Annotated in this window: 38 protein-coding genes; 26 read left to right on the forward strand and 12 right to left on the reverse strand. The window is 52.9% G+C overall.

Annotated features, from left to right (window positions below):
• Nucleotides 1–244: 244 nt before the first annotated feature.
• Nucleotides 245–1,543, forward strand: a complete 1,299-nt coding sequence (locus tag FDX19_RS15815) for an MFS transporter (RefSeq protein WP_137383458.1) — start codon at nt 245–247, stop codon at nt 1,541–1,543.
• On the opposite strand, the gene FDX19_RS15820 is transcribed toward FDX19_RS15815, so the two are convergent.
• The 5 genes from FDX19_RS15820 to trxC all read right to left on the reverse strand — a co-directional run bounded on the left by FDX19_RS15820 (nt 1,540) and on the right by trxC (nt 7,262).
• Nucleotides 1,540–1,863: a YfiM family lipoprotein gene (locus FDX19_RS15820; RefSeq protein ID WP_137383478.1), complete on the reverse strand. Its 324-nt coding sequence runs from the start codon at nt 1,861–1,863 to the stop codon at nt 1,540–1,542. The genes FDX19_RS15815 and FDX19_RS15820 overlap by 4 nt on opposite strands.
• 44 nt (nt 1,864–1,907) lie before the next feature.
• The gene (gene pssA, locus FDX19_RS15825; protein WP_137383479.1) at nt 1,908–3,263 is read right to left on the reverse strand and encodes a CDP-diacylglycerol--serine O-phosphatidyltransferase; all 1,356 of its coding nucleotides are present in this window, start codon (nt 3,261–3,263) and stop codon (nt 1,908–1,910) included.
• 114 nt (nt 3,264–3,377) lie between these two features.
• The gene (gene pat, locus FDX19_RS15830) at nt 3,378–6,038 is read right to left on the reverse strand and encodes a protein lysine acetyltransferase (RefSeq protein ID WP_137383459.1); all 2,661 of its coding nucleotides are present in this window, start codon (nt 6,036–6,038) and stop codon (nt 3,378–3,380) included.
• 36 nt (nt 6,039–6,074) lie between these two features.
• Nucleotides 6,075–6,773: a tRNA-uridine aminocarboxypropyltransferase gene (gene tapT, locus FDX19_RS15835; protein ID WP_137383460.1), complete on the reverse strand. Its 699-nt coding sequence runs from the start codon at nt 6,771–6,773 to the stop codon at nt 6,075–6,077.
• Nucleotides 6,774–6,842: 69 nt separating this feature from the next.
• A complete protein-coding gene (trxC, locus tag FDX19_RS15840; protein WP_137383461.1) occupies nt 6,843–7,262 on the reverse strand; it encodes a thioredoxin TrxC in 420 nt (139 codons plus the stop codon).
• 207 nt (nt 7,263–7,469) lie between these two features.
• Here trxC and FDX19_RS15845 point away from each other — a divergent pair, with 207 nt between their 5' ends.
• Complete coding sequence (locus tag FDX19_RS15845) at nt 7,470–8,549, forward strand: tRNA/rRNA methyltransferase (RefSeq protein WP_137383462.1); 1,080 nt, start codon at nt 7,470–7,472, stop codon at nt 8,547–8,549.
• A gap of 33 nt (nt 8,550–8,582) precedes the next feature.
• Here the strand turns inward: FDX19_RS15845 and ung are convergent, their stop codons facing one another.
• Nucleotides 8,583–9,272, reverse strand: coding sequence for a uracil-DNA glycosylase (gene ung, locus FDX19_RS15850; protein ID WP_137383463.1), 690 nt, complete (start codon nt 9,270–9,272; stop codon nt 8,583–8,585).
• A 318-nt stretch (nt 9,273–9,590) separates the two neighbouring features.
• On the opposite strand from ung, the gene grcA reads away from it, so the two are divergent.
• Nucleotides 9,591–9,974: an autonomous glycyl radical cofactor GrcA gene (grcA, locus tag FDX19_RS15855; protein ID WP_003037563.1), complete on the forward strand. Its 384-nt coding sequence runs from the start codon at nt 9,591–9,593 to the stop codon at nt 9,972–9,974.
• Between the two features lie 79 nt (nt 9,975–10,053).
• Here grcA and eamB read toward each other — a convergent pair whose 3' ends face one another.
• Nucleotides 10,054–10,641, reverse strand: a complete 588-nt coding sequence (gene eamB, locus FDX19_RS15860) for a cysteine/O-acetylserine transporter (protein ID WP_137383464.1) — start codon at nt 10,639–10,641, stop codon at nt 10,054–10,056.
• 102 nt (nt 10,642–10,743) lie between these two features.
• On the opposite strand from eamB, the gene FDX19_RS15865 reads away from it, so the two are divergent.
• Nucleotides 10,744–11,640 carry a LysR family transcriptional regulator gene (locus FDX19_RS15865; RefSeq protein WP_137383465.1) on the forward strand — a complete coding sequence of 299 codons (897 nt, stop codon included), beginning with the start codon at nt 10,744–10,746 and terminating at the stop codon, nt 11,638–11,640.
• Nucleotides 11,641–11,657: 17 nt separating this feature from the next.
• Here the strand turns inward: FDX19_RS15865 and srmB are convergent, their stop codons facing one another.
• Entirely contained in the window at nt 11,658–12,986 is a 1,329-nt protein-coding gene (srmB, locus tag FDX19_RS15870) for an ATP-dependent RNA helicase SrmB (protein WP_003835340.1), read from the reverse strand.
• A gap of 130 nt (nt 12,987–13,116) precedes the next feature.
• On the opposite strand from srmB, the gene trmN reads away from it, so the two are divergent.
• The gene (trmN, locus tag FDX19_RS15875) at nt 13,117–13,854 is read left to right on the forward strand and encodes a tRNA(1)(Val) (adenine(37)-N(6))-methyltransferase TrmN (protein ID WP_061068366.1); all 738 of its coding nucleotides are present in this window, start codon (nt 13,117–13,119) and stop codon (nt 13,852–13,854) included.
• Here trmN and nadB read toward each other — a convergent pair.
• Nucleotides 13,839–15,461 carry an L-aspartate oxidase gene (nadB, locus tag FDX19_RS15880; RefSeq protein ID WP_137383466.1) on the reverse strand — a complete coding sequence of 541 codons (1,623 nt, stop codon included), beginning with the start codon at nt 15,459–15,461 and terminating at the stop codon, nt 13,839–13,841. The two genes, trmN and nadB, sit on opposite strands and share 16 nt — an antisense overlap.
• 263 nt (nt 15,462–15,724) lie before the next feature.
• Here nadB and rseD point away from each other — a divergent pair, with 263 nt between their 5' ends.
• The 12 genes from rseD (at nt 15,725) to acpS (ending at nt 25,341) form a co-directional block, all read left to right on the forward strand.
• The gene (rseD, locus tag FDX19_RS15885) at nt 15,725–15,889 is read left to right on the forward strand and encodes a rpoE leader peptide RseD (RefSeq protein ID WP_124022090.1); all 165 of its coding nucleotides are present in this window, start codon (nt 15,725–15,727) and stop codon (nt 15,887–15,889) included.
• Entirely contained in the window at nt 15,886–16,461 is a 576-nt protein-coding gene (rpoE, locus tag FDX19_RS15890) for an RNA polymerase sigma factor RpoE (protein ID WP_003037573.1), read from the forward strand. Before rseD ends, rpoE begins: the two co-directional genes overlap by 4 nt.
• A 31-nt stretch (nt 16,462–16,492) precedes the next feature.
• Complete coding sequence (rseA, locus tag FDX19_RS15895) at nt 16,493–17,143, forward strand: anti-sigma-E factor RseA (RefSeq protein WP_137383467.1); 651 nt, start codon at nt 16,493–16,495, stop codon at nt 17,141–17,143.
• On the forward strand, nt 17,143–18,099 hold the full coding sequence (gene rseB, locus FDX19_RS15900; protein WP_048210886.1) for a sigma-E factor regulatory protein RseB: 957 nt from the start codon (nt 17,143–17,145) through the stop codon (nt 18,097–18,099). Before rseA ends, rseB begins: the two co-directional genes overlap by 1 nt.
• Nucleotides 18,096–18,560: a SoxR-reducing system protein RseC gene (rseC, locus tag FDX19_RS15905; RefSeq protein ID WP_137383468.1), complete on the forward strand. Its 465-nt coding sequence runs from the start codon at nt 18,096–18,098 to the stop codon at nt 18,558–18,560. The genes rseB and rseC overlap by 4 nt, the downstream gene beginning before the upstream one ends.
• Before the next feature lie 270 nt (nt 18,561–18,830).
• Nucleotides 18,831–20,630 carry a translation elongation factor 4 gene (gene lepA / locus FDX19_RS15910; RefSeq protein ID WP_003037577.1) on the forward strand — a complete coding sequence of 600 codons (1,800 nt, stop codon included), beginning with the start codon at nt 18,831–18,833 and terminating at the stop codon, nt 20,628–20,630.
• Nucleotides 20,631–20,645: 15 nt separating this feature from the next.
• Nucleotides 20,646–21,620 carry a signal peptidase I gene (lepB, locus tag FDX19_RS15915; protein WP_048210888.1) on the forward strand — a complete coding sequence of 325 codons (975 nt, stop codon included), beginning with the start codon at nt 20,646–20,648 and terminating at the stop codon, nt 21,618–21,620.
• Nucleotides 21,621–21,889: 269 nt separating this feature from the next.
• On the forward strand, nt 21,890–22,570 hold the full coding sequence (rnc, locus tag FDX19_RS15920) for a ribonuclease III (protein ID WP_003037579.1): 681 nt from the start codon (nt 21,890–21,892) through the stop codon (nt 22,568–22,570).
• On the forward strand, nt 22,567–23,472 hold the full coding sequence (gene era, locus FDX19_RS15925) for a GTPase Era (RefSeq protein WP_137383469.1): 906 nt from the start codon (nt 22,567–22,569) through the stop codon (nt 23,470–23,472). The genes rnc and era overlap by 4 nt, the downstream gene beginning before the upstream one ends.
• Nucleotides 23,473–23,502: 30 nt before the next feature.
• The gene (gene recO / locus FDX19_RS15930) at nt 23,503–24,213 is read left to right on the forward strand and encodes a DNA repair protein RecO (RefSeq protein WP_137383480.1); all 711 of its coding nucleotides are present in this window, start codon (nt 23,503–23,505) and stop codon (nt 24,211–24,213) included.
• Between the two features lie 16 nt (nt 24,214–24,229).
• Entirely contained in the window at nt 24,230–24,961 is a 732-nt protein-coding gene (gene pdxJ, locus FDX19_RS15935; RefSeq protein ID WP_137383470.1) for a pyridoxine 5'-phosphate synthase, read from the forward strand.
• Nucleotides 24,961–25,341, forward strand: a complete 381-nt coding sequence (acpS, locus tag FDX19_RS15940; RefSeq protein WP_005130319.1) for a holo-ACP synthase — start codon at nt 24,961–24,963, stop codon at nt 25,339–25,341. The genes pdxJ and acpS overlap by 1 nt, the downstream gene beginning before the upstream one ends.
• A gap of 63 nt (nt 25,342–25,404) precedes the next feature.
• On the opposite strand, the gene FDX19_RS15945 is transcribed toward acpS, so the two are convergent.
• Together FDX19_RS15945 and FDX19_RS15950 are read right to left on the reverse strand one after the other, a co-directional pair.
• Nucleotides 25,405–25,665 (reverse strand): YfhL family 4Fe-4S dicluster ferredoxin, encoded by a 261-nt coding sequence (locus tag FDX19_RS15945; protein ID WP_137383471.1) that lies wholly within the window; start codon nt 25,663–25,665, stop codon nt 25,405–25,407.
• Between the two features lie 55 nt (nt 25,666–25,720).
• Nucleotides 25,721–26,569, reverse strand: coding sequence for a MurR/RpiR family transcriptional regulator (locus FDX19_RS15950; RefSeq protein WP_048210891.1), 849 nt, complete (start codon nt 26,567–26,569; stop codon nt 25,721–25,723).
• A gap of 117 nt (nt 26,570–26,686) precedes the next feature.
• Here FDX19_RS15950 and murQ point away from each other — a divergent pair, with 117 nt between their 5' ends.
• From murQ to tadA, 4 genes are read left to right on the forward strand one after another with little or no spacing between them, the layout of a single operon-like run.
• Complete coding sequence (gene murQ, locus FDX19_RS15955) at nt 26,687–27,580, forward strand: N-acetylmuramic acid 6-phosphate etherase (protein ID WP_137383472.1); 894 nt, start codon at nt 26,687–26,689, stop codon at nt 27,578–27,580.
• A gap of 9 nt (nt 27,581–27,589) precedes the next feature.
• Nucleotides 27,590–28,954, forward strand: a complete 1,365-nt coding sequence (locus FDX19_RS15960) for a PTS transporter subunit EIIC (protein ID WP_137383473.1) — start codon at nt 27,590–27,592, stop codon at nt 28,952–28,954.
• Nucleotides 28,955–28,957: 3 nt separating this feature from the next.
• Nucleotides 28,958–29,593, forward strand: coding sequence for a phosphatidylglycerophosphatase C (gene yfhb, locus FDX19_RS15965; RefSeq protein ID WP_137383474.1), 636 nt, complete (start codon nt 28,958–28,960; stop codon nt 29,591–29,593).
• A 17-nt stretch (nt 29,594–29,610) separates the two neighbouring features.
• Complete coding sequence (tadA, locus tag FDX19_RS15970; RefSeq protein ID WP_137383475.1) at nt 29,611–30,147, forward strand: tRNA adenosine(34) deaminase TadA; 537 nt, start codon at nt 29,611–29,613, stop codon at nt 30,145–30,147.
• Nucleotides 30,148–30,177: 30 nt separating this feature from the next.
• Here the strand turns inward: tadA and mltF are convergent, their stop codons facing one another.
• Complete coding sequence (gene mltF / locus FDX19_RS15975; protein ID WP_137383476.1) at nt 30,178–31,755, reverse strand: membrane-bound lytic murein transglycosylase MltF; 1,578 nt, start codon at nt 31,753–31,755, stop codon at nt 30,178–30,180.
• Nucleotides 31,756–32,012: 257 nt separating this feature from the next.
• Between mltF and purL the strand changes: the two genes are divergently transcribed.
• From purL to glnB, 5 genes are all read left to right on the forward strand, one after another.
• Nucleotides 32,013–35,900 carry a phosphoribosylformylglycinamidine synthase gene (gene purL / locus FDX19_RS15980; protein WP_137383477.1) on the forward strand — a complete coding sequence of 1,296 codons (3,888 nt, stop codon included), beginning with the start codon at nt 32,013–32,015 and terminating at the stop codon, nt 35,898–35,900.
• Nucleotides 35,901–36,544: 644 nt separating this feature from the next.
• Nucleotides 36,545–37,975: a two component system sensor histidine kinase QseE/GlrK gene (qseE, locus tag FDX19_RS15985; RefSeq protein ID WP_137383481.1), complete on the forward strand. Its 1,431-nt coding sequence runs from the start codon at nt 36,545–36,547 to the stop codon at nt 37,973–37,975.
• Between the two features lie 22 nt (nt 37,976–37,997).
• Nucleotides 37,998–38,717: a two-component system QseEF-associated lipoprotein QseG gene (qseG, locus tag FDX19_RS15990; RefSeq protein WP_137383482.1), complete on the forward strand. Its 720-nt coding sequence runs from the start codon at nt 37,998–38,000 to the stop codon at nt 38,715–38,717.
• On the forward strand, nt 38,717–40,051 hold the full coding sequence (glrR, locus tag FDX19_RS15995; RefSeq protein ID WP_305764056.1) for a two-component system response regulator GlrR: 1,335 nt from the start codon (nt 38,717–38,719) through the stop codon (nt 40,049–40,051). The genes qseG and glrR overlap by 1 nt, the downstream gene beginning before the upstream one ends.
• Nucleotides 40,052–40,111: 60 nt before the next feature.
• Nucleotides 40,112–40,450, forward strand: a complete 339-nt coding sequence (glnB, locus tag FDX19_RS16000) for a nitrogen regulatory protein P-II (RefSeq protein ID WP_002914032.1) — start codon at nt 40,112–40,114, stop codon at nt 40,448–40,450.
• Nucleotides 40,451–40,529: the final 79 nt, after the last annotated feature.

Below are 40,529 nucleotides of genomic sequence, written 5' to 3' on the forward strand. Positions count from 1 at the left end.
TGTTTGTACGGAGTGAAAACCGCCGGATGCAGCATCCCGCCTTATCCGTCCTACAAAAATCACACTATTTCTGGCTGATAACTCGGCTCTCTCCCTCGAACATTTCTTAATCCTTTTCCTGCTAATTAAAATCGTGATCTATCTCTCATAATAAATTATAACAATTATATAACATTTGGTTTACTAAAACAGACACGAAACATCATTGATAGATTCATAAGATCCTGGCAGGGGTACAATTCTAATGGCTGATAGCAGTGTAACTGAGAACGGGGCGCTGGCAGATGGCGACACCCGCCGTCGTATTTGGGCAATTGTGGGTGCATCGTCAGGGAATCTGGTTGAATGGTTTGATTTCTATATCTACTCTTTCTGTTCCCTTTATTTTGCCCACATTTTTTTTCCTTCCGGAAATACCACCACTCAATTGTTACAAACCGCTGGAGTTTTCGCGGCAGGCTTTCTGATGCGGCCAATCGGGGGATGGCTTTTTGGTCGTATTGCAGATAAACACGGACGTAAAAAATCCATGCTGTTATCTGTTTGCATGATGTGCATGGGATCGCTGGTGATCGCCTGTCTGCCTGGATATGAGACGATCGGCACCTGGGCTCCCGCACTATTACTGCTGGCCAGATTATTCCAGGGGCTGTCCGTTGGTGGGGAATACGGTACTAGCGCGACTTACATGAGTGAAGTAGCCGTTGAAGGTAAGAAAGGTTTTTATGCTTCATTCCAGTACGTGACATTAATCGGCGGGCAGTTACTGGCATTGCTGGTTGTGGTCATATTACAGCAAACGTTAGAAGGCTCAGCGCTGAGAGCATGGGGTTGGCGTATTCCATTCGCACTGGGAGCTGTATTGGCTATTGTTGCGCTATGGCTGCGTCGTCAGCTGGATGAAACATCAAAACAGGATGTCCGTGCGTTGAAAGAAGCGGGTTCGCTGAAAGGGTTGTGGCGTAACCGCAAAGCCTTTGTCATGGTGCTTGGCTTTACCGCCGCGGGTTCTCTGTGTTTTTATACGTTTACGACCTACATGCAGAAATATCTGGTTAATACGGCGGGTATGCATGCCAACGTAGCCAGCGGCATTATGACGGCTGCATTGTGCGTGTTTATGTTGGTACAACCGCTGTTCGGTGCGTTGTCAGATAAAATAGGCCGACGGACTTCAATGCTATGCTTTGGTGCGCTGGCGACGATTTTCACTGTGCCTATTCTGTCCGCACTGCAGAATGTGAGTTCTCCATTTGTGGCATTTGCCCTTGTGATGTGCGCCTTGCTGATCGTCAGTTTCTATACCTCTATCAGCGGGATACTGAAGGCAGAGATGTTTCCGGCGCAGGTCCGTGCGTTGGGGGTTGGATTATCGTATGCGGTAGCCAATGCCTTGTTTGGGGGATCGGCTGAATATGTCGCGTTATCCCTAAAATCTGTCGGTATGGAAACGTCATTCTTCTGGTATGTCACCGTGATGGCGGTGGTCGCATTCCTGGTTTCGCTGATGTTACATAGTAAGGGAAAAGGTTTACGACTCTAATGATGTGCCAGTTGCCAAACGGCATAGCCGGTTGATGCGCCCGCCACATCCCAGGCAAAGTCTTTCCAGCTCCAGCCGCTCCCAGCGGGGCGGCTGTCCCACAGCTCTTTTGACGCGCCCAGGCTGACTGAGAACATCAAACCGATAGCTGCGCTACGATCGCGACTGTTTCCCTGATGCTGTGCATACTCGTTCCCCGCTGCGGCAAGCATGGCCGAGGCGATAAAGTGTTGAGCTTTGTCTTGCCCACTCCAGCTGTCGTTAGCCATGTGGCTACAGCCGGAAAGAAGCAAAACACTGGCAAGAATACACAGGCGCACCGTTACCTCCATAGGAAAAACCCCGTCACTGGACGGGGTTTTGATTACAGAATCCGGCTGATTAATCTGTCGATTCGAATACGGCGTAATCGACGGATAAGCTTACGCACTTTCACCGGATAGTCAGCAATACTTTGCAAGTCGCGATAGTGTTTCACGACGGTGGTGTGCGTGCGGATAAGCTCCAGCTCTTTATCACGCTGGGGAGTCAGTTCCTGCTGGGGATCATGGATAAGAATGGCGTTTTCCAAATCCAGCCGCCAGGCGCGGGGGTTAAGATTATTGCCGGTAAGCAGCATCCATTTATCATCAACCCACATGCCTTTCAGATGATAGGTGTTGTCATCATCTTTCCATAAGCGCACGACCAGCTGGTCGGTATTCACGTAATACTGCAGTCTGCTCAGGAAACGGCGCAGATTTATTTCATACAGATAAGGCAGCGCACCGATGATCTTGAATGGCTCATCTTCCGGAATAAAAAAGTCGTTGGCGGTTTTATCACCGACAATGATTTCGACCTTTTTCCCTTCACGCAGCAGTTGAATGATATTACGCACCAGGATGGCTGGCAGGTTGAAATAAGGCGTACAAATGGTGAGTTTGTGCTCCGCACAGGGCATAAGGTGGAAAATGGTCTTATTTAACAGACTGGATTTTCCGAGTCCAACCAGCGGCGTGACCGAAAGTTGTTCATTATCCGCATCTCCCTGGAAATGAAAGGAGGCATCGCGCAGTTCCTGACGGTACAGGCGGATATCGTTTTTAATTTCCGGACTTTTAGGCCGATGGATATCATCGAGACGATTAACGCCGCGCCCATTCATCAGGTTCTGCGCAACCCAATCGTACATGATATCGGCCATCTTCGCGTTGCGAATCAGCTGATAGCGGTCATAGCGGTATTTATCATGTTGGTGTAAGTAAACATCGTTCAGACTGGCCCCGCTATACAGGACGCTATCATCAATGATAAAGCCTTTAAAATGCAGAACACCAAGCGCTTCGCGGGTGTTAATTGGCACGCCGTAGACAGGGATATCGATACCAGGGTTTTCTTGCGCCATGCGGCAATACCAGTCCGCGTTGGTATTGGATGCCGCAACACCAATGCGTCCGCGCTGGGCTCGATGCCAGTCGACAAGCACCCGGATATCCAGTTCAGGACGCTGCCGCTTTGCCGCATAGAGCGCGTCGAGTATGCCTTTACCGCCGTCATCCTGTTCCAGGTACAGCGCAATAATGCAGATCCGTCGCGTCGCGCTGGCTATTTTCTCCAGCAGAGTCTCCCTGAAATTTGCGGGAGCATAAAAGAAATCTACATCATCAACTGACTGAGAAATCTTAGGTAGTTGGGCAAGGTGTTGTTGATGTTTATTACGCTTAAATTTTGACAACATCACAGTGCATTTCTTCTCTGTTCATTGAAGGGTCCTCTGTGCTTTGCAGACGACATAAGCGGGCAATGATACCACCAGTACCCATGAATGTGGTCAACATTTCCAGTACCTTACTCACGATTCCTCATATTGGGCCAGATTCAGCGTTAGCCCAACAATTCCCTCTTCGAGCTGGACATCGACATTAAACCCGAGTTTTCGGGCCAGGGCGACCATCCCACGATTGTTTGGCATCGTAATACCATTTAAACGTCTAAGTCCGTGATCTCGGGTGTATGCAATCAACTTTTCCATCAACCGACGACCTAAACCCAGCCCTTTGAGGTCTGAACGAACCAGTACGGCAAATTCCGCATCGATGTTATCCGGATCGGAGATAGCCCGCGTCACGCCGAGGATCTCTTCGTGGTTATCACGACAACGCACGGCCACAAAGGCCATTTCCCGATCGTAGTCGATCTGCGTCATGTTGGCTAAATCTTCATGGGTGAATTCGTTGATCTCACTGAAGTAGCGATAATAAAGATCTTCTTTGGTTACCTGAGAAATGAACTGCTGCAGATAGGGTTCATCTTCCGGCAGAATAGGGCGGAACAGACAGCGCTCGCCGTTCTTCATCTCGACCCACTCTTCAAGCTGATGGGGATAAGGGCGTACCGCCAGCCTGCTTTCGTTATCGCCCGTGAAAGGGGCAATATCCAGTGTGACGTCCAGTGCAGTAAATTCCCCAGCAGAGGCCAGCAGAGGATGGATATCCAGGCGCTGAATTTCCGGACAATCGACGATCAGGTTGGAGACCTGCACCAGAAGCTGGCTTAACCCGGCGATATCCAGTGGACGTAGTGCGCTGCGGGCGCGGATCTTTTTGTTTTTGATCCCCTGGATCACCAGATAACGCGCCAGGTTCATGTTGAGTGGCGGCAATGCGACAACAGCTTGCTCTTCAGGACGCCACTCAACTCCGCCTTCACCCAACATAATCAGTGGGCCAAACACAGGGTCATGTTCGACGACGACGCGCAGCTCCTGAGCACCGGCGCGATTCGCCATACTTTGTACTAACAAACCGTGGATACGTGCCTGTGGCCAGGCCATTTTTACCCGATCAAAAATCGCATTCGCGGCCTGCTGCACTTCTGTTGCCGTACGCAGGTACAACATAACCCCCTGAACTTCCGACTTATGTGGGATATCAGGAGAGCGAAGCTTCAGTGCTACCGGGTAACCGATTTGTTCTGCGATGTGTACGGCTTCCGCACTGTCGCTGGCGATCCAGGTTGGTAGAGTGTGTAAACCATAGGCTTGCAAAATCGGCTGCACTTCATGGGTATCCAGCGATGTCGCGCCCTCAGCAATCGCCTGCTGTAACAGATTATGCGCCTCGGCTGTGTTGGCGGTCAGGCTATCGGGTAGGGCTGGTGTTTCTCGCAGTTGCTTCTGGTTACGCCGATATTCAACCATATGCATGAAGGCCGTAATGGTACCTTCCGGCGTACGATAGGTGGGTAATCCGGCTTCACTAAACAGCCTGCGGGCTTCCTGGGATGAAAACTCGCCGCACCAGTTGGTCAGCAAGGAGACGAACTTACCTCGCGGATGGTGTTTGACGGCTTCAATTAGCGCCTGTGCGCTCTCGGTTCCGGGGGCTGCCGCGCTGGGGGAGTGAATGACCATCAGTGCGTCAAAATCCTGACTGGCGAGTAAAATATCCAGTGTCTTAACGTAGTGTTCGCTGCTGGCATCGTCACGCAGATCCAGTGGGTTGGCGATATCCACGTGAGCAGGTAAGGCATCGCGTAATTTCTGGCAGGTTTCCTCACTCAGCGCGGCCAGCTTACCGTTTCGCGACCACAGTTCATCTAATGCCAGCGCCGCGGGAGCGGCCCCATTGCTGATGATCATCAGTCTGTCGCCACGTAGTGGGCGCATGTGGCTCAGGGTTTCGACCGCCGAGAAAAGCTCATGAGTGTCCTGTACGCGCAATAAACCAGCACGTTGAATCGCCGCATCCCAGGCTGGGTCCATTCCGGAACTGGTATGCAGTAAACGCTGTGCTGCGGGGCTACGGCCGCTTTTAATCACCAGAATAGGTTTGTTACGCGAGGCGCTACGCGCAGCGGAGACAAAGCGCCGGGCATCGCTTAAATGTTCGAGGTAGAGCAATATCGCGCTGGTTTTGCTGTCGCGCGCCAGGTAGTCGAGTAGTTCATCAACATCAATATCCAGGCTGTCGCCCAGTGCGATAAAGTAAGAAAAGCCCATTTCTCTCTGCTGTGCCCAGTCGAGTATGGTATTGGATACGGCGGCGGATTGAGAGATAAAAGCCAGCTTACCGCGCTTAATCGGAACGGGGGAGAAGCTGGCGTTAAGTCCCTGCCAGGGGGCCAGAAGCCCGAGACTGTTAGGGCCCAGTAGACGAATTTTATAACGTGATGCGCAGGCCAGCAGCTCAGCATGCTGCGCCGCGGGAGCCGAGAGAATAATGCAGGTTTTGCAGCCTTTTTCGCCCAGTGCTTCCAGTAACGCCAGATTACGGCTGGCATTGGTACACAAAATGGCCAGGTCGGGAGAAAAAGGCAGGCTGCCAATATTGGGCCAGGCCAGTACGCCCAACACGGCTTTCCAGGCGGGGGTCACTGGTAAAACGGGGCCGTTGAACCCGCCTGCCAGCAGGTTACGCATCATCAGGTATCCTGCTCGATTGGGCTTCATTGACGCCCCAATCACGGCAATGGATTTCGGTCGCAGTAGCGCTTCCAGACCACGTTGACTCATATCGGTTTCCTTAATGACTCCAGTGACCGAATGATTTTAAACGCTTTCTGTTGAGTCTGCTGTGATGCTTCCCTGATGTTGAGTTTTTCCTGCCAGGTAGCGTGTTTTAAAGCGCGTGAAGTGAGCGCTTAAGCCTTCAGCCGCTTGCGTATCTCCTGCCAAATCCAGTAAGGCAATGGCGACTTCGGCAGTGCAGTACTGTCCCTCGGCGTGCACCCCGCGCAGGTGGTAAGCGGAAAGGCGCGATAGATCGACGGAGATCACCGGCAGGTTGTCGAGGTAGGGACTTTTACGGAACATTTTACGTGCTTCCGGCCAGGTGCCATCAAGCATGATAAACAACGGTGGTTTACCGGCTGGCGGTGTGAAAATGACTTCACGTTCTTCACCGGCATAAGACGCGGGGAAAACGACCATTGGCTGATAATCAGGATGTTGCACCAGATCAAGCAGTTCCTGCGGTGGTTCGGTACGAGACCACTGAAAAGCTGCAGTATTGGGCAAAATATCAGCAATCAAACGTCCCGTGTTGCTGGGCTTCATTGGTTCGGTATCGAACATCATCAGACAAAAACGGCTTTTGGCCTGAGAAGGCACCCATGTTGCGCACAGGCAGAGTTTCAGCGGCAGCAGACAACGCTGACAGCGACGAATGCGGTTACCTCGGGCAAGAAAAGGACGTGTGGCGCGCGCGAGGCGCTCAGCGCGTAACTGAAGAACAGCGTTATCGGTCATGGGGAAACACGTTGAAAAACGCTATTGTCGCAGAGGTGAAAACGGGGCACAAGATGCGCCCCGCAGAGATTACAACGATTCGTTAAGCCAGCTATCAAACGGGGCTTTGGGCACTGCGCCATTCAGCATATCGACGACTTCACCTTTTCTGAAGATCATGATGGTCGGAATGCTGCGGATACCGAAACGTGCGCTGAGTTCGCGTTCGGCTTCCGTATTCACTTTAACAAAGCGCACTTTACCGCTACGCTCTTCCGCGACATCTTCAAAAATAGGTGCGAAGTTACGGCACGGGCCACACCATGGCGCCCAAAAATCAACTACCACCGGAAGATCGTCTTTTAGCAGCTTATCCAGCGTTTCACCGGTCGCATTGATCACCTCCCCGTCAAACAGGTCGTGACCACAGCGTCCGCATTTGGCCGCTTCCTGAACACGATCGTCGGGAATGCGGTTGATAGCCTGGCAGCTGGTACAAACGGTATTCATAACTAACCTCTGGATGAGTAGGGTGGACTTCGCGGCAATGACGCCAGTATGTTTCTATTATGTTACATATTATCGGAGAGACTGTTTTAAACAACAATGCGTTTTATTCAATGAGTACAATAGTCATTAGCTTTTAAATGAAATAATGGCTAACGACGTGCACATCGGGTAATCTGCGCGCTTCGCGCAGAGCAGGTGGAGAAAAACATGAGCGACGAACTGAAGAACAAAAACGGCAAGGTCAAAGTGATGTACGTCCGCAGTGACGATGACTCGGATAAACGCACCCAAAATCCACGTACTGGCAAAGGCGGCGGTCGCCCCGGTACTTCCCGAGCCGAAGGCGGTCGTCGCCCTGCCCGTGATGACAGAAAGGGGCCGAACAGCGAACGCGGTCGTGAGCGTGGTCGTGACCGCGATGTAGAACGCGACCGCAGACGTGAAGATTCACCGTGGCGTACCGTGTCCCGCGCACCGAATGATGATACTGCGGATAAAGCCGATCATGGTGGCATCAGCGGTAAGAGCTTTATCGATCCTGAAGTACTGCGTCGTCAGCGCGCGGAAGAAACCCGCGTTTATGGCGAAAATGCGTGTCAGGCGTTGTTCCAGAGCCGTCCGGACGCCATTGTCCGCGCCTGGTTTGTTCAGAGCGTCACCCCGCGATTCAAAGAAGCATTGCGCTGGATGGCGGCAAACCGCAAAGCCTATCACGTGGTTGATGAGGCCGAACTGGCGAAAGCGTCTGGTACTGAGCACCATGGTGGTGTTTGCTTCCTGATCAAAAAACGCAACGGTACTACCGTTAAGCAGTGGGTTGGTCAGGCCGGAGCGCAGGATTGTGTGCTGGCGCTGGAAGATATCGCAAACCCGCATAACCTGGGCGGTATGATGCGTAGCTGCGCACACTTTGGCGTGAAAGGCGTAGTAGTACAGGACGCAGCATTACTGGAATCAGGTGCGGCTATCCGTACCGCTGAAGGTGGCGCTGAGCACGTACAACCCATTACTGGCGACAGTATTGTGGATGTACTGGATGATTTCCGCCAGGCGGGTTACACCGTCGTCATGACCTCAAGCGACAAAGGTAAGCCGCTATTTAACACCACGCTGCCAGAAAAAATGGTGCTGGTGTTAGGCCGCGAACGTGAAGCTCTGCCAGAAGCAGCTTGCTCAGCAGACGATCTGTGCGTGGCGATTGATGGTACTGGTAAGGTAGAAACGCTCAACGTCTCCGTTGCGACAGGTGTACTGCTCGCGGAGTGGTGGCGTCAGAACAAAGCCTGATAATAAAAATGCCAGCGAATCGCTGGCATTTTTTTACTCGCTTTCTGCGGGTAATACTGGCATCCAGTCGATCGGCTTTTCACCTCGTTGTTCCAGCCACTCATTAGCCAGCACAAAGTGATTGCAGCCAAAGAAACCGCGATGGGCAGAAAGGGGGGACGGGTGCGGCGCTTTCAGCACATGGTGGCGCTGTGCATCAATAATGGCCCCTTTCTTCTGCGCGTGAGAGCCCCAAAGCAGGAAAACAACGCCTTCACGATGTTCGTTAATCAGGCTAATGACTTTATCGGTAAAGGTTTCCCAACCCAGGCTGGCATGCGAATGTGCCTGACCCGCCCGAACGGTGAGAACGGTGTTCAGTAGCAGCACCCCCTGACGAGCCCAACTTTCCAGGTATCCATGTGTCGGACGGGTAAATCCCGGGATGGTGGCTTCCAGCTCTTTATACATGTTCAGTAATGACGGCGGAGTGGCGATGCCTGGACGCACAGAGAAAGCCAGACCATGGGCCTGCCCTGGACCGTGGTAAGGATCTTGTCCCAGAATGACAACTTTAACGTCGCCAAGCTCAGTAAAGCGAAAAGCGTTAAACACATCTTTTTGTGGCGGATAAATTGTCATACCTGACTGGCGTTCGCCGGCAACGGTATGCAGCGTGTTCACAAAATAGGGCTGCTGTTTCTCTTCAGCCAGCACATCGTGCCAGGTTAATTCGGTGGCCATCTCGCTCTCCTGCGATTTTTTCAATCCCCATAGCTTAACTGCTTCTTTCAACGGCGCAAAATTCTGCACGCTTCTCAACGTGCTACCCCTTAAAGATAGTTGAAAATTTATGTAAAAAGTTTACCTGCGCATATAGCGTAAGTTGATGTAAAACAATAAAATCCGCCTATCACCACTTTTCATGTGTGGTTTTTGTTGATTTAAATCAAAGATTCAAGGGTGTGTGAGGGGTATATATACACTCAAGCAACAATGGTTTTACCAATTGGCCGGATGAGGCCAACCGAAATCAAATAATTTTGCCGGGGAGGCATCAACATGATTACAGGTATCCAGATTACTAAAGCTGCAAACGACGACCTGCTGAACTCTTTCTGGCTGCTGGACAGCGAAAAAGGCGAAGCACGCTGCATCGTTGCGAAAGCAGGTTTCAATGCTGATGAAGTCGTTGCCGTCAGCAAACTGGGCGAAATCGAATACCGTGAAGTACCGGTTGACGTACAGCCGGAAGTCCGCGTGGAAGGTGGTCAGCACCTGAACGTGAACGTTCTGCGTCGCGAAACGCTGGAAGATGCGGTTAAGCATCCAGAAAAATATCCGCAGCTGACCATCCGTGTTTCTGGTTATGCAGTGCGTTTCAACTCTCTGACCCCAGAACAGCAGCGCGACGTTATTGCTCGTACCTTTACTGAGAGCCTGTAAGGCTCGCGGGGAATAACCCCGATTAGCAGAAAATCAAAAGGCGGAAGATGTTAGTGCATCTTCCGCCTTTTCACATCCGTTAGTAAAAAATCCTCACCGCACAGTAAACCAACAGTAATGCCAGAACGATATTCAGCTGCCGTCCATAGTGGCGAAAGATACGCTGGAAAAGATGACCCGCCAGCGCCCAGCAGGCATTGCCAAATGTTCCAATCAGCGCCAGCAGAATACTGACACCAATCAACCAGTAAGCATCCTGGGTATATGGCAACACAAACGTGGATAACGCGGTAATGCCATACAAAATGATTTTGACGTTCACAAACTGCAAACCAAAACTCGCCCAAAAGCTAATCGGTTCCGCCTGTAGACTATCGTTTGAGGCTGGGCTGGTGGCGATTTTCATGGCCAGCCATAAAATGTAGGCTGCCCCTGCCCAACTCAGCCAATGAATGATAGCCGGATCCAGGACGGCCAGCGAAAACGAGATCCCGGCGCACAGCAGCATGACGATTAAAAAGCCCAGACTCATTCCGGCCAGAACATGTGTGCTCTGACGAAAGCCATGTGATGTCGCCGCACTCAGCGCGAGAATATTATTTGGGCCGGGCGTTAGCGCAGTAATCAATGTATAGGTCCAGAATGCACTTAAAAGCATGGGGGTCACTTGTTATCTCCTCTGTTTTAGCAGACAGTACCCGAGACACAACATTTAAAAAAATGAATGTTTTTGCATTTTGGATTCGATAATTTCGATAGGTTGGTGAGGATGGATTTACGTCGGTTTATTACGTTAAAAACGGTAGTGGAAGAGGGCTCATTCCTGCGGGCTTCACAAAAGCTTTGCTGTACGCAATCAACCGTAACGTTTCATATTCAACAGCTTGAACAAGAACTCTCCGTACAGTTATTCGAAAAAATTGGCCGGCGGATGTGTCTCACCAGTGAGGGCAAACGGCTGATGCCGCATATACATGACCTGACTCGTGTGCTGGCATCGATCCGCCAGACGGCGCAACAAGATGCACAGCCGAGCGGCGATCTCCGCGTCGCAACCGGAGAAACGTTGCTGGCCTATAAAATGCCGCAGGTTTTACAGCGCTTTAAACAACGCGCTCCCAATGTTCGGTTGTCCCTACAGTCACTCAATTGTTATGTCATTCGTGATGCTCTGCTGGGCGATGAAGTTGATCTGGGGGTGTTTTATCGGGTGGGAAATGATGAGGCGCTAGAGATGCTGTCACTGGGTGAACAGTCACTGGCGCTGGTGGCCTCTCCGGTTCTTCAGGATGTTGATTTCACTCAGCATAATCAGCATATTCCCTGCAGTTTTATCATTAATGAACCGCAATGTATTTTTAGACAGCGTTTTGAAAGTCTGCTGCGTAAGCGACAGATAACGCTGGAAAATACTATTGAGCTATGGAGTATCGAAAGCATCAAGCAGTGTGTCTCTGCGAATCTTGGTGTCAGTTTTTTACCGCGGTTTACCGTTGAGAAGGAATTACACTCAGGAGAATTAATCGAGTTGCCGTTCAGTGAAAAGCCTGAACTGATTACCGCATTGTGCGCACATCATGCCGGAAAAGTCGTTAGCCCGGCGATGCGGATTTTTATGGAATGTATTACAGAGAGTTTTGCTGCGCATGAAAAAATGCCGGGCTAAACGGCCCGGCATTCGGTTTACTCTTTGTCGGACTGCTGGGTAGCAGCTCCGCTCGGCTTACGACGTTTGCCGATATTTTTGGCGTCGCGGTGACGTTTTTTCACCCGCGGCTTCTCTTTCTCTTTCGCCTTTTTCTCAGCGCGCTTTGCCAGCACTTTCTTGGATGGCTTACCGTTAGATTTCTCACTTGGCGCGCGCGTGGTTGGACGCAGTTCGTCGATGACGCGTGCTTTCAGCGGCTCGTCAATATAGCGGCTCGCTTTGCCGAGTAACAGGTGGTCATGCGCTTCAACCAATGAAATCGCGGTGCCTTTACGCCCGGCACGACCGGTACGACCAATGCGGTGCAGATAGGCATCGCCACTGCGCGGCATATCGAAGTTAAACACGTGGCTGACGTCAGGAATATCGATCCCGCGTGCGGCCACGTCAGTTGCTACCAGCACGTTCACGCGACCATCGGTCAGGCGTTTGATCGCTTCGTTACGTTTGTTCTGCACCATCTCGCCTTCGAGATAGCAGTTATTAATGCCCGCCTGGCGCAGCCAGCCTGCCAGCTCGTGCACACGTTCGCGTTTGCGTACAAAGACAATTGAGCGGGTCGCTTCCGGCTGTTTTAACAGGTGGATTAGCATGGCAGTTTTGTGCTCGATGTCATCGGCACGGTAGTAAAACTGATGGATCTTCTTGCGTTCGCGGGTGGACGGATCCGCAGAGACTTCGACCGGATCTTCCAGCAGACGCTCGGCAAAATCTTTAATCGCATCGCCTTCCAGCGTGGCAGAGAACAGCATGGTTTGCTTACGCCAGCGGGTTTCACCGGCGATATGCTCGATGTCCTGAGCAAAGCCCATGTCCAGCATACGGTCAGCTTCATCGAGGATCAGCGTCTCAACCGCATGGCAGTCGAAGTTTTCTTCTTTAATGTATTGCAGCAGACGACCCGTGGTGGCAACCACGATGTCCTGGTTTTCGCTAAAGACTTCCATGTGGTTCATGTAAGCCACGCCGCCGGTAATCGTAGCGATATCCAGATGTGTATTCTTCGCCAGTTCACGAGCGTGTTCGGCAACCTGCATCGCCAGTTCGCGCGTTGGCGTCAGGATTAAAATGCGCGGCGGACCAGATTTCTTGCGCGGGAAGTCGAGCAGGTGCTGCAACGCTGGCAGCAAATATGCCGCCGTTTTACCGGTGCCTGTCGGCGCAGAACCGAGTACATCACGGCCATCGAGCGCAGGCGGAATGGCGGCAGCCTGAATGGCGGTCGGGCGAGTGAAACCTTTTTCCTGGAGGGCATCCAGAAGGCTTTCATCGAGTTCAAGTTCGGAAAAAGTCGTTACAGTCATGTTCTACCTCTGAGTGGGGCGCTGATTATAGACGTTACGGCTGCAATCTTCATCTGTTTGTATGGATATACCTTCTCAGGTATTGTTTTTATCCTATGTTATCGTTTTTTTTCCAGGAAGGTTGTTCTTCATGCCCCAGTCTACATCCGTACTGAGACGTAATGGATTTACTTTTAAGCAGTTTTTTGTGGCACACGATCGCTGTGCAATGAAAGTCGGAACAGACGGTATTTTATTGGGGGCCTGGGCCCCCGTTGCGGGCGTAAAGCGGATCCTGGATATTGGTACCGGGAGCGGCCTGTTGGCGCTGATGCTGGCCCAGCGCACTGATGAAAACGTCATCATTGACGCCGTGGAGCTTGATGTCGACGCCGCACAGCAGGCGCAGGAGAACATCGCGCAATCACCGTGGATGCATCGCGTAAATGTTCATACAGAAGATGCGCAGCAGTGGATACCGCGTCAGACCGTGCGTTTTGATTTGATAATCAGCAACCCTCCCTATTATGAACAGGGCGTGGAATGTGCTACACCGCAGCGCGAGCAGGCGCGCTATACCACCACGCTCGATCACCAGGCGTTGCTTACGCTGGCGGCGGACAGTATTACGGAAGAAGGTTTTTTTTGTGTCGTGCTGCCGGAACAGATTGGGAACGCGTTTACCCAGCAGGCATTAAGTATGGGCTGGCATCTGCGATTACGTACGGATGTAGCAGAAACGGAAGCCCGACTACCGCATCGGGTATTGCTGGCATTCTCCCCGCAGGCCGGGGAGTGCTTTAGCGACAGGCTGGTGATTCGTGGGCCAGACCAACGTTACTCTGAAGGTTACACGGCGCTGACCCAGGCATTTTACCTATTTATGTGATGACTTAGCGGCGAGAGAATGGACGGGCCGGCTTCTGGAAGCTGCTCTGGGTAATCCAGCGTGTAGTGCAGGCCCCGACTTTCTTTGCGCATCATTGCGCAGCGGACAATCAGCTCGGCAACCTGCACCAGGTTACGCAGTTCCAGCAAATTGTTCGACACGCGAAAATGGGCATAATATTCGTCGATTTCCTGCTGCAACATCGTGATACGTCGCAGGGCGCGCTCCAGACGTTTAGTTGTGCGCACGATGCCGACGTAATCCCACATAAACAGCCGTAGCTCATGCCAGTTATGCTGGATAACAACCAATTCATCCGGATTTTCTACCCGACTTTCATCCCAATTTGGGAGCGAGTTAACGCCGCGGGCATAAGGCATTCTGCGGTCAATATCTTCCGCCGCAGACCAGCCATACACCAGACACTCCAGCAGCGAGTTCGACGCCATGCGATTGGCGCCATGCAGTCCGGTATAGCTCACTTCGCCGATTGCGTATAAACCGTCGACATCTGTGCGGCCAAAGTCATCAACCATCACACCGCCGCAGGTATAGTGCGCAGCGGGAACGATGGGGACTGGCTCTTTGGTCAGATCGATGCCCAGGCCTAACAGTTTTTCATAAATCATCGGGAAATGCTGGCGGACAAATTCTTCGGGTTTATGGCTGATGTCGAGGAACATGCAGTCAGCGCCCAAACGCTTCATCTCATGGTCGATGGCACGGGCGACAATATCACGCGGGGCCAGCTCGCCGCGCTTGTCAAAGTCGGGCATAAAGCGTGAGCCATCCGGGCGTTTCAGGTGCGCGCCTTCGCCGCGCAGCGCTTCGGTCAGCAGAAAATTGCGCGCTTGTGGATGATACAGCGCGGTTGGGTGAAACTGGTTAAATTCGAGATTGGCAACGCGGCAACCCGCACGCCAGGCCATGGCTATCCCATCACCGGAGGAAATATCCGGGTTGGTGGTGTATTGATACACTTTAGAAGCGCCGCCGGTAGCCAGCACGACTGACTTCGCATGGCAGGTTTCGACGGCTTCCTTATTACGATTCCAGATCCAGGCTCCAACAACCCGACGCGTCCCCGGTAGACCAATTTTATCTGAGATGATCAGGTCGACGGCGTTACTGCGCTCCAGTACCCGAATATTCGGATGACTTTGCGCCTGGCTGACCAACGTGGTTTCGACCTCTTTACCGGTGGCATCTGCCGCATGCAGGATACGTCGATGGCTATGGCCGCCTTCTCGGGTCAGGTGATAGCTCTCTTCGCCGTTGGGCTGAACCTGAGTATCAAATAAGACGCCTTGATCAATCAGCCACTGGACACACGAACGGGCATTGCTGGCAACAAACTCAACGGCATGACGATCGCAAAGACCGGCCCCTGCAATCAGCGTATCTTCAACGTGGGAGTCAATGCTGTCGGTTTCATCGAAAACAGCGGCGATGCCACCCTGAGCATAAAATGTCGAGCCTTCGCTAACCGGCCCTTTGCTCAGGACAATGACCTGATGTTTTTCAGCAAGGCGTAGTGCCAGTGAGAGTCCGGCAGCCCCGCTGCCAATGATCAGCACGTCACAGGATAATTCGGGAGTCGTATTCATGATTTTTGTTTAATTTACTAAACAGTGTTTGGTCACCATAGCACCACATTGCGCGATACTGCACGTTTTATTTTTAACTGTGTTGCAATGGCTAAACACAAAGGAAGGGCATGTGGATGAGTGAAAGAGCAAAAATATTTTGTGAAGCAGGCCGTTAGCATCAGATTATGAGGTGAAATAAAGTGGCCGTTGGGTTACTCTGCAAGCGGTGAAATGGGCATTTCTATACAGATAGTGCGTTGATCGGGTTATGTAGACTTATAATGAGAGATAAGACCTGTCTACAACATGACAAACAAAAACAAATGCGTAACGGAACTTTACGAAACTTGAGCACTCTAAGCTTTTGCTTGCTCATAGTGAAGCTTATGGAGTGGCGTTTCGAAAGCGCGTGGAAATTTGGTTTGGGGAGACTTTACCTCGGATGAGCGAGCAGTTAACGGACCAGGTCCTGGTTGAACGGGTCCAGAAGGGAGATCAGAAAGCCTTTAACTTACTGGTGGTTCGCTACCAGCATAAAGTGGCGAGTCTGGTTTCCCGCTATGTACCTTCGGGCGATGTTCCCGATGTTGTACAAGAAGCATTTATCAAGGCCTATCGTGCGCTGGACTCGTTCCGGGGAGATAGTGCTTTTTATACCTGGCTGTATCGTATTGCAGTCAATACAGCGAAGAATTACCTGGTCGCTCAGGGGCGTCGTCCACCTTCCAGTGATATAGATGCGATTGAAGCAGAAAATTACGAAAGTGGCGGAGCACTGAAAGAAATTTCGAACCCTGAGAACTTAATGTTGTCAGAAGAACTGAGACAGATAGTTTTCCGAACTATTGAGTCCCTCCCGGAAGATTTACGCATGGCAATAACCTTGCGGGAGCTGGATGGCCTGAGCTATGAAGAGATAGCCGCTATCATGGATTGTCCGGTGGGTACGGTGCGTTCACGTATCTTCCGAGCGAGGGAAGCTATTGATAATAAAGTTCAACCGCTTATCAGGCGTTGACGATAGCGGGATACTGGAAAAGGTATTAGGCATGCAGAAAGAAAAACTTTCCGCTTTAATGGATGGCGAAACGCTGGACACTGAGTTACTCAAAGAGTTGGCTCATGACCCGGAAATGCAAAAAACCTGGGAGAGTTATCACCTGATCCGCGATTCCATGCGAGGTGATACCGCCGACGTTCTCCATTTCGATATTTCCGACCGCGTAATGGCTGCTATCGCAGATGAGCCAGTACGTCAGGCGGCGCCATTGATCCCTGAGGCCCAGCCAGCACCGCATCAGTGGCAGAAAATGCCATTCTGGAAGAAAATGCGTCCGTGGGCCGCGCAGCTTACCCAAATGGGTGTGGCCGCGTGTGTATCACTTGCAGTTATTGTTGGCGTCCAGCACTATAATGGACAATCTGAAACGTCCCAGCAGCCCGAAACACCGGTATTTAATACATTGCCGATGATGGGTAAAGCCAGTCCGGTGAGCCTGGGTGTACCTTCTGACGCGACTGCCAGCGGCGGTCAGCAACAGCAGGTACAGGAGCAGCGTCGTCGTATTAATGCCATGTTGCAGGATTACGAACTGCAACGTCGACTGCACTCCGAACAGCTTCAGTTTGAGCAGGCGCAAACACAGCAAGCCGCTGTCCAGGTGCCAGGAATTCAAACTTTAGGAACGCAATCGCAGTAATGAAGCAACTTTGGTTTGCCATGTCACTTGTGGCTGGTAGCCTGTTCTTCTCTGTAAACGCCTCGGCCAATCCTGCGTCCGGGGCGTTGTTGCAGCAGATGAATCTGGCCAGCCAGTCGCTCACCTATGAGCTGTCATTTGTCAGCATCAATAAGCAGGGCGTTGAATCCCTACGTTATCGCCATGCCCGCCAGGACAACCGCCCTCTTGCACAGTTGTTGCAAATGGATGGACCGCGCCGGGAAGTGGTGCAGCGTGGCAACGAAATCAGTTACTTTGAGCCAGGACTCGAACCGTTCACGCTGAATGGCGACTATATCGTTGATTCTCTGCCATCCCTGATTTACACCGACTTTAAACGCCTTGCCCCCTACTATGATTTTATCGCGGTAGGCCGCACGCGTATTGCAGACCGACTCTGTGAAGTTATCCGCGTGGTCGCGCGTGACGGTACGCGTTACAGCTACATCGTGTGGATGGACACCGAAACCAAGCTGCCAATGCGTGTCGATCTCCTCGATCGGGATGGCGAAACGCTTGAACAATTCCGCGTTATCGCCTTTACCGTCAATAACGGGGTTAGCGACAGCATGCAGACGCTGGCGAAAGCAAACCTTCCGCCGTTACTGTCAGTTCCTGCCGGGGAGAAAACGAACTTCAACTGGAGTCCATCGTGGCTACCACAAGGATTCAGTGAGGTCTCCAGCAGCCGACGTCCACTGCCGACAATGGATAACATGCCGATTGAATCGCGCCTGTATTCTGATGGTCTGTTCAGTTTTTCTGTGAACGTGAACCGCGCGTCGCAAAACAGCGCCGATCAGCTGCTGCGTACCGGACGTCGAACGGTCAGTACTACCGTGCGGGATAACGCCGAAATCACCATTGTGGGCGAGCTCCCGCCGCAAACGGCAAAGCGTATCGCGGACAATATTAAGTTCAGGGCCGCGCAATGATAAAAGAATGGGCAACGGTTGTTTCCTGGCAAAATGGTCTGGCGACGGTCAGCTGCGATGTTAAAGCATCGTGTAGCAGCTGCGCGTCGCGGGCTGGATGCGGCAGTCGTGTGCTGAACAAACTGGGGCCGCAAACAACGCATACTATTGTGGTACCCAGTGATGAACCGCTGACGCCAGGGCAGAAAGTTGAACTGGGTATTGCCGAAGGGAGCCTGTTAGGCTCGGCGATGCTGGTTTATATGTCTCCGCTGGTGGGACTCTTTATTTTTGCTGCGCTGTTTCAGGTGCTGTTTGGCAGCGATATCGCCGCACTCAGCGGGGCGATACTGGGCGGCGTGGGGGGATTCCTGATTGCGCGAGGATATTCCCGTAAGCTTGCTGAGCGCGAAGCCTGGCAACCGGTTATTCTCAACGTAGCTCTCCCGCCCGATCTTATTCGTGTTGAAACCCAGCAGTGATATCTTTGCCTGATGGCGCTGCGCTTATCAGGCCTACAGCGTCCTCAGATGCAGAAGTAGGCCGGATAAGGCGTTTATGCCGCCATCCGGCAAAAGTTTCACTGACTTTGCAAAGTTGTTTCCAGTTCCCGCTATCCTTGCTCTATGAACATTTCCTCGCCTCAGCGATGTAGTGTAGAATGCGGCGTTTCACTTAAACAGACGTTAAGCTCAGAACAGCGACTTCTCAGAGCCTGCCCAGGCAGGCGTAAGGCACAATAATTACACTATATGAAGAACATACGTAACTTTTCAATCATAGCTCACATCGACCACGGTAAATCGACGCTGTCTGACCGTATTATCCAGATCTGCGGTGGCCTGTCTGACCGTGAAATGGAAGCGCAGGTTCTCGACTCGATGGATCTTGAGCGTGAGCGCGGTATTACTATCAAAGCGCAGAGCGTGACGCTCGATTTCAAAGCATCTGATGGTGAAACCTACCAGCTTAACTTTATCGACACCCCGGGCCACGTTGACTTCTCTTATGAAGTTTCTCGCTCGCTTGCCGCCTGTGAAGGCGCACTGCTGGTGGTTGATGCCGGGCAGGGTGTTGAAGCGCAAACACTGGCTAACTGCTATACCGCCATGGAAATGGATCTGGAAGTGGTGCCGGTACTGAACAAAATTGACCTGCCAGCCGCCGATCCTGAACGCGTAGCGGAAGAGATCGAAGATATCGTCGGTATTGATGCAACTGACGCAGTCCGTTGCTCGGCGAAAACCGGCGTTGGCGTCACTGACGTTCTTGAACGTCTGGTACGCGACATTCCGCCGCCGGAAGGCGACCCTGAAGGCCCATTGCAGGCGCTGATCATCGACTCCTGGTTCGACAACTACCTTGGAGTGGTGTCGCTGGTGCGTATTAAAAACGGCACCATGCGTAAAGGCGACAAAATTAAAGTGATGAGCACCGGTCAGGTCTATAACGCCGACCGTCTGGGTATCTTCACGCCAAAACAGGTTGACCGTACCGAGCTGAAATGCGGCGAGGTAGGTTGGTTAGTTTGCGCCATTAAAGACATTCTCGGCGCACCGGTTGGCGATACCCTGACGCAGGCGCGCAACCCGGCAGATAAACCCCTGCCTGGCTTTAAAAAAGTGAAGCCGCAGGTATACGCGGGTCTGTTCCCGGTCAGTTCCGACGACTACGAAAACTTCCGTGATGCGCTTGGTAAGCTGAGCCTGAACGATGCTTCCCTGTTCTACGAACCGGAAAGTTCTACCGCGCTGGGCTTCGGCTTCCGCTGTGGCTTCCTGGGTCTGCTGCACATGGAGATCATTCAGGAGCGTCTGGAACGTGAATACGATCTTGATCTGATCACCACTGCGCCGACCGTAGTTTACGAAGTGGAAACCACCGCGAAAGAGACTATCTACGTCGATAGCCCGTCCAAGCTGCCGCCGCTGAATAACATTTACGAACTGCGCGAGCCGATTGCTGAATGTCATATGCTGCTGCCGCAGGCATACCTCGGCAACGTTATTACGCTGTGTATCGAGAAGCGTGGTGTACAGACCAACATGGTTTACCACGGTAACCAGGTTGCGCTGACCTATGAAATTCCAATGGCGGAAGTGGTCCTCGACTTCTTCGATCGTCTGAAGTCGACCTCTCGTGGCTATGCGTCGCTGGATTATAACTTCAAACGTTTCCAGGCCTCCGACATGGTACGTGTTGATGTTCTCATCAACAACGAACGCGTCGATGCGCTGGCGCTGATTACCCACCGCGATAACTCCCAGAGCCGTGGCCGTGAACTGGTCGAGAAGATGAAAGATCTGATCCCTCGCCAGCAGTTTGATATCGCAATTCAGGCGGCCATTGGCACGCACATCATTGCGCGTTCAACGGTTAAGCAGCTGCGTAAAAACGTTCTGGCTAAGTGCTACGGTGGCGATATCAGCCGTAAGAAAAAGCTGCTGCAAAAACAGAAAGAGGGTAAAAAGCGAATGAAGCAGATCGGTAACGTCGAACTGCCGCAGGAAGCCTTCCTCGCTATTCTGCATGTCGGTAAAGACAGCAAATAATCTTAAGGAGTTGGCATGGCGAACATGTTTGCCCTGATTCTGGTGATTGCCACACTGGTGACGGGCATTTTATGGTGCGTAGATAAGTTTGTCTTCGCGCCAAAACGCCGGGAGCGCCAGGCTGCGGCACAGGCCGCTGCAGGCGATTCACTGGATAAAGCAACGCTGAAAAAAGTTGCCCCTAAGCCGGGCTGGCTGGAAACCGGTGCATCCGTTTTCCCGGTACTGGCTATTGTGCTGGTGGTGCGTTCATTTATTTATGAACCGTTCCAGATCCCGTCGGGTTCGATGATGCCAACACTGTTGATTGGTGATTTTATTCTGGTAGAGAAATTTGCCTACGGAATTAAAGATCCTATTTATCAGAAAACGCTGATCGAAACGGGTCACCCAAAACGCGGAGACATCGTGGTATTTAAATACCCGGAAGATCCGCGTCTGGACTACATCAAACGCGCTGTCGGTTTACCGGGAGACAAAGTGACGTACGATCCGGTGGCGAAAGAGGTTACTATTCAGCCAGGATGCAGTTCTGGTCAGGCGTGTGAAAACGCGCTGCCGGTAACGTACTCTGATGTTCAGCCAAGTGATTTTGTGCAGACGTTTGCTCGCCGTAACGGCGGGGAAGCGACCAGCGGTTTCTTTGAGGTTCCGCTGAACGAAACGAAAGACAACGGCATTCGCCTGACCGAGCGTAAAGAAACGCTGGGTGAGGTAACACACCGCATTCTGATGGTGCCAATCGCGCAGGATCAGGTGGGGATGTACTACCGTCAGCCGGGTCAGCAGTTAGCCACCTGGATCGTTCCACCGGGGCATTACTTCATGATGGGTGATAACCGTGACAACAGCGCGGACAGCCGTTATTGGGGATTTGTACCGGAAGCGAATCTGGTAGGAAAAGCGACCGCAATCTGGATGAGTTTCGACAAACAAGAAGGTGAGTGGCCAACCGGCGTTCGTTTAAGCCGCATTGGTGGCATTCACTAATTGCTGATAATGGTTCACGCTGTTGTCTTAATAACGACAGCGTGAATTATTTCTCGGATTAATTCCCTCAGACTAACGACATCCCTTGTCGTTGTGTATAGAATATTCCCCCGAAGTTTTAGGTTGGCGCCGTCAGGTTGCCACGGCACACGAAACAGCGTTGGTTTGTATACAAATGCATATAGCCGAAGCCAGATGGCTTAGCGAAGTGCGTATATCAGGTCTGTTTCGTGTGCTGAATTGTGGACGCATTCATTTATTGGTATCGCATGAACCCCATCGTAATTAATCGGCTTCAACGGAAGCTGGGCTACACTTTTAATCATCAGGAGCTGTTGCAGCAGGCATTAACTCACCGTAGTGCCAGCAGCAAACATAACGAGCGTTTAGAATTTTTAGGCGACTCTATTTTGAGCTTTGTTATTGCGAATGCGCTGTATCACCGTTTCCCGCGTGTGGATGAAGGTGACATGAGCCGCATGCGCGCCACGCTGGTGCGTGGAAATACGCTGGCTGAATTAGCCCGTGAATTTGACCTCGGAGAATGTTTACGCCTGGGGCCGGGTGAGTTGAAAAGCGGCGGTTTCCGTCGCGAATCAATTCTGGCGGATACCGTCGAAGCGTTGATCGGTGGCGTCTTCCTCGACAGCGATATTCAGACGGTTGAACAGTTGATCCTGAACTGGTATCAAACGCGTCTGGACGAAATTAGTCCGGGCGACAAACAAAAAGATCCGAAAACGCGCCTGCAGGAGTATTTGCAGGGTCGCCACCTGCCGCTGCCGTCTTATCTGGTGGTGCAGGTCCGTGGCGAAGCGCACGATCAAGAATTTACTATCCACTGCCAGGTCAGCGGCCTGAGTGAACCGGTGGTTGGCACAGGTTCGAGCCGTCGTAAGGCTGAGCAGGCTGCCGCCGAACAGGCGTTGAAAAAACTGGAGCTGGAATGAGCGTCGATAAAACTTACTGCGGATTTATTGCCATCGTCGGTCGCCCGAACGTCGGCAAATCCACCCTGTTGAATAATCTGCTTGGGCAGAAGATTTCCATTACCTCACGTAAGGCACAGACAACTCGTCACCGTATTGTTGGTATCCATACCGAAGGCGCGTATCAGGCGATTTATGTCGATACCCCGGGTCTGCATATGGAAGAGAAACGTGCCATCAACCGTCTGATGAACAAAGCGGCAAGCAGTTCTATCGGTGATGTTGAGCTGGTCATTTTTGTCGTGGAAGGCACGCGTTGGACGCCGGACGACGAGATGGTGCTCAACAAGCTGCGTGACGGTAAGGTCCCGGTTATTCTGGCTGTCAATAAAGTGGATAACGTCCAGGAGAAGGCCGATCTGTTGCCGCACCTGCAGTTCCTGGCAAGCCAGATGAATTTCCTCGATATCGTCCCGATGTCTGCGGAAACTGGACTGAATGTCGATACTATCGCGGGCATCGTGCGTAAACATCTGCCGGAAGCGATTCATCACTTCCCGGAAGATTACATTACCGATCGCTCCCAGCGTTTTATGGCCTCTGAGATCATCCGCGAAAAACTGATGCGTTTCCTGGGGGCTGAGCTGCCTTATTCTGTCACCGTCGAAATTGAACGTTTTATTTCTAACGAGCGTGGCGGCTACGACATCAACGGTTTGATCCTCGTTGAGCGTGAAGGGCAGAAGAAGATGGTGATTGGTAATAAAGGCGCCAAAATCAAAACCATCGGCATTGAAGCGCGTAAAGACATGCAGGAGATGTTCGAAGCGCCTGTACACCTGGAGTTGTGGGTGAAAGTGAAATCCGGCTGGGCCGATGACGAACGCGCGCTGCGCAGTCTCGGTTACGGCGACGACGTCTAAATCCCTGCAACTTGAAAGACGGCGGGTATGATGGAAGGATGGCAACGCGCTTTTGTCCTGCATAGCCGCCCGTGGAGCGAAACCAGCCTCGTGCTGGATGTCTTCACGGAAGAGTCTGGCCGCGTGCGCCTTGTCGCCAAAGGCGCACGTTCTAAACGTTCCAACCTGAAAGGCGCACTCCAGCCTTTTACCCCGTTGTTACTTCGCTTTGGCGGCCGCGGTGAGGTGAAAACCTTGCGCAGCGCGGAAGCCGTATCTCTGGCACTTCCCCTTAGCGGTATCACGTTGTACAGCGGCCTGTACATCAATGAACTCATCTCGCGCGTGCTTGAGTATGAAACTCGTTTTTCTGAACTCTTTTTCGACTACCTGAATTGCATTCAGGCACTGGCTGGCGCGACAGGTTCGCCAGAGCCGGCACTGCGTCGCTTTGAACTGGCCTTACTGGGCCACCTGGGTTACGGCGTGGATTTCACCCACTGTGCGGGCAGCGGCGAGCCGGTAGATGACACCATGACCTACCGCTATCGGGAAGAAAAAGGCTTTATCGCCAGTGTTGTCATCGATAACAGCACCTTTACCGGACGCCATCTGAAAGCGCTAGAATCGCGTGAATTTCCTGATGCTGACACGCTGCGTGCTGCGAAACGCTTTACCCGTATGGCCTTAAAGCCGTATCTTGGTGGTAAGCCCTTAAAGAGCCGCGAATTATTCCGGCAGTTTCTGCCGAAGCGAAAATAAAATAACGAGGATTGTCATGGCTGAATTACTGTTAGGCGTCAACATTGACCACATTGCCACTCTACGTAATGCACGTGGTACCGCATATCCGGACCCGGTTCAGGCAGCGTTTATCGTTGAACAGGCTGGCGCGGATGGCATCACCGTACACCTGCGTGAAGACCGTCGCCATATCACCGACCGCGACGTACGTATTCTGCGCCAGACGCTGGATACGCGAATGAATCTGGAAATGGCGGTAACCGAAGAGATGCTGGCTATCGCCGTAGAGACAAAGCCGCATTTTTGCTGCCTGGTGCCGGAAAAGCGTCAGGAAGTTACTACTGAAGGTGGTCTGGACGTCGCCGGTCAGCGCGACAAGATGCGCGATGCCTGCAAACGCCTGGCGGACGCAGGCATTCTGGTTTCGCTGTTTATCGATGCGGATGAAGAACAAATTAAAGCGGCTGCTGACGTGGGCGCTCCGTTCATTGAAATTCATACCGGCTGTTACGCCGATGCGAAAACCGATGCTGAACAGGCGAGTGAACTGGCGCGTATTGCTAAAGCGGCGACGTTTGCTGCCAGTCTGGGCCTGAAGGTGAATGCCGGTCACGGTTTGACGTACCATAATGTTAAAGCCATTGCGCGGATCCCGGAAATGCACGAGCTAAATATTGGGCATGCGATTATCGGGCGTGCGGTGATGAGCGGGCTGAAAGACGCCGTCGTGGAAATGAAACGTCTGATGCTGGAAGCGCGTGGCTAATGGCGATTCTGGGTTTAGGCACGGATATCGTGGAGATTGCGCGGATCGAGGCGGTGATCTCCCGCTCCGGTGAACGCCTGGCCAGACGGGTCCTGAGTGACAACGAATGGGCCATCTGGGAAACGCATCAGCAACCGGTGCGTTTTCTGGCAAAGCGCTTTGCGGTAAAAGAGGCCGCAGCAAAAGCCTTCGGTACCGGCATTCGCAATGGGCTGGCGTTTAATCAGTTTGAAGTCTTCAACGATGAACTCGGTAAACCGCGTCTGCGGTTATGGGGGGAGGCGTTAAAACTGGCGGAAAAACTGGGTGTCGCGCATATGCATGTGACGCTGGCCGATGAGCGTCACTACGCCTGTGCCACGGTGATTATTGAAAGCTAGTGTCAGGATTTTGTAGGCCGGATAAGGCGCTTACGCCGCCATCCGGCAGGCAATCAGGGTGAGTTATAGCTTATCCGCGTGGTGCATCAACACAAACTTATCCCACAGCTGTTCTTCGGTTTCGCTATGTGCCGGGTCTTTCAAAATTGTGTTGGGGATCGGACACACTTTCTGACAGGTTGGCGTGTCGTAATGGCCTACGCATTCCGTACATTTGTCGCTGTTAATCTCGTAGATGCTTTCACCCATCGAAATCGCCTCATTCGGGCATTCGGGTTCGCACATATCGCAATTGATACACTTTTTAGTGATTAACAGGGCCATCAGGAAACTCTCAAAACATCACAAATCGGGCGGGCATTATACGCGCATTCTTTGCTCAGACCAGTTTTTTTACCAGCGCTTCACTGTGACGAATTCGTTCCGGAGCATGTTCTAAATCTTGCTGAACCAGCGCCATAAACAGTAAATCCGTGAGCATCATCTGTGCGTGCGTCGATGAAATTGCCGCGCTGCGCGTCGCTTGTTCTTCGGCAATTGTATACAGGCAGTGGCTTGCTCGCTGTTGCAGGGCATTGGGTGTAAATCCGGTGATGGCAAGTATTTTGGCACCGGTGCGCAATGTTTCATCCGCAGCCAGGTTGAGTTCACGACGTTCCCCTGTATAGGAAATCGCCAACAGGAGATCGCCCGGCGAAAGCGCCTGTACCGTTGCCAGCAGGGCATGCATATCGCGTTCCACTACTGCGTTAAAACCTATTTTCAACAGTTTCCAGGCAAAATTCTGAGCCACCAGCCCAGAGGCGCCAATTCCGGTCAGGACAATGCGTCGGGCGGAGCGTAACAAGGCGACGCTTTCCATCAGCTTTTCTTCGCTGTTGATATCCAGTGTGGCGTGCATGGCCGCAACGTTCTCCTGAATCAGTTTTTCACCCACCAGACGCATAGGATCGTCGCCGCGGATCTGATTATGCACTGGGATAGAATGGGGATTGGGATTACTGGCCAGTGCTTCGCTGATCGCCAGTTTCAGTGCGGGAAACCCTTTAAACCCCATTTTTTGTGCGAACTTCACGACGCTGGACTGGCTGACACCCGCTTCAAAAGCGAGTTGTTGTGAACTGAGATGACGCGCAGTATCCGGCTGTGCGAGGAGGTAATCCGCAAGCTTTTTATCGCTTTGCGCGAGGTCCGGGTAACGCTGACGAATGCGAATCAAACAGTTCATGCTGTCTCCTGGCGAAAACGTGATGGCGATTACAAAACAAAATTTCACTCGCCTGGGTGAATATTATATTCCATTATAACGTATTACTATGAATTAAAAATTCCTAAGGAACAAAAAATGAATCTCGGTGCGTTAGTGTCAGAAAGCCGCAATCCTCAGACCATGGATCTTGATGCGTTATCCACACTTGAGTTGGTTCATCGTTTTAATCAACAGGATACGCTGGTAGCACAAGCAGTAAAAGCAACTCTGCCTGAAGTTGCGCTTGCGGTCGATGCGGCGGCTGACGCGTTAAAAGCGGGAGGACGGATTATCTACATGGGGGCGGGGACCAGTGGGCGTCTTGGCGTACTGGATGCGTCTGAGTGCCCACCGACCTTTGGCGTCCCGCATGGTCTGGTGGTCGGGCTGATTGCTGGCGGACCGGGTGCGCTGCTGAAGGCGGTAGAAGGCGCAGAAGATAACCCGCAGTTAGGTGAAGACGATCTGCGTGCGCTCAACCTTACGGCACAGGATCTGGTGGTGGGGCTGGCAGCTTCTGGTCGCACGCCGTATGTGATTGGCGGGCTGAAATATGCGCGTTCGGTGGGTTGTGCGACGGCGGCGATTTCCTGCAATCCAGATTCCCCTATCGCGCATGAAGCGGATATTGCCATCTCTCCGGTAGTGGGGCCTGAGGCGTTGACAGGGTCAACGCGACTGAAATCCGGTACCGCGCAAAAGCTGGTGCTCAATATGATTTCTACCGGTGCAATGGTGAAGTTTGGCAAAGTGTATCAGAACCTGATGGTGGATATGAAAGCGACCAACGTTAAGCTGGTAGACCGGGCGTGTCGCATGGTCGTGGAAGCCACCGGTATTGCGTATGACCAGGCGCAAGCTCTGCTGAAACAGACCGATTTTGATGTTAAGCCCGCCATTTTGATGGCTCTCACGGGTCTCGATGCCGCCGCCGCCCGCGAAAAACTTGCCGCTCACCAGGGTTTTTTACGCGCGGCGTTAGAACACTAAGAGGTGTATATGGATAAGACGGCGGTGCTGGCCAGCGACATTCTGCTGGGCGTTGGCGGAGAGAAGAATATTCTGCGCCTGGAAAACTGTATGACCCGCGTCAGAGTGGTAGTTCAGGATGACGGACAGATTGATATCCCTCGCCTCAGGCAACTGCCCGGTGTTAGCGGTTACGTGAAGCAGGGCGCACAGCACCAGATTATCGTCGGTCCCGGTAAAGCCGCCAAAGTGGTGGATGCTATGCGTTCCCTGATTGCCGATGGCGGCGAGCGAGCAGACGCCAATGATATCGAGCGCACGAAGTCAGAGGCCAAAGCGAAGTACAAAGCACCCATGAGCGATGCGCTGCGCAAGCTGGCGAACGTCTTTATCCCTCTTATTCCGGCGTTTATCGCCTCCGGTTTGATTACCGGCATCATTAACATCCTCAAACGTCCGGACATCGTGGGGGACTTTGCGACCCACTATCCGAATATGTTGGGACTGTTAGGCATTTTTGGTAGCGCCGTGTTTGCCATTATGAACATCCTTGTCGGGGTGAATACCGCCAAAGTCTTCGGCGGCTCTCTGGCGATGGGGGGGGTGATGGCGGGGATCCTCTCCAGTCCGCAGCTGGCGCAAATTACCCTGTTTGGCGAGGCCTTGCAGCCGGGACGCGGTGGGGTAATCGCGGTACTGCTGGTGGTGGCGCTAATGTGCTGGATTGAACGCAAATTCCGAGTGCTGTTGCCGGAATCGCTGGAGCTGATCCTCAATCCACTGCTGACCACCCTTATTACCGGGACAATTGCCATTGTGGCGCTGCAACCGCTTGGTGGCTGGATAGCCGAATCCATTGCCCATGGCGCTTCCTGGGCTATCGATCGCGGTGGCTTCCTGGTAGGGGCGGTGCTGGCTGGTACCTTTCTGCCACTGGTTCTCACCGGGCTTCATCAGGGGTTGGTCCCTATCCATGTAGAACTGGTACAGGCGCACGGGTATAACGCACTCTTTCCTATTCTGGCGATGGCCGGAGTGGGGCAAATCGGTGCGGCGATTGCGGTACTGATGAAAACCCGTAACGCACGGCTGAAAAAAGTGATTAAAAGCGCGCTGCCGGTCGGATTGCTGGGTATTGGCGAACCGCTGATTTTTGGGGTGACATTGCCATTAGGTAAGCCGTTTATCGGTGCCTGTCTCGGTGGTGCTGTCGGTGGGGCGCTGATCAGCTACTGGAAGGTGGCGACGGTCATCACCTTTGGCATCTCCGGATTACCGCTGGCACTGACGATTGTTGCCGGAAAAGTGATGTTCTATCTGTTAGGCTATCTGGTAGCAGTTATCGCCGGGTTCCTGTTTACCTGGCTATTGGGGTTCAACGATCCAGAGGAATAAGGTTTGACCAATCACCAGCGCCGCGTTGTTTTTTTTGATTTGGATGGCACGTTACACCAGCAGGATATGTTCGGCAGTTTCTTACGTTTTCTGTTGCGTCGCCAACCGCTAAATGCGTTGCTGGTGCTGCCCCTGTTGCCGATTATTGGGCTGGCAATGTTAATTAAAGGGCGAGCTGCCCGCTGGCCCATGAGCCTGCTGTTGTGGGGCTGTACTTTTGGTCGCAGTGAAACGCGCCTGAAGGCACATCAGGCCGATTTTGTGCGCTGGTTTCGCGGGCATGTGACGGCATTTCCGGTCGTGCAGCAGCGTCTGACGACGTACCTGTTAAGCTCCGATGCTGATATCTGGCTTATCACCGGCTCCCCGCAGTCGCTGGTGGAGCAGGTTTACTTCGATACGCCGTGGCTGCCGCGTGTCAATCTGATCGCCAGTCAAATGGCGCGTGGGTACGGTGGCTGGGTATTGCCGCTGCGCTGTCTGGGGCATGAAAAGGTGGCGCAACTGGAACAGCAGATTGGCGCGCCGTTGCATCTTTACAGCGGTTACAGCGACAGCAAGCAGGACAATCCACTGCTCTCTTTTTGCCAGCATCGTTGGCGCGTCACGCCGCGCGGGGAGCTGCAACAACTCGAATAGAGTAAACGATAGCGTCTGTGTATAATGCGCCCGCTTTGATTACTGGAGTTACCCCTTTGTCTGATGTTGAATTTAGCCACGAATACTGGATGCGCCACGCTTTAACGCTGGCTAAGCGCGCCTGGGATGAGCGTGAAGTCCCGGTGGGTGCAGTATTGGTCCTCAACAACCGCGTGATTGGCGAAGGCTGGAATCGGCCGATTGGCCATCATGATCCTACCGCCCACGCTGAAATCATGGCGTTGCGCCAGGGCGGCCTGGTGCTACAAAACTACCGTCTGTTGGATGCGACGTTGTATGTCACACTGGAACCGTGCGTGATGTGTGCCGGTGCGATGGTGCACAGCCGTATTGGTCGGGTGGTTTTTGGTGCGCGCGATGCGAAAACGGGGGCGGCGGGGTCGTTAATGGACGTACTGCATCATCCTGGCATGAACCATCGGGTTGACGTGACTGAAGGCGTGTTACGCGATGAATGCGCGACGTTGCTCAGCGATTTTTTCCGTATGCGTCGTCAGGAAATTAAAGCCCTGAAAAAATCCTCCAACGTGTAAATACCAATCTGATTGCCTAAGGGCGTTGTGCTAATCAGCCTGGCCTCCCTTCAAAGACGACTTCTGCTCTTTCTTCTGCGTCGAAAATAGCAGAGAAGGGGAGTGTGACAGATAGCTTGATGAGGTCTGAGACAGGAATGCCGCCAGCGGAAACTTCTCTTCGCCTAACAGTTCTGCGGGCGATACCGCCGGGTAATCCTGCGCCAGTTGCTGTGTTTCAATTGCCTGCTTTTCTTTCTCTTGCAGGTATCCCACCAGGCTTATCTGATACTTACGGATATTTTCCACATAGGCGTAGGCTTCGTGACCGCGTGCATAGCCATAGGTCAGCTTGTTGTAATACGGTTTTTGACTGAGCAGCGGCAGACGTTGTTTTACATCGGACCAACTGTTCGGGTTGCCTTTGGTTTTTACCGTCAGCGCCCGCGCATCCAGCATATGTGCGTAGCCCATATTGTAAGCGGCGAGCGCAAACCAGATACGTTCTCCTTCGGGCACGGTATCAGGCACTTTGCGCATCATGTCCTGCAAATATCGCGCGCCGCCGCTGATGCTCTGTTCGGCATCGGTACGATCAGTGAGCCCAAGGCTCTGGGCAGTATTTTTGGTTAGCATCATCAGACCGCGTACGCCGGTCGGGGAGGTGGCCTGCGCGTCCCAGTGTGATTCCTGGTAAGAGATTGCCGCGAGCAGTCTCCAGTCTATTTCCTGCGCATATTTCTCAAAAAGTGGCTTCAGATCCGGTAATACGCTATCAACCGCACGCAGGAAGGTGCGGGTATCAACATAGTCAAAATCATCGCCATGCCCAAGGTACTTTTCTTCCAACCGCGCAAGCGAGCCGTCTTCATTCATGGTATTGAAGAAATCCAGCAGGGCAGCGGACAGCGTATTGTCATCGTCCAGACGGCTGAACCAGGTCACTGGCTGTTCGTCGGAGACATCCAGCGCGACGGCCAGCTCAGGGTGTACACGCTGGTACAGGCTGATGGCGACGGAATCGGCAATGGTGTAATCCAGCTTACCGGCGATGACATCATCAAGCAGTTCAGTGGTGCCCTTTTTCTCATCAACTTTCCAGCTCAGGTCCGGGTATTTTTTTTCTTTTAACTGCTGGAGGTCATTTATCACCACGTGTCCCGGGGCGATGGTCAGCTGATTTTCGTTCACGCTGGCAAGGCTGCGAGGGCGATATTGCCCAACCCGATACACCAGTTGTTGCGATACGGAATAGTAGGTCGGACCCGGCTGATAATTTTTAACGCGCTCGCTGTTATACACCAGACCTGCGGCTAGCAGATCGGCATTCCCGTTATCCAGGTCGTCAAAAAGCTGGCTGATGTTCTGGCGTACGGTGATTTTCAGCTTCACACCCAGGTAGTTGGCGAAGGCTTTGGTCAGTTCGTAATCCAGGCCGAACTTTTTCCCATTAAGCGTGGCGTAAGTGAGCGGGGAGTCGATGGTACTGACGCGCAGCTCTCCCCGCGACTGAATGGCGGCGATACGATTGTCGGCTTTACCGAACCAGGGGATAGATGGCCAGAGGGCCGCTGCCAACAGCAGCGTCAAAATACCGATGAACAGATAATTAATCTTTAATTTTTTCAATTAGTTAATTCTCTGAATCGTACGTTGTCTCTGCGTGCTGTGGTGTTGATTAAGAAGTGAATTAGTCATTAATGAGCGGCATTTTGCTTAAACTTGCGTCAGTTGGCAACTTATTCAGAAACCAGACCGCATTTGATGATAAGACAAGGTCGTGATTTTATTTCGACGCAAACGGTTTCGTCGGCGCGGTAGATTCTTTATAATGACGCCCGTTTCCCCCACTTGGGCACACCGAAAGCTTAGAAGACGAGAGACTTATGATGGAAATTCTGCGTGGTTCACCTGCACTGTCTGCATTCCGTATTAACAAACTGCTGGCACGTTTTCAGGCTGCCAACCTCCAGGTCCACAACATTTACGCCGAGTACGTCCATTTTGCCGATCTGAATGCACCATTGAATGAGGATGAGCGCGCGCAACTTGCTCGTCTGCTGAAATATGGTCCTGCTCTTCACAGTCATGCCCCTGAAGGCAAACTGCTGCTGGTCACGCCTCGCCCGGGTACCATCTCCCCGTGGTCTTCTAAAGCGACTGATATTGCCCATAACTGCGGCCTGCAACAGATTAGCCGCCTGGAACGTGGCATTGCCTGGTATGTTGAGGCTTCCACGCTGACTGCGGAGCAGTGGCTGACGGTTGCCGATATTCTGCATGACCGCATGATGGAAACGGTTTTCTCTGCGCTGAGCGATGCTGAAAAACTGTTTGTTCATCACCAGCCTGCGCCGGTTTCCAGCGTTGACCTGCTGGGTGAAGGACGCCAGGCGTTAATTGACGCTAACCTGCGTCTGGGGCTGGCGCTGGCAGAGGATGAAATCGACTATCTGCAAGATGCGTTCACCAAACTGGGACGCAACCCGAACGATATCGAACTGTACATGTTTGCACAGGCCAACTCCGAGCACTGCCGCCATAAAATTTTTAATGCCGACTGGGTGATCGACGGTAAGCAGCAGCCGAAATCGCTGTTCAAGATGATCAAAAACACCTTCGAAACCACACCAGATCACGTCCTGTCTGCCTATAAAGATAACGCAGCAGTGATGGAAGGCTCTGAAGTGGGTCGCTACTTTGCTGACCACCAGACCGGCCGCTACGATTTCCATCAGGAACCTGCACATATCCTGATGAAGGTTGAAACCCATAACCACCCGACGGCGATCTCGCCGTGGCCGGGCGCTGCAACAGGTTCTGGCGGTGAAATTCGTGATGAAGGCGCAACCGGGCGCGGTGCGAAACCGAAAGCCGGGCTGGTGGGTTTCTCTGTCTCTAACCTGCGTATCCCGGGCTTTGAACAGCCGTGGGAAGAAGATTTTGGCAAGCCGGACCGCATTGTCACCGCACTGGATATCATGACCGAAGGCCCGCTGGGTGGTGCTGCGTTTAACAACGAATTTGGTCGTCCTGCGCTGACGGGCTACTTCCGCACCTATGAAGAGAAAGTGAACAGCCACAACGGTGAAGAGCTGCGCGGTTACCACAAACCGATCATGCTGGCGGGTGGGATCGGCAATATCCGTGAAGATCACGTGCAGAAAGGCGAGATCGTGGTGGGTGCTAAGCTGATCGTCCTCGGTGGTCCGGCGATGAACATCGGCCTGGGCGGTGGTGCGGCATCATCTATGGCTTCCGGCCAGTCTGATGCCGATCTTGATTTCGCTTCCGTACAGCGCGACAACCCGGAAATGGAGCGTCGCTGCCAGGAAGTTATCGACCGTTGCTGGCAGATGGGGGACGCTAACCCGATCCTGTTCATCCACGATGTTGGCGCGGGTGGCCTGTCGAATGCCATGCCAGAGCTGGTCAGTGACGGCGGACGCGGCGGCAAATTCCAGTTGCGCGATATCCTGAGTGATGAACCGGGTATGAGCCCGCTGGAAATCTGGTGTAACGAATCTCAGGAGCGCTATGTGCTGGCGGTGGCCGCCGACCAGCTGCCGCTGTTTGACGAACTGTGTAAGCGCGAGCGCGCACCCTATGCGGTGATTGGTGAAGCCACCGAAGAACAGCACCTGACTCTGAGCGATAGCCACTTCGACAACCAGCCGATTGACATGCCGCTGGACGTTCTGCTGGGTAAAACGCCGAAAATGACCCGCGACGTACAAACGCTGAAAGCCAAAGGCGAGCAGCTTGCACGTGAGCATATTACGATTGCTGACGCGGTAAACCGCGTGCTGCACCTGCCGACTGTGGCAGAGAAAACCTTCCTCGTGACCATCGGCGACCGTACTGTCACCGGGATGGTGGCGCGTGACCAGATGGTGGGTCCGTGGCAGATCCCGGTAGCGAACTGTGCGGTCACTACCGCCAGTCTGGATAGCTACTATGGTGAAGCGATGTCCATCGGTGAACGCGCCCCTGTCGCGCTGCTGGACTTCTCCGCCTCTGCGCGTCTGGCCGTCGGTGAAGCGCTAACCAATATTGCGGCCACGCAGATTGGCGATATCAAACGTATCAAATTGTCAGCAAACTGGATGGCGGCTGCTGGCCATCCCGGTGAAGATGCCGGGCTGTACGAAGCGGTACAAGCCGTCGGGGAAGAGTTATGTCCGGCGCTTGGCCTGACTATCCCGGTGGGTAAAGACTCCATGTCGATGAAAACCCGCTGGCAGGAAGGTAACGAGCAGCGTGAAATGACCTCCCCGCTGTCGCTGGTGATCACCGCCTTTGCTCGCGTTGAAGACGTGCGTCATACAATCACGCCGCAACTGTCTACTGAAGACAATGCGCTGTTGCTGATTGATCTTGGCCTTGGCCACAATGCGCTGGGCGCGACATCGCTGGCACAGGTATACCGTCAACTGGGCGACAAACCTGCCGATGTGCGCGATGTAACGCAGTTGAAAGGCTTCTACGACGCCATTCAGGCGTTGGTCGCACAACGTAAGCTGCTGGCTTACCATGACCGCTCCGACGGCGGTCTGCTGGTTACGCTGGCAGAAATGGCCTTTACCGGTCACTGCGGCGTTGAAGCAGATATCGGTGCTCTGGGCGATGATCATCTGGCGGCGCTGTTTAATGAAGAGCTGGGCGCTGTCATTCAGATTCGCGCTGCTGACCGTGACGCGGTAGAAGCGATTCTGGCGGCGAACGGTCTGGCTGATTGCGTACATTATCTCGGCCAGGCGGTAGCCGGCGATCGTTTCACCCTGACCGCTCAAGGTCAGCCGGTGTTTAGCGAAAGCCGTACTACCCTGCGTATGTGGTGGGCGGAAACAACCTGGCAGATGCAGCGTCTGCGCGACAACCCGGAATGTGCCGATCAGGAACACAACGCTAAAACCAACGATGCCGATCCTGGTCTCAACGTTAAACTGTCGTTTGATATCAACGAAGATATTGCGGCTCCGTATATCGCTACCGGTGCGCGTCCAAAAGTTGCCGTGCTACGCGAACAGGGCGTTAACTCCCACGTAGAAATGGCGGCAGCTTTCCACCGTGCGGGTTTTGACGCTATCGACGTGCATATGAGCGATCTGCTGGGCGGTCGTATTGGTCTGGGTAACTTCCAGGCGCTGGTGGCCTGTGGTGGCTTCTCTTACGGTGATGTGCTTGGGGCAGGGGAAGGTTGGGCGAAGTCGATTCTGTTCAACAATCGGGTACGTGATGAGTTCGAAACCTTCTTCCATCGCCCGCAAACGCTGGCACTCGGCGTGTGTAACGGTTGTCAGATGATGTCTAACCTGCGCGAGCTGATCCCAGGAAGCGACCTGTGGCCACGCTTTGTGCGTAACCACTCCGATCGCTTTGAAGCGCGTTTCAGCCTGGTCGAAGTGACACAAAGCCCGTCTCTGCTGCTGCAGGGTATGGTGGGGTCACAGATGCCAATCGCGGTTTCTCACGGCGAAGGTCGCGTAGAAGTGCGTGACGATGCGCATTTGGCAGGGCTGGAGAGCAAAGGGCTGGTGGCGCTGCGCTACGTTGATAACTTCGGTAAGGTGACCGAAACCTATCCGGCTAACCCGAACGGTTCTCCAAACGGTATCACTGCGGTTACCACCGAAAATGGTCGCGTCACTATTATGATGCCGCACCCGGAGCGCGTGTTCCGTACCGTGAGCAACTCCTGGCACCCGGAAAACTGGGGCGAGGATAGCCCGTGGATGCGCATCTTCCGTAATGCGCGTAAACAGCTAGGTTAATCTGGTCAAACATCATGAAGCCCCTCTTGAGGGGCTTTTTTGTCGCCAGGATACAGAGCGACAGATGGCGCTGCGCTTATCAGACCTACGGGGAAGAGCACTTGTAGGCCGGATAAGGCGTTTACGCCGTCATCCGGCAATAAACCCGGCGCTTATGCCGCAAAATTAAAGTGTCGGGAAATCCCGACATTGGTAGGGTTGACTTGTCGCTAAAAAGAGACACTTAATGTTTTGATTTATAATGATTTTGTTTTTAAGTGCTGCGAGTGTTGCTGATTAGCGACAGAATGAACAAAAAACACCCAACCCTTATTTTTACACAATTATTCATATTTCTTATATTTATCATTGTGTTAATAAAGTGTTTTGAATATTGGCACAGATGCTGCATAATATTAACCAGTGGCTCATTCACCTTCTTATGTCAGCCCCTTCGGGACGTGCTACATAAACTTCGAATGACGCACAACAAGGTGCCTGCCGTCCAACATCTGATATTAGCGAAGCTCATATCAACCTTCGGGCGAAACGTCGAGTTAGGCACCGCCTTATTCCATAACAAAGCCGGGTTAATCCCGGCTTTGTTGTATCTGACGTTCCCCTCAGTTAGCATCGTCTTATTCCCGTCCATTGAGAGTAACGCCTTGAAGCGCTGGTCTGTTTTCCCTCGATCCTTACGTCAGCTGGTGACACTGGCATTTTTGCTGATCTTGCTCCCTTTGCTTGTACTGGCCTGGCAAGCGTGGCAGAGCCTGAACGCCCTGAGCGCGCAGGCGGCGCTGACGAACAGAACCACGCTCATTGATGCCCGACGCAGCGAGGCAATGACCAACGCCGCGCTGGAGATGGAGCGTAGCTACCGACAGTACTGTGTGCTGGATGATCCGACGCTGGCAAAGGTTTACCAGAGCCAGCGTAAACGTTATAGCGACATGCTGGACGCGCATGCAGGCGTGTTACCGGACAACAAGCTCTACCAGGCGTTGCGGCAGGATCTTAACGATCTCGCCCAACTGCAGTGTAATAACAGTGGTCCTGACAGCCAGGCGGCAGCCCGTCTGGAAGCCTTCGCTAATGCGAATACCGACATGGTGCAGGCTACACGTACCGTGGTCTTCTCGCGTGGTCAGCAGTTACAACAAGAAATTGCCGAACGTGGTCAGTTCTTCGGCTGGCAGGCGCTGGTGCTATTTCTCGTGAGTCTGGCGATGGTACTGCTGTTTACCCGTATGATTATCGGCCCGGTGAAGGGGATTGAACGGATGATTAACCGTCTGGGAGAAGGCCGCTCACTGGGCGATAGCGTATTGTTTACAGGCCCCCGGGAACTGCGTTCCGTTGGCCAGCGCATAATCTGGTTGAGCGAGCGCCTTTCCTGGCTTGAGTCACAGCGGCATCAGTTTTTACGCCATCTCTCCCATGAACTGAAAACGCCGCTGGCCAGCATGCGTGAAGGCACAGAGTTGCTGGCCGATGAGGTCGTTGGGCCGCTTACTCCCGAGCAAAAAGAGGTGGTCGGTATTCTGGATGACAGCAGCCGTAATCTGCAAAAGCTGATTGAGCAATTGCTTGATTACAACCGCAAGCTGGCGGATGACGAAGTAGAACTTGAGCGCGTTGAAATCGCGCCGTTGGTGGAAAGTGTTGTTTCAGCACATAGCCTGCCCGCTCGCGCCAAAATGATACATACTGATGTTGCGCTGGCGGCGAACGCTTGTCTGGCCGAACCCATGCTGTTAATGAGCGTGCTGGACAATCTTTATTCCAATGCGGTGCACTATGGCGCTGAATCCGGTAACATTTGGGTCCGCAGCAGTTTGCATGGCTCGACGGTATACATTGATGTCATAAATACCGGCACACCGATTCCAGAAGCAGAACAGGCGATGATCTTCGAACCTTTTTTCCAGGGCAGCCATCAGCGAAAAGGGGCAGTCAAAGGAAGCGGGTTGGGACTGAGTATCGCCAGAGACTGTATCCGCCGTATGCGGGGAAAACTGTATCTGGTTGATGAGCATGCGCAAAGCGTTTGTTTCCGCATAGAACTGCCGCTATCTGCATCGAAAAACCACTAAAATGAACCTAAGTCTGGTGAGTATGCCACACGTTGTTGCCCGAATGCTTAAACGAGATTTTATTCGCCGCGTCTTACTCGCAAGTCTGCCATGCCTGGCGCTGGTCGGCTGCGTTCCCAACGCGGTGAATCACATTATCGGCGATCCTTCGCAGGAGAAAATCCCGCCGCATCAACTCGCTGATTACCTTGCCACCGAATGCACGGATATCTGGTCGCTGTCGGGCCAGTCTACAGATTCCAACCCGCTCTACTGGCTGCGGACCATGGATTGTGCCGAGCGCCTGATGCCTGTTCAGGCACGCAGTGAAGCCAGTAGCCAACTCACGGATACCTGGCAGGGCGCTTTTAAGCGCGGGATACTGCTTGATGGCGCCCACATTACACCGCCTGAAAGGCGTGAAATAATGGCCCGTCTGGATGCGCTAAGCCCGCAAATTCCGGCCCAGGTCCGTCCGCTTTATCAGGTCTGGCGCAGTAGTCAAACGCTGCAGTTACAGCTTGCAGAAGAACGTATGCGCTACAGTAAACTTCAACAGTCATCCGACAGCGATCTTGACGCGCTGCGCCAACAGCAACAGCATTTGCAGAGCCAGCTCGATCTCACCACCCGTAAGCTGGAAAACCTGACCGATATTGAACGACAGCTGTCCACCCGTAAACCTGCCGGCAGCTACAATCCCGATGCGTTGCACGGTACTGATAAACTCACGACGCCTGATGATGGGGAGGTCACGCCATGATAAGCCGCAAGCCCGCGCATCTGCTGCTGGTGGATGACGATCCAGGGCTGTTGAAATTGCTCGGTATGCGACTGACCAGCGAAGGTTACAGCGTCGTAACCGCAGAAAGTGGGCAGGAAGGGTTGCGGGTACTGAATCGTGAAAAAGTGGATCTGGTCATTAGCGACCTGCGCATGGATGAAATGGACGGCATGCAGCTGTTCACTGAAATCCAGAAAGTGCAGCCGGGGATGCCGGTCATTATCCTGACCGCGCACGGCTCCATTCCTGATGCTGTCGCGGCAACGCAGCAAGGGGTTTTCAGCTTTCTCACCAAGCCGGTCGATAAAGACGCGCTCTACAAAGCGATTGACGGTGCGCTGGAACAGTCCGCGCCTGCTACTGATGACAGCTGGCGTGAATCAATTGTTACCCGTAGCCCGTTAATGCTGCGTTTGTTAGAACAGGCGCGGATGGTTGCGCAATCGGATGTCAGCGTGCTGATCAACGGCCAAAGCGGCACCGGGAAAGAGGTGTTTGCCCAGGCGATTCACAACGCCAGCCCGCGCAGCCACAAGCCTTTTATCGCCATAAACTGCGGGGCGTTGCCGGAACAACTGCTGGAATCAGAGCTTTTTGGTCATGCGCGCGGTGCCTTTACCGGAGCGGTGAGTAATCGTGAAGGCTTGTTTCAGGCAGCAGAAGGCGGGACGTTATTTCTCGACGAAATAGGCGACATGCCCGCGCCGCTGCAGGTTAAATTACTGCGCGTATTGCAGGAGCGAAAAGTTCGTCCGCTCGGAAGCAATCGCGATATCGACATTGATGTGCGGATTGTGTCTGCAACGCATCGCGACCTGCCTAAAGCCATGGCGCGGGGCGAATTTCGTGAGGATCTCTATTACCGTCTCAACGTGGTGAGTCTGAAGATCCCGGCGCTGGCCGAGCGAACAGAAGATATACCACTGCTGGCAAACCATCTGCTGCGTCAGTCAGCCGAACGGCACAAACCGTTTGTCCGCGCTTTTTCGACTGATGCGATGAAACGTTTAATGACCGCCAGTTGGCCGGGCAACGTGCGTCAGTTGGTCAACGTGATTGAACAGTGCGTGGCGTTAACCTCTTCGCCGGTGATCAGTGACGCGCTGGTGGAGCAGGCGCTGGAAGGTGAAAATACGGCGCTGCCGACGTTTGTTGAAGCGCGCAATCAGTTTGAGCTCAACTACTTGCGTAAGCTGCTGCAAATTACCAAAGGTAATGTTACCCATGCTGCACGAATGGCGGGACGCAATCGCACAGAATTCTACAAGTTGCTCTCTCGTCATGAACTTGATGCAAACGATTTCAAAGAATAAATCTGCGGATTATGTTAGCTTTATTTGATCAAAAGACAGGCGACCTTTTCAAGGAATAGCATGAAAAAGATTGATGCGATTATTAAACCCTTCAAGCTGGACGATGTCCGCGAAGCGCTGGCGGAAGTCGGCATTACCGGTATGACAGTGACGGAAGTGAAGGGGTTTGGCCGTCAGAAAGGCCACACCGAGCTGTACCGTGGTGCGGAATATATGGTGGATTTTCTACCGAAGGTAAAAATTGAAATCGTGGTTACCGACGATATTGTCGATACCTGTGTCGATACGATTATTCGTACTGCCCAGACCGGCAAAATCGGCGACGGTAAGATTTTTGTCTTCGATGTGGCGCGTGTTATTCGTATCCGTACTGGCGAAGAAGACGACGCGGCAATCTAAGCCGCGCCGTTAATTTGAAGGCCTGATAAGCGTAGCGCATCAGGCAGAGTGATTGCCGGATGGCGGCGTAAACGCCTTA

Source organism: Citrobacter sp. wls619, assembly GCF_005281345.1.
Lineage (GTDB): Bacteria > Pseudomonadota > Gammaproteobacteria > Enterobacterales > Enterobacteriaceae > Citrobacter.

What these genes read in the sequence shown, in the direction of transcription:
- pssA (WP_137383479.1), bottom strand. Translation starts at nt 3,263, where the DNA reads ATGTTGTCAAAATTTAAGCGTAATAAACATCAACAACACCTTGCCCAA.
- nadB (WP_137383466.1), bottom strand. Translation starts at nt 15,461, where the DNA reads ATGAATACGACTCCCGAATTATCCTGTGACGTGCTGATCATTGGCAGC.
- FDX19_RS15950 (WP_048210891.1), bottom strand. Translation starts at nt 26,569, where the DNA reads ATGAACTGTTTGATTCGCATTCGTCAGCGTTACCCGGACCTCGCGCAA.
- purL (WP_137383477.1), top strand. Translation starts at nt 32,013, where the DNA reads ATGATGGAAATTCTGCGTGGTTCACCTGCACTGTCTGCATTCCGTATT.
- FDX19_RS15945 (WP_137383471.1), bottom strand. Translation starts at nt 25,665, where the DNA reads ATGGCCCTGTTAATCACTAAAAAGTGTATCAATTGCGATATGTGCGAA.
- FDX19_RS15960 (WP_137383473.1), top strand. Translation starts at nt 27,590, where the DNA reads ATGGATAAGACGGCGGTGCTGGCCAGCGACATTCTGCTGGGCGTTGGC.
- murQ (WP_137383472.1), top strand. Translation starts at nt 26,687, where the DNA reads ATGAATCTCGGTGCGTTAGTGTCAGAAAGCCGCAATCCTCAGACCATG.
- FDX19_RS15845 (WP_137383462.1), top strand. Translation starts at nt 7,470, where the DNA reads ATGAGCGACGAACTGAAGAACAAAAACGGCAAGGTCAAAGTGATGTAC.
- lepB (WP_048210888.1), top strand. Translation starts at nt 20,646, where the DNA reads ATGGCGAACATGTTTGCCCTGATTCTGGTGATTGCCACACTGGTGACG.
- srmB (WP_003835340.1), bottom strand. Translation starts at nt 12,986, where the DNA reads ATGACTGTAACGACTTTTTCCGAACTTGAACTCGATGAAAGCCTTCTG.
- lepA (WP_003037577.1), top strand. Translation starts at nt 18,831, where the DNA reads ATGAAGAACATACGTAACTTTTCAATCATAGCTCACATCGACCACGGT.
- pat (WP_137383459.1), bottom strand. Translation starts at nt 6,038, where the DNA reads ATGAGTCAACGTGGTCTGGAAGCGCTACTGCGACCGAAATCCATTGCC.
- rseB (WP_048210886.1), top strand. Translation starts at nt 17,143, where the DNA reads ATGAAGCAACTTTGGTTTGCCATGTCACTTGTGGCTGGTAGCCTGTTC.
- recO (WP_137383480.1), top strand. Translation starts at nt 23,503, where the DNA reads ATGGAAGGATGGCAACGCGCTTTTGTCCTGCATAGCCGCCCGTGGAGC.
- rpoE (WP_003037573.1), top strand. Translation starts at nt 15,886, where the DNA reads ATGAGCGAGCAGTTAACGGACCAGGTCCTGGTTGAACGGGTCCAGAAG.
- acpS (WP_005130319.1), top strand. Translation starts at nt 24,961, where the DNA reads ATGGCGATTCTGGGTTTAGGCACGGATATCGTGGAGATTGCGCGGATC.
- rnc (WP_003037579.1), top strand. Translation starts at nt 21,890, where the DNA reads ATGAACCCCATCGTAATTAATCGGCTTCAACGGAAGCTGGGCTACACT.
- pdxJ (WP_137383470.1), top strand. Translation starts at nt 24,230, where the DNA reads ATGGCTGAATTACTGTTAGGCGTCAACATTGACCACATTGCCACTCTA.
- trxC (WP_137383461.1), bottom strand. Translation starts at nt 7,262, where the DNA reads ATGAATACCGTTTGTACCAGCTGCCAGGCTATCAACCGCATTCCCGAC.
- trmN (WP_061068366.1), top strand. Translation starts at nt 13,117, where the DNA reads ATGCCCCAGTCTACATCCGTACTGAGACGTAATGGATTTACTTTTAAG.
- ung (WP_137383463.1), bottom strand. Translation starts at nt 9,272, where the DNA reads ATGGCCACCGAATTAACCTGGCACGATGTGCTGGCTGAAGAGAAACAG.
- glnB (WP_002914032.1), top strand. Translation starts at nt 40,112, where the DNA reads ATGAAAAAGATTGATGCGATTATTAAACCCTTCAAGCTGGACGATGTC.
- rseA (WP_137383467.1), top strand. Translation starts at nt 16,493, where the DNA reads ATGCAGAAAGAAAAACTTTCCGCTTTAATGGATGGCGAAACGCTGGAC.
- tapT (WP_137383460.1), bottom strand. Translation starts at nt 6,773, where the DNA reads ATGACCGATAACGCTGTTCTTCAGTTACGCGCTGAGCGCCTCGCGCGC.
- FDX19_RS15865 (WP_137383465.1), top strand. Translation starts at nt 10,744, where the DNA reads ATGGATTTACGTCGGTTTATTACGTTAAAAACGGTAGTGGAAGAGGGC.
- rseC (WP_137383468.1), top strand. Translation starts at nt 18,096, where the DNA reads ATGATAAAAGAATGGGCAACGGTTGTTTCCTGGCAAAATGGTCTGGCG.
- era (WP_137383469.1), top strand. Translation starts at nt 22,567, where the DNA reads ATGAGCGTCGATAAAACTTACTGCGGATTTATTGCCATCGTCGGTCGC.
- FDX19_RS15815 (WP_137383458.1), top strand. Translation starts at nt 245, where the DNA reads ATGGCTGATAGCAGTGTAACTGAGAACGGGGCGCTGGCAGATGGCGAC.
- rseD (WP_124022090.1), top strand. Translation starts at nt 15,725, where the DNA reads ATGAGAGATAAGACCTGTCTACAACATGACAAACAAAAACAAATGCGT.
- grcA (WP_003037563.1), top strand. Translation starts at nt 9,591, where the DNA reads ATGATTACAGGTATCCAGATTACTAAAGCTGCAAACGACGACCTGCTG.
- qseG (WP_137383482.1), top strand. Translation starts at nt 37,998, where the DNA reads ATGCCACACGTTGTTGCCCGAATGCTTAAACGAGATTTTATTCGCCGC.